The 53,532-nt window shown below is 67.4% G+C and carries 55 protein-coding genes, 1 other RNA gene, 1 pseudogene and 1 riboswitch (1 of these 58 only partly in view); of the genes and pseudogenes, 29 read left to right on the forward strand and 28 right to left on the reverse strand.

Annotated features, from left to right (window positions below; translation table 11 throughout):
• Positions 1–2,969: the beginning of a translocation/assembly module TamB domain-containing protein gene (locus tag ABXG85_RS02535; RefSeq protein WP_486401638.1), read on the reverse strand. The gene continues 5,056 nt to the left of window position 1, outside the view; 2,969 of the gene's 8,025 nt are visible here — the first part of the coding sequence; it begins with the start codon at positions 2,967–2,969; its stop codon lies off the left edge, out of view.
• Between the two features lie 48 nt (positions 2,970–3,017).
• Here ABXG85_RS02535 and ABXG85_RS02540 point away from each other — a divergent pair, with 48 nt between their 5' ends.
• Positions 3,018–3,284: an acylphosphatase gene (locus ABXG85_RS02540; protein ID WP_353512170.1), complete on the forward strand. Its 267-nt coding sequence runs from the start codon at positions 3,018–3,020 to the stop codon at positions 3,282–3,284.
• On the opposite strand, the gene hflX is transcribed toward ABXG85_RS02540, so the two are convergent.
• Positions 3,272–4,921: a GTPase HflX gene (hflX, locus tag ABXG85_RS02545; RefSeq protein WP_353512171.1), complete on the reverse strand. Its 1,650-nt coding sequence runs from the start codon at positions 4,919–4,921 to the stop codon at positions 3,272–3,274. The two genes, ABXG85_RS02540 and hflX, sit on opposite strands and share 13 nt — an antisense overlap.
• Here hflX and ABXG85_RS02550 point away from each other — a divergent pair.
• Entirely contained in the window at positions 4,921–5,541 is a 621-nt protein-coding gene (locus ABXG85_RS02550; protein ID WP_486401639.1) for a YdcF family protein, read from the forward strand. The two genes, hflX and ABXG85_RS02550, sit on opposite strands and share 1 nt — an antisense overlap.
• Here ABXG85_RS02550 and ABXG85_RS02555 read toward each other — a convergent pair.
• The 3 genes from ABXG85_RS02555 to ABXG85_RS02565 are packed head-to-tail and all read right to left on the reverse strand — an operon-like array spanning position 5,483 to position 7,405.
• Entirely contained in the window at positions 5,483–5,935 is a 453-nt protein-coding gene (locus tag ABXG85_RS02555; protein ID WP_353512173.1) for a DivIVA domain-containing protein, read from the reverse strand. The genes ABXG85_RS02550 and ABXG85_RS02555 overlap by 59 nt on opposite strands.
• Before the next feature lie 6 nt (positions 5,936–5,941).
• On the reverse strand, positions 5,942–6,577 hold the full coding sequence (locus ABXG85_RS02560; protein ID WP_353512174.1) for a YggS family pyridoxal phosphate-dependent enzyme: 636 nt from the start codon (positions 6,575–6,577) through the stop codon (positions 5,942–5,944).
• Positions 6,578–7,405, reverse strand: coding sequence for a purine-nucleoside phosphorylase (locus ABXG85_RS02565; protein ID WP_353512175.1), 828 nt, complete (start codon positions 7,403–7,405; stop codon positions 6,578–6,580).
• A gap of 45 nt (positions 7,406–7,450) precedes the next feature.
• Here ABXG85_RS02565 and ABXG85_RS02570 point away from each other — a divergent pair, with 45 nt between their 5' ends.
• On the forward strand, positions 7,451–9,913 hold the full coding sequence (locus ABXG85_RS02570; protein ID WP_353512176.1) for a BamA/OMP85 family outer membrane protein: 2,463 nt from the start codon (positions 7,451–7,453) through the stop codon (positions 9,911–9,913).
• A 25-nt stretch (positions 9,914–9,938) separates the two neighbouring features.
• A complete protein-coding gene (locus ABXG85_RS02575; RefSeq protein ID WP_353512177.1) occupies positions 9,939–10,247 on the forward strand; it encodes a DUF503 domain-containing protein in 309 nt (102 codons plus the stop codon).
• On the opposite strand, the gene ABXG85_RS02580 is transcribed toward ABXG85_RS02575, so the two are convergent.
• The gene (locus ABXG85_RS02580; RefSeq protein WP_353512178.1) at positions 10,244–11,434 is read right to left on the reverse strand and encodes a thiolase family protein; all 1,191 of its coding nucleotides are present in this window, start codon (positions 11,432–11,434) and stop codon (positions 10,244–10,246) included. The genes ABXG85_RS02575 and ABXG85_RS02580 overlap by 4 nt on opposite strands.
• Positions 11,435–11,477: 43 nt before the next feature.
• Here ABXG85_RS02580 and ABXG85_RS02585 point away from each other — a divergent pair, with 43 nt between their 5' ends.
• The 7 genes and pseudogenes from ABXG85_RS02585 to ABXG85_RS02615 all read left to right on the forward strand — a co-directional run bounded on the left by ABXG85_RS02585 (position 11,478) and on the right by ABXG85_RS02615 (position 16,171).
• Positions 11,478–11,960 carry a GspH/FimT family protein gene (locus ABXG85_RS02585; protein ID WP_353512179.1) on the forward strand — a complete coding sequence of 161 codons (483 nt, stop codon included), beginning with the start codon at positions 11,478–11,480 and terminating at the stop codon, positions 11,958–11,960.
• Complete coding sequence (locus ABXG85_RS02590) at positions 11,957–12,430, forward strand: type IV pilus modification PilV family protein (RefSeq protein WP_353512180.1); 474 nt, start codon at positions 11,957–11,959, stop codon at positions 12,428–12,430. Before ABXG85_RS02585 ends, ABXG85_RS02590 begins: the two co-directional genes overlap by 4 nt.
• The gene (locus ABXG85_RS02595; protein WP_353512181.1) at positions 12,427–13,134 is read left to right on the forward strand and encodes a prepilin-type N-terminal cleavage/methylation domain-containing protein; all 708 of its coding nucleotides are present in this window, start codon (positions 12,427–12,429) and stop codon (positions 13,132–13,134) included. Before ABXG85_RS02590 ends, ABXG85_RS02595 begins: the two co-directional genes overlap by 4 nt.
• A 2-nt stretch (positions 13,135–13,136) precedes the next feature.
• Entirely contained in the window at positions 13,137–14,552 is a 1,416-nt protein-coding gene (locus ABXG85_RS02600; RefSeq protein WP_353512182.1) for a hypothetical protein, read from the forward strand.
• A 221-nt stretch (positions 14,553–14,773) separates the two neighbouring features.
• Positions 14,774–14,885 (forward strand): annotated as a pseudogene (locus ABXG85_RS02605) (prepilin-type N-terminal cleavage/methylation domain-containing protein); the annotation flags it as partial.
• A gap of 741 nt (positions 14,886–15,626) precedes the next feature.
• Entirely contained in the window at positions 15,627–15,827 is a 201-nt protein-coding gene (locus tag ABXG85_RS02610) for a DUF2281 domain-containing protein (RefSeq protein ID WP_353512183.1), read from the forward strand.
• Positions 15,824–16,171: a type II toxin-antitoxin system PemK/MazF family toxin gene (locus tag ABXG85_RS02615; RefSeq protein ID WP_353512184.1), complete on the forward strand. Its 348-nt coding sequence runs from the start codon at positions 15,824–15,826 to the stop codon at positions 16,169–16,171. Before ABXG85_RS02610 ends, ABXG85_RS02615 begins: the two co-directional genes overlap by 4 nt.
• A gap of 193 nt (positions 16,172–16,364) precedes the next feature.
• Here ABXG85_RS02615 and ABXG85_RS02620 read toward each other — a convergent pair whose 3' ends face one another.
• Both ABXG85_RS02620 and ABXG85_RS02625 read right to left on the reverse strand, forming a co-directional pair.
• Entirely contained in the window at positions 16,365–16,847 is a 483-nt protein-coding gene (locus ABXG85_RS02620) for a YbjN domain-containing protein (protein WP_353512185.1), read from the reverse strand.
• A gap of 1 nt (position 16,848) precedes the next feature.
• Entirely contained in the window at positions 16,849–17,961 is a 1,113-nt protein-coding gene (locus ABXG85_RS02625) for an NAD(P)/FAD-dependent oxidoreductase (RefSeq protein WP_353512186.1), read from the reverse strand.
• Positions 17,962–18,021: 60 nt separating this feature from the next.
• On the opposite strand from ABXG85_RS02625, the gene icd reads away from it, so the two are divergent.
• Positions 18,022–19,299: an NADP-dependent isocitrate dehydrogenase gene (icd, locus tag ABXG85_RS02630; RefSeq protein WP_353512187.1), complete on the forward strand. Its 1,278-nt coding sequence runs from the start codon at positions 18,022–18,024 to the stop codon at positions 19,297–19,299.
• Here icd and ABXG85_RS02635 read toward each other — a convergent pair whose 3' ends face one another.
• From ABXG85_RS02635 to coaE, 5 genes are all read right to left on the reverse strand, one after another.
• A complete protein-coding gene (locus ABXG85_RS02635; protein WP_353512188.1) occupies positions 19,300–21,096 on the reverse strand; it encodes an RNB domain-containing ribonuclease in 1,797 nt (598 codons plus the stop codon).
• 185 nt (positions 21,097–21,281) lie between these two features.
• Positions 21,282–21,815, reverse strand: a complete 534-nt coding sequence (locus tag ABXG85_RS02640) for a glycerol-3-phosphate acyltransferase (RefSeq protein WP_353512189.1) — start codon at positions 21,813–21,815, stop codon at positions 21,282–21,284.
• The gene (locus ABXG85_RS02645; protein WP_353512190.1) at positions 21,815–22,219 is read right to left on the reverse strand and encodes a SufE family protein; all 405 of its coding nucleotides are present in this window, start codon (positions 22,217–22,219) and stop codon (positions 21,815–21,817) included. The genes ABXG85_RS02640 and ABXG85_RS02645 overlap by 1 nt, the downstream gene beginning before the upstream one ends.
• A 9-nt stretch (positions 22,220–22,228) precedes the next feature.
• Complete coding sequence (locus tag ABXG85_RS02650; RefSeq protein ID WP_353512191.1) at positions 22,229–22,921, reverse strand: SDR family oxidoreductase; 693 nt, start codon at positions 22,919–22,921, stop codon at positions 22,229–22,231.
• Between the two features lie 4 nt (positions 22,922–22,925).
• Positions 22,926–23,531, reverse strand: coding sequence for a dephospho-CoA kinase (gene coaE / locus ABXG85_RS02655; protein ID WP_353512192.1), 606 nt, complete (start codon positions 23,529–23,531; stop codon positions 22,926–22,928).
• On the opposite strand from coaE, the gene ABXG85_RS02660 reads away from it, so the two are divergent.
• Both ABXG85_RS02660 and amrB read left to right on the forward strand, forming a co-directional pair.
• Entirely contained in the window at positions 23,511–24,800 is a 1,290-nt protein-coding gene (locus ABXG85_RS02660; RefSeq protein WP_353512193.1) for an HD domain-containing protein, read from the forward strand. The genes coaE and ABXG85_RS02660 overlap by 21 nt on opposite strands.
• A complete protein-coding gene (amrB, locus tag ABXG85_RS02665) occupies positions 24,784–25,899 on the forward strand; it encodes an AmmeMemoRadiSam system protein B (RefSeq protein WP_353512194.1) in 1,116 nt (371 codons plus the stop codon). The genes ABXG85_RS02660 and amrB overlap by 17 nt, the downstream gene beginning before the upstream one ends.
• Here amrB and rnr read toward each other — a convergent pair.
• The 5 genes from rnr to glmM form a co-directional block, all read right to left on the reverse strand.
• Positions 25,896–28,142 carry a ribonuclease R gene (rnr, locus tag ABXG85_RS02670; protein ID WP_353512195.1) on the reverse strand — a complete coding sequence of 749 codons (2,247 nt, stop codon included), beginning with the start codon at positions 28,140–28,142 and terminating at the stop codon, positions 25,896–25,898. The genes amrB and rnr overlap by 4 nt on opposite strands.
• A gap of 1 nt (position 28,143) precedes the next feature.
• The gene (locus ABXG85_RS02675; RefSeq protein ID WP_353512196.1) at positions 28,144–29,388 is read right to left on the reverse strand and encodes an aspartate aminotransferase family protein; all 1,245 of its coding nucleotides are present in this window, start codon (positions 29,386–29,388) and stop codon (positions 28,144–28,146) included.
• Between the two features lie 4 nt (positions 29,389–29,392).
• Entirely contained in the window at positions 29,393–29,791 is a 399-nt protein-coding gene (locus tag ABXG85_RS02680; RefSeq protein ID WP_353512197.1) for an acyl-CoA thioesterase, read from the reverse strand.
• On the reverse strand, positions 29,770–30,054 hold the full coding sequence (locus ABXG85_RS02685) for a ribosome-binding factor A (protein ID WP_353512198.1): 285 nt from the start codon (positions 30,052–30,054) through the stop codon (positions 29,770–29,772). The genes ABXG85_RS02680 and ABXG85_RS02685 overlap by 22 nt, the downstream gene beginning before the upstream one ends.
• Before the next feature lie 131 nt (positions 30,055–30,185).
• Positions 30,186–31,487, reverse strand: a complete 1,302-nt coding sequence (gene glmM / locus ABXG85_RS02690) for a phosphoglucosamine mutase (RefSeq protein ID WP_353512199.1) — start codon at positions 31,485–31,487, stop codon at positions 30,186–30,188.
• 72 nt (positions 31,488–31,559) lie between these two features.
• On the opposite strand from glmM, the gene ABXG85_RS02695 reads away from it, so the two are divergent.
• The gene (locus ABXG85_RS02695; protein ID WP_353512395.1) at positions 31,560–32,192 is read left to right on the forward strand and encodes an AzlC family ABC transporter permease; all 633 of its coding nucleotides are present in this window, start codon (positions 31,560–31,562) and stop codon (positions 32,190–32,192) included.
• Positions 32,189–32,449: an AzlD domain-containing protein gene (locus ABXG85_RS02700; RefSeq protein WP_353512200.1), complete on the forward strand. Its 261-nt coding sequence runs from the start codon at positions 32,189–32,191 to the stop codon at positions 32,447–32,449. The genes ABXG85_RS02695 and ABXG85_RS02700 overlap by 4 nt, the downstream gene beginning before the upstream one ends.
• Here ABXG85_RS02700 and polA read toward each other — a convergent pair.
• The 3 genes from polA to aroE are packed head-to-tail and all read right to left on the reverse strand — an operon-like array spanning position 32,446 to position 36,302.
• Complete coding sequence (gene polA / locus ABXG85_RS02705; protein WP_353512201.1) at positions 32,446–34,938, reverse strand: DNA polymerase I; 2,493 nt, start codon at positions 34,936–34,938, stop codon at positions 32,446–32,448. The two genes, ABXG85_RS02700 and polA, sit on opposite strands and share 4 nt — an antisense overlap.
• Positions 34,939–34,941: 3 nt before the next feature.
• A complete protein-coding gene (locus ABXG85_RS02710; protein ID WP_353512202.1) occupies positions 34,942–35,511 on the reverse strand; it encodes an IMPACT family protein in 570 nt (189 codons plus the stop codon).
• Positions 35,502–36,302, reverse strand: a complete 801-nt coding sequence (aroE, locus tag ABXG85_RS02715; protein WP_353512203.1) for a shikimate dehydrogenase — start codon at positions 36,300–36,302, stop codon at positions 35,502–35,504. The genes ABXG85_RS02710 and aroE overlap by 10 nt, the downstream gene beginning before the upstream one ends.
• Before the next feature lie 41 nt (positions 36,303–36,343).
• Between aroE and ABXG85_RS02720 the strand changes: the two genes are divergently transcribed.
• The 13 genes from ABXG85_RS02720 to ABXG85_RS02780 all read left to right on the forward strand — a co-directional run bounded on the left by ABXG85_RS02720 (position 36,344) and on the right by ABXG85_RS02780 (position 46,552).
• Positions 36,344–37,612 carry an NfeD family protein gene (locus ABXG85_RS02720; protein ID WP_353512204.1) on the forward strand — a complete coding sequence of 423 codons (1,269 nt, stop codon included), beginning with the start codon at positions 36,344–36,346 and terminating at the stop codon, positions 37,610–37,612.
• A gap of 1 nt (position 37,613) precedes the next feature.
• A complete protein-coding gene (gene floA / locus ABXG85_RS02725; protein WP_039456008.1) occupies positions 37,614–38,591 on the forward strand; it encodes a flotillin-like protein FloA in 978 nt (325 codons plus the stop codon).
• The gene (locus tag ABXG85_RS02730; RefSeq protein ID WP_353512205.1) at positions 38,588–38,968 is read left to right on the forward strand and encodes a hypothetical protein; all 381 of its coding nucleotides are present in this window, start codon (positions 38,588–38,590) and stop codon (positions 38,966–38,968) included. The genes floA and ABXG85_RS02730 overlap by 4 nt, the downstream gene beginning before the upstream one ends.
• Entirely contained in the window at positions 38,932–39,927 is a 996-nt protein-coding gene (locus ABXG85_RS02735) for a PhoH family protein (protein WP_353512206.1), read from the forward strand. Before ABXG85_RS02730 ends, ABXG85_RS02735 begins: the two co-directional genes overlap by 37 nt.
• Complete coding sequence (gene ybeY, locus ABXG85_RS02740; protein WP_353512207.1) at positions 39,905–40,324, forward strand: rRNA maturation RNase YbeY; 420 nt, start codon at positions 39,905–39,907, stop codon at positions 40,322–40,324. The genes ABXG85_RS02735 and ybeY overlap by 23 nt, the downstream gene beginning before the upstream one ends.
• Complete coding sequence (locus ABXG85_RS02745; protein ID WP_353512208.1) at positions 40,279–40,677, forward strand: diacylglycerol kinase family protein; 399 nt, start codon at positions 40,279–40,281, stop codon at positions 40,675–40,677. The genes ybeY and ABXG85_RS02745 overlap by 46 nt, the downstream gene beginning before the upstream one ends.
• A gap of 4 nt (positions 40,678–40,681) precedes the next feature.
• Complete coding sequence (locus tag ABXG85_RS02750; RefSeq protein ID WP_353512209.1) at positions 40,682–41,044, forward strand: hypothetical protein; 363 nt, start codon at positions 40,682–40,684, stop codon at positions 41,042–41,044.
• A gap of 63 nt (positions 41,045–41,107) precedes the next feature.
• Entirely contained in the window at positions 41,108–41,578 is a 471-nt protein-coding gene (locus ABXG85_RS02755; protein ID WP_353512210.1) for a GreA/GreB family elongation factor, read from the forward strand.
• Positions 41,575–43,050: a lysine--tRNA ligase gene (lysS, locus tag ABXG85_RS02760; RefSeq protein WP_353512211.1), complete on the forward strand. Its 1,476-nt coding sequence runs from the start codon at positions 41,575–41,577 to the stop codon at positions 43,048–43,050. The genes ABXG85_RS02755 and lysS overlap by 4 nt, the downstream gene beginning before the upstream one ends.
• A 1-nt stretch (position 43,051) precedes the next feature.
• Positions 43,052–43,918 carry a cation diffusion facilitator family transporter gene (locus ABXG85_RS02765; RefSeq protein WP_353512212.1) on the forward strand — a complete coding sequence of 289 codons (867 nt, stop codon included), beginning with the start codon at positions 43,052–43,054 and terminating at the stop codon, positions 43,916–43,918.
• Positions 43,919–43,972: 54 nt separating this feature from the next.
• Positions 43,973–45,628 carry an acyl-CoA mutase large subunit family protein gene (locus tag ABXG85_RS02770; protein WP_353512213.1) on the forward strand — a complete coding sequence of 552 codons (1,656 nt, stop codon included), beginning with the start codon at positions 43,973–43,975 and terminating at the stop codon, positions 45,626–45,628.
• A 10-nt stretch (positions 45,629–45,638) separates the two neighbouring features.
• Entirely contained in the window at positions 45,639–46,067 is a 429-nt protein-coding gene (locus ABXG85_RS02775) for a cobalamin B12-binding domain-containing protein (protein ID WP_353512214.1), read from the forward strand.
• Positions 46,064–46,552 carry a PaaI family thioesterase gene (locus ABXG85_RS02780; RefSeq protein WP_353512215.1) on the forward strand — a complete coding sequence of 163 codons (489 nt, stop codon included), beginning with the start codon at positions 46,064–46,066 and terminating at the stop codon, positions 46,550–46,552. The genes ABXG85_RS02775 and ABXG85_RS02780 overlap by 4 nt, the downstream gene beginning before the upstream one ends.
• On the opposite strand, the gene ABXG85_RS02785 is transcribed toward ABXG85_RS02780, so the two are convergent.
• From ABXG85_RS02785 to ssrA, 7 genes are all read right to left on the reverse strand, one after another.
• Positions 46,473–46,850: a hypothetical protein gene (locus ABXG85_RS02785; protein ID WP_353512216.1), complete on the reverse strand. Its 378-nt coding sequence runs from the start codon at positions 46,848–46,850 to the stop codon at positions 46,473–46,475. The genes ABXG85_RS02780 and ABXG85_RS02785 overlap by 80 nt on opposite strands.
• Positions 46,851–46,902: 52 nt before the next feature.
• Positions 46,903–47,817, reverse strand: a complete 915-nt coding sequence (locus ABXG85_RS02790; protein WP_353512217.1) for an MBL fold metallo-hydrolase — start codon at positions 47,815–47,817, stop codon at positions 46,903–46,905.
• A 37-nt stretch (positions 47,818–47,854) separates the two neighbouring features.
• A complete protein-coding gene (locus ABXG85_RS02795; RefSeq protein WP_353512218.1) occupies positions 47,855–49,969 on the reverse strand; it encodes a VWA domain-containing protein in 2,115 nt (704 codons plus the stop codon).
• 9 nt (positions 49,970–49,978) lie between these two features.
• Entirely contained in the window at positions 49,979–51,178 is a 1,200-nt protein-coding gene (locus ABXG85_RS02800) for a bifunctional 3,4-dihydroxy-2-butanone-4-phosphate synthase/GTP cyclohydrolase II (RefSeq protein WP_353512219.1), read from the reverse strand.
• On the reverse strand, positions 51,178–51,762 hold the full coding sequence (locus ABXG85_RS02805; RefSeq protein WP_353512220.1) for a riboflavin synthase: 585 nt from the start codon (positions 51,760–51,762) through the stop codon (positions 51,178–51,180). Before ABXG85_RS02805 ends, ABXG85_RS02800 begins: the two co-directional genes overlap by 1 nt.
• Positions 51,763–52,896, reverse strand: a complete 1,134-nt coding sequence (ribD, locus tag ABXG85_RS02810; RefSeq protein ID WP_353512221.1) for a bifunctional diaminohydroxyphosphoribosylaminopyrimidine deaminase/5-amino-6-(5-phosphoribosylamino)uracil reductase RibD — start codon at positions 52,894–52,896, stop codon at positions 51,763–51,765.
• 3 nt (positions 52,897–52,899) lie between these two features.
• Positions 52,900–53,020, reverse strand: a riboswitch (FMN riboswitch).
• 92 nt (positions 53,021–53,112) lie between these two features.
• Positions 53,113–53,463, reverse strand: a transfer-messenger RNA (tmRNA) gene (ssrA, locus tag ABXG85_RS02815).
• Positions 53,464–53,532: the final 69 nt, after the last annotated feature.

Consider the following 53,532-nt stretch of genomic DNA (forward strand, 5'->3'; position numbering starts at 1 on the left):
CGCCCCAAGGCGCGGAAGGGCAGGGCCAGGCTCCCCTGGTAGGCGAGGCCCTCCCCCGCAAGGCGCACGGGACCCTCCAGGGCATAGCGCACGCCTCCTTCCCGCCACACCCGGCCCCGGAAGGGCAAGGGGTCCAGGTAGGGGAGCCGGGCCTCCCCCTGGACCTCCAGGGCCAAGGCCTCCCAGCTACCCTCCCCCGAGGCCTCCCCGCGGACCTCCACCCCGCCTTGGCGGTAGTGGGCCTTCAGGGCGAGGCGGTAGCCCGAGGGGGAAACCTCCCCCTCGCCCTCCCCATAGGGCCCGAGGAGGCGCACCCTTGCCCGAAGAAGTCCTTCCCCTTGCAAAAGGGCCTCCCCATAGGGGCTTTCCAGGCGGAGCCTCCCCCCTTGGGTGCCCCAGGTGCCCGTGGCCCTTAAGGGGAGGCCCCAAGGGGATAGGTCCAGCCCCTCCGCCTGGAGGAGGAGCCGAAGCCCCCCCTCGTACCCCCCCAGGAGCCGAAGCCCCGGGGCCCTCCCCTCAAGCCGAAAGCCCGCCCCCCGCCCCGAGAAGGCCAAGGCCAAGCCCCCCTTGGGGAAGAAGGCCTCCCCCCGGTAGGCCAGGGCCAGGAGGTCCACCGCTCCTGCCAGCCTCCCTTCCCCCAAAAGGGGCGCCGCTCCCCTTCCCCAAAGGCGCACCGCCCGCCAGGGCCCCTTCCCTTCCAAGGTCCCGTAGGGGGTGGCGAGGCGCACCGCCCCCCCCTCCAGGTCCCCCTCCGCCCAAAGGCGGCCCTCCACCCCCCGGTAGCGGAAGGGGAGGTCCAGGCGGAAGGGGTACCGCCCCCGAAGCCCCACCTCCCCCACCCCCGCCACCCGGAGGGCCTCCCGGTCCAGGGCGAAGGCGAGGGGAGGGAGGCGAAGCCCCTCGGGAAGGGGGGGCGTGAGGTGGCCCTTTAGGCGGAGCTCAGGGTAAACCTCCCCTTCCCCCTCCACATACCCCCCCAGGCGGAGGAAAAGCCGCCTCCCCGCCCCCAAGAACCACCCCTCTATCCCGTAAGGGGTCTTTACCTGGGCGAAGCCGGAAAAGCTCCCATCGTAGGCGAGGTCCGCCCGCAGGGCCAAGGGCCCCAAGGCCGCCTCCCCCTTGAGGCTTAGGGCCTCCCGGTAAGCCAGCAGGAGCCCTCCGGCCCGAAGCCATAGGCCCGGCCCCGGGTCGTAAGCCCCCCTGAAGGGAAGCGCCCCCAAGGGGGTTTTGAGCCTCCCGGAAAGCTCCGCCCCAAGCCGGCGCAAGGAGGCCTCCGCCTCGAGGTACCGCCCCTCCGCCCGAAGCCGCCCCCCCAGGGCCCCCTCCCGGTAGAAGGCCTCGCCGTAAAGGCGCACCTCGTCCAGCGCCCGCACGGGAAGCCCAAGGAGGCGCAAAGCGAGCACCCCCCTTCGGTACGTCCCCTCCCCGTAGGGGCTTTGGAAGCGGAAGCCCGAGGCCTCCTGCGCCACCGCCACGGGGAAGGCGGCATAGGGGGAGGCGTAGCGGAGGAGGGCGGAAAGCCTACCCTCCCTCAGGCGGCCTTCCCCCTCGAGGCTGCCCACCGCCAGGGGCGTGGGGGAAAGGGAAAGGGCCAGGTCGCTCCAGGGGCCCGACAGGGCCAAGGGCCCAAGCCGTCCATAGACCCGCCCCCCCTCCCCCTGCACCTCCCCGGAAAGGTCCAAGGGGGCAAAGAGGGGAAGGCGCACCCCAGGGCTTCTGACCTGGGCCCGGTAGCGCCCTTCCTCCAGGGCCAAGGCCACCTCCGCCTTGCCCTCCAAGGGCCTGGGCCAGGCCAAGACCCCCCCGCCCACAAGGCGGCTCCCCTCCCCCCGAAAGGCCAGGCGGCTTGCCAGGCTATCCCTGAAGGCCACCCGGTAGCCCCTTCCCTCCAGGGCGAAGTCCAGGCGGTAGGTCCGGTCAAAAAGCCGCCCCTCCGCCTCCGCCGCCAAGGAGAAGACCCGGTCAAAGCCAAGCTGCCCCCGGTGGCGGAAGGGTTCCCCTAAAAACCGCCCTTCCCCTTGGAACTCCCCCTTCAGCCTGAGCTCCGCCCAGCCTTCCCCCTCCAGGACCAGCGCCCCCTCCCCCTCCACGGGGAGGGAAAGGCCGAAGTGCCGCGCCAAGGCGGGAAGCTTGGGCCTGCCCTCCAGGCGGAAGCGGTAGCGCTCCCCCTTGAGGTCCACCTCCGCCGCCGCCCATAGGGGCCCCTCGAGGCCCCTGCCCCGAAGGCGCGCCGTCACCCGGTCCCCCTGAAGGCGGATGGGGCCTTCCACCTGGGCCAGGGAAAAGCCCACGAGCTCCACCAGCCCCCCCTCCACCTGGGCCTCCCCCTCCGGGCCCTGAGGGCCCAGCCGCAAGACCCCAAAGAGCCTTCCCCCCTTGAGTCCCTGGTAGAAGAAGGAAAGCCCCGAAACCTCCCCCCTATAGCGCACCTCCCAAGCAGAAAGGTCCTGGGCCAAGGCCCTCGCCTCTCCCCGAAAGCTCCCGCCGGGAAGCCGTGCCAGGAAGCGGTAGGGGTTTTCCCCCACGAGGGTAAGGCGCAAAGGGGGAAGGAAAAGCCTTTTCCCCTGGGGGAGCTCCACCTCGGCGTCCTCCAGGACCAGGCTCCGGAAGACCACCTTAAGGGCGGGCGGGGGGCCTGGTTTTTCCGGGAAGAGGGCCTCCCAGGTGGGCTTAAGCCGGGCGCCCCTCAGGGTGAGGCTTAGGGGAAGCTCCCGGCGCAAAAGCCCCAGGAGGTCATAGCGGAGCCCCACCTCCTCCGCCTCCAAAAAGAGCCCCTCCCCCTGAAGCCTCACCCCCCGCAGGGTGAGGCCCAAGAGGAGGTGGCCCCGCACCTCCTCCACCTGTCCCGAAAACCCCCCCAGGGCCAGGCCCCGGAGCACCGCCCTCTTCAGAAGGGGTGGCCAGGCGAGGAGGCCGAGGAGGAGGACCAGGAGAAGGAGGAAAAGCCCCCGCCGCATCTCCCTAAGCATAGGGAAAGGAGATGAAAACCGCGTGGCAGGGCGGGTTAAAATGCCCTCATGCCGCGCCTGGTGGCCTTGGTGAAGGGAAGGGTGCAAGGGGTGGGGTATCGGGCCTTTGCCCAGAAGAAGGCCCTGGAACTGGGGCTTTCCGGCTATGCGGAAAACCTGCCCGACGGCCGGGTGGAGGTGGTGGCGGAAGGCCCCGAGGAGGACCTTAAGGCCTTCTTGCACCACCTCAAGCAAGGCCCCCGCCTGGCCCGGGTGGAGGAGGTGGAGGTGCAGTGGGCCGAGGAAACCGGGCTAAAGGGGTTTTACGTGTACTGAGCCCAGGCCTGGGGCTTGGCCCCGGCGCGGAGGAGGGCCTCCGCCAGAACCCCCTTAAGCTCGGGAAGCCCCGTGCCCTTCAGGGCGGAAACCGGCACCCCGCCAAGCCGCTCCTGGAGGTAGTAGACGTCGTAAGGGGCGGCCCGGTCCACCTTGGAAAGGGCCAGGACCCGGGGGGCCTCCACCCCGAGCTCCCGGAGGAGGGCCTCCACCACCCGGTGCCGCTCCAAGGCCCCCTCCTCCGAGGCGTCCAGGACGTGGACCAGGAGGTCCGCCTCCCGCACCTCCTCGAGGGTGGCCCGGAAGGCGGTGAGGAGCTCCTCCGGCATGTGGCGGATGAAGCCCACGGTGTCGGTGAAGAGCACCTCCCCCACCCCCGGCAAAAAGCCCCGGCGGGTGAGGGGCCTCAGGGTGGCGAAGAGCTTGTCCTCCCCCGGCTCCCCGCCCCGGGCCAGGGCCTGGAGCAGGGTGGTCTTGCCAGCGTTGGTGTAGCCCACCACGGCGATGAGGGGCACCCCCCGGCGCTTCCGTTGCCGGCGCGCCTCCTCCCGCCTTTTGGCGTACTCCTCCAGCTTGCGGCTTAGGTGGGCAATGCGCTCCTGGAGGCGCCTCCGGTCCACCTCCAGCTTGGTTTCGCCGGGGCCCCGGGTGCCGATGCCGCCCCCGAGGCGGCTCAGCTCCTTCCCCTTCCCCACCAAGCGGGGGAGGAGGTACTTGAGCTGGGCCAACTCCACCTGGGCCTGGGCCTCCGGGGTCTTGGCGTGCAGGGCGAAGATGTCCAGGATGAGCTGGGTGCGGTCCAGGACCTTAAGCCCCGTGGCCCGTTCTATCTCCCGGGCCTGGGCGGGGGAAAGCTCCAGGCCGAAAATGAGGGTGGAGGCGTTTTCGTGGTAGGCGAGGCTCTTTAGCTCCTCCAGCTTGCCCAGGCCCACCAGGTACCGGGGGTCGAGGTGCTTGCGAAAGACGAGCAGGCGCTTCACCGGCACCCCCCCAGCGGTGCGGGTGAGCTCAGCGAGCTCCTGGAGGGCGGCCTCCGCCTCGGGGCCCTCCCCCAGATCCACCCCCACCAAGATGGCCCTTTCCCCGCTTCCGTCCTGGAGTTCCCGCACCCGGGCCTGCCGGGCCAGCTCCTCCTCCAAGGCCTCCACCTCCTTGCGGTGGTCCAGGTCCAGGTACTGGAAGTAAGGCCTGGGGGGCAGGATGCGCCAGTCCTCCTCCAAAGCCTTGGGGGGAGAGAGGAAGGCCAGGTGGAGGGTGTGGGGCCTTCCCTCCGCCACCTCGAGGGCGGCCATGCTGTCCAGGCGGTGCAGGAAAAGCACGGAAAGGTCGGGCCGGGAAAGCCCCCCGGGGGAGAGGTGGGTGTGGAGGAGGCGGAAGCCGGAAAGCCTGCGCTCCGCCCTCGCCCCCTCGGGGATGGGGAGCTCCTTGGCGTCCCCCACCCCCACCCGCACCACCCGGCCCTCCCGGTCCAAAAGAAGGCTCAAGGGCCTTCCCACCTCAGCCGAAAGCTGGGCCAGGGCCTGGGCCAGCTCGGGGGTGATGACCCGCTCCGGGGGCACCCGGCGGCGGTAGAGGTTGGACAGCTTTTTAAGCTCGCTCTTCTTGAGCCCTTCCGTCCTGCCGAAGATCTTCTCCAATGCCCCTTCAGTATAGCAAAAAGGAAGCCCTCGAGCGTAAAGTGGGGCCCGTGCGCTGGCTCCTCCTCGCCCTCTTCCTCCTCCCCGCCTGGGCCAAGGAGGGCTACGCCTTCCTGGTGGTCCTGGGGGCGGCCCAGTACGGGGGCAGGCCCTCCCCCGCCCTGGAGCGCCGCCTCGAGGCCGCCCTCACCCTCTACCGTAAGGGCCTCGCCCCCCGCATCGCCGTGGCCGGGGGAAAGGCCCCGGGGGACACCTGGAGCGAGGGGGAGGTGGGTTGCCGCTACCTGGCCCGGCGAGGGGTGCCCCGGGAAGCCCTCCTTTGCGAAACCCAAAGCCAAAACACCTACGAGAACCTCCTCTTCCTCAGGCCCCACCTCCAGGGCCCTGTCCTCCTCATCACCGACGCCCCCCACCTCCCCCGGGCCCTCTTCCTGGCCCGGCTTCTGGGGTTAGAAGCGGCGGGCTACCCCGTCCCCGGACCCTATCCCTTGGGCTACTGGGTGCGGGAAGCCCTCTACCGGCTTTGGCTTTACCTGGGCCTAAGGCCCCTTCCCCGGGAGCTCAAGCCCCCTCCTCCAAACGTTTCAAGGACTCCAGATATCCCTCCAAAAGGCCCCTGAACTGGGTCAGGAAGAGGGCCTTCTCCCGCTTGGCCCGCTCGATTTCCCCGCGGATGCGCTTTAGCTCCTCCGCCGCTTCCCGCACCACCTGCTCTTTGGCCGCCTGGGCCTCCTTGCGGATGAGCTCCGCCTCCTTCTCCGCCTGGGCCTTGAGCTCACGGGCGATCCTCTCCGCCGCTACCACCGCCCGCCGCAGCTCCCCTTCCGCCTCCTTTAGCCGGGCGGCCTCCTCCTCCAGGGAGCGCACCCGCTCCCTCAGGGCCTCGTTCTCCTGGATGAGGGCCTCCATCACCTCCGCCACCCGGGCCAGATAGCCCCGCACCGCCTCCTTCTGGTAGCCGCGAAGCCCCGTGGGGAACTCCTGGTAGCGGACGTCCAAGGGGGTGAGATCCATGTGTCCCTAGTCTACAAAAAGGGCCCGCCCGATCCGCACCAACGTGGCCCCCTCCTCCACCGCAAAGACGTAATCGTCGGACATGCCCATGGAGCGCTCGGGGAGGCCGTAGCGGTCGGCGAGCTCCGAAAGCCTCTTGAAGATGGGGCGCACCACCCCTTCAGGGCCCACGGGGGGCACGGTCATGAAGCCCAGGACCTCGAGGTGGGGCATCTCCCGCACCCGGGCGAGGAGTTCGGGAAGCTCCTCCTCCAAGACCCCGTGCTTCTGGGGCTCCCGCCCCAGGTTCACCTCCACCAGCACCCGAAGCCGCTTTCCCGCCTTGGCCCCCACCCCTTCCAAGGCCTCGGCCAGGCGCAGGGAGTCCAGGGAGTGGATGAGGGCGAAGCGGGGGGCGAACTTGGCCTTGTTGCGCTGCAGGTGGCCCACCAGGTGCCACTCCGCCCTGAGGGCCTCCATCTTCTTCAAGGCCTCCTGCACCCGGCTTTCCCCCAAGGGGAAGGCCCCGTAGCGGAGGACCTTCTCCCGGATCTCCTCCGGGGTGCGCCCCTTGGTCACCGCCACCAACCGCACCTCCTCCGGCCTCCGCCCGGAACGCTGGCAGGCGGCGGCGATGCGCTCCAGGACCTCGGGAAGCCCCATCTAAAGCGCCGCCAAAATGCCGCGCACAAAGCGGCGGAAAATGGGCCCCGTCTCCGCCGCCACCCTTAAGACCTCCTCCTCCGTGGCGTGGTGCTCCCGCTCGGGCACCGCCATGTCCGTGATGGTGGAAAGGCCCAAGACCCTGGCCCCCAGGTGCCTAAGGGCGATCACCTCGGGCACCGTGGACATGCCGATGGCATCGGCCCCAAGCTCCCGGAGCATCCTAAGCTCGGCCCGGCTGGCGAAGCTCGGCCCCATGAACCAGGCGTAGACCCCCTCAAAGAGGTGGAGGTCCTGCTGCCGGGCCACCCCGCGGGCCAGGGCGAGGAGCTCCGGATCGTAGGCCTCGAACATCACGGGGAAGCGGGGGCCCAGGCGCTCGTCATTGGGGCCCCGCAAGGGGTTGGCCCCGGCGAAGTTGATGTAGTCCAGGTGGAGCATGATGCCCCCAGCGCGGAAGCGGGGGTTTAACCCCCCGGCGGCGGAGGTGAGGATAAAGGTCTTGGCCCCGAGGAAGTAGCCCACCCGCACGGGGAAGACCACCTCGCTGGCGCTATACCCCTCGTAGTAGTGGACCCGGCCCTGGTAGACGAGGACCTTTTTGCCCTCGAGGTACCCCAGCACGAGCCGCCCGGCGTGCCCCGGGGCGGTGGAAAGGGGGAAGTGGGGGATCTCCCGGTAGGGGATCTCTGCCACCTTCTCCACCTCCTCCGCCAAAGGCCCAAGCCCCGAGCCCAACACCACCCCCACCTCGGGAACGAAGTCCGTCTTGGACTGGATGTAGCGTACCGCCTCTTGGATCTCCTCGTAGACGCCCATCCCCGCCATTTTACTCTCACCGCCCCTTCACCGCCTTCCGGTATGCTCTTCGCCATGAAGCGGCTTTTCCCCCTGGTCTTCCTCGGCCTCCTGGCCCTGGCCGCCCCCCTCAAGGACGTGGTGGTGGAGGGAGGCGACCCCGTGCTCCAGGCCCTAGCCCGGGCCGCCTTGCCCTTCGGTGTGGGGGACGAACCGGGGAACCTGGAGGAGGCCCAAAAGGCCATCCTGGCCACGGGCTACTTCCAAAAGGTGGAGTTGCGCCTGGAAGGGGACGTGCTGAAGGTCCTCCTCACCCCCTACCCCCCCATCCAAGAGGTCAAGGTGGAGGGAAAAGCCTTCCCCCAGGAAAGCCTCCTCCGCTTCCTGGAGCAAAACTTCGCCATCGGCAAGGAGGCCACCTACAACCCCTTAAGGGCCCAGGAGGCGGCCAAGGCCCTGGCGGAGGCCTATCGGCAAAACGGCTTCCCCTTCACCCCTAAGGTCTCGGTGGAAACCAAGGAACAGGGGGGCGGCATCCTCCTCACCTTCCGCGTGGAGGAAAGCCCCGAGGTGAAGGGGGTGCGCCTGGAAGGGGTTTCCCTCCTCCCCCAAGAGACGTTGGCCAAGCTTTTGGACCCCCTCAAGGGTCCCTTCGACTTCGCCAAGTACCAGGAGGCCCTAAGGGGCATCGCCCAGCGCTACGAGGGGGCGGGCTACCGCTATAGCGGCCCCGACCCAGAGGCAAGCCGCTTGGAAGACGGGGTCCTCACCGTGCGGGTGCGGGAGCTCAAGGTGGTGCGGGTGGAGGGGGAGGGTCTAGACCTCACCGACTTCCCCCTGAAACCCGGGGACTACCTGAACTATAACGCCCTTCTGGAAGGGGTCCAGGCCCTTTCCAAGAAGCTTTCCCGGGTGGTGAACTTCACCCTGGTGCCGGAAGGGGAGGGCGTGGTGGTGCAGCTCGCCCTAGGCCCCGAGGGCGGGGTGATAGAGAAGGTGGAGCTCAAAGGGAACACCGCCTTCCCCACGGAAACCCTCCTCGCCCTCCTCCGCCTCAAGCCGGGGGAGGTCTACACCCCCGCCTTAGCCCAGGAGGACGCCCGGCGCCTCGCCAGCTTCTACCAGGAAAAGGGCTACGAGGTGGCGGACGTCCGCTACCGCTTCCAGGGGGGAACCTTTGAGCTCGAGGTCCTGGAGCTAAAGATCGGGGGCTACCGCCTGGAGTGGCAGGGGGACCACCGCACCCAGGAGGAGGTGATCCTTAGGGAGCTTCCTGAACCGGGAAGCCTCTTCTCTGTACAAGCCTTGCGCCAGGCGATGAGCCGCCTCATGGCCACGGGGCTTCTGGCCGAGCCCCCCGGGGTGCGCCTTATGCCCGGGGAAAAGGAAGACGAGGTCATCGTAGCCTTCTCCCTAAAGGAGGCCCGCACAGGACTCTTTCAACCCGCCATCGGCTGGAGTTCCTTAGAGGGGTGGTCGGGAAGCTTGACCTTCAAAGAAATCAACTTGTTTGGGCTCGGCCATCAAGCTTCGGCAGACCTGGCTTGGGTCCAAAACGACGCACGGGACAACCTTTCCTTTTCCCTGGGGTACACTATTCCCTGGCTTTACCTGGACTGGGGCGACCTTAAAGAGGTACGCACTTCCCTCTCCCTTAGCGCCTACTCTGTCCCTATAGGAAACAATATCCTCTACGACGGGACCGTAGACACGGGCTGGCAATACACGGAGAGGAGAACCGGTTTTGGCTTAAGCCTCTCCCGCCCCCTATCCAAGGAGCTACTCAACTTACGGATCTCAATGGGTCTATCCGCCCAAAGGCTGCGGTACGGCTTGGAAATCTACGATGGCAAGGCCCCTTGCAACCCCTCCGCTGGCCCCTCGGACCCCAACTACTGCGACGGTACCGGGTACAAGGACGTAAACCTCGCACAAAGCCTCTTACCCACCCCTGCCTGGAACCTCCGCCTGGACACCGGCCTTGCCTACATCCAGGTGGACAATCCTCGCTTCCGCACCCAAGGGTACGAGCTAAGCCTATCCTCTGGTATCGGCGTGTCTTTCCCGGACACCGGGGGCCGACAGGCCTACGTCCCCCTGGTAGGGACGGGTAAAACCTATATCCCCCTTACCGAGGACCGGCGTCACGCCCTGGCCTTCCGCCTTTCCGCTGGAACCCTCCTAGGCGCTCCTCCTAAAAGCGAGCGCTTCTACCTTTCTGGAAGCGGCGGCGAAGCCTTCCTGCTCCGTGGCTACGACGAGCGTAAGTATAGCGGCCTCTCCTTCGTCACAGGTTCGGTGGAATACCGCTACGATTTCAACCTCTCTCCCCAAGGAGGTACCAACCTTTACGGCATCGTCTTCGCCGATGGCGGCTTCACTGACAACACCCAAGGCCTGAAGTGGGGCGGGGGCATAGGGCTTCAGCTGGATTTGGACGTCTTCGGCGTCCTCCTCCCCTCCTTGCGGCTGGACTACGCCTTCAGCCCGGAAAAGCCCACGGGCATCCTGCACTTCCGCATCGGGCCCATGTTCTAATCCTGGCATACTGGTCCTGACGCTCATGAAGGCCTACCTGGGTCTTTATACCGCCAGGCTAGAAACCCCAGCCCGGAGCCTAAAGGAGAAGCGGGCCCTCATCAAACCGGCCCTGGAGCGGCTTAAGGCCCGCTTCCCCGTTTCCGCCGCCAGGCTCTACGGCCTGGACGCCTGGGGGTACGAGGTGGTGGGGTTTAGCCTCCTGGGCAACGACCCCGCCTGGGTGGAACAGACCCTGCGGGAGGCGGCCCGCTTCCTAGCGCAAAACGGCGCCTTCCGGGTGGCCCTGGAGGAGTTCCGCCTCGAGGCCTTCGACCTGGAAGGCCTCCTCTAGACGAGCTCCAAGGCGAAGGCCACCGACCCCCCAGTGCCGTGGCAGATGGCGGCGAGGCCCCTCGCCTCCCCCTTCACCCTCAGGGCGTTCAGGAGGGTGACCAGGATCCTGGCCCCGCTCGCCCCAATGGGGTGGCCCAAGGCCACCGCCCCCCCGAGGACGTTGAGCCGCTCGTAGGGCACCTTCAGAAGGCGGCTAAAGAGGACGTTGTTCAGGGCGAAGGCTTCGTTGTTCTCGAAGAGGCCGAAGTCCTCCACCCGCATCCCCAGGCGGTCCAGAAGCCTTCTGGCCGCGGGGATGGGGGCCTCGGGAAAGCGCCAGGGCTCCCCCGCCGCCCACGCCCCACCCAAGACCTTGGCCAAGGGCTTAAGGCCGTGAGCCTTCACCGCCTCCTCCGAGGCGAGGAGGAGGGCCGCCGCCCCGTCAGAGATCTGGCTGCTGTTGCCGGCGGTGAGGACCCCGTCCTTGCGGAAGGCAGGCTTTAGCGCCGCCAAGGACTCCAGGGTGGTTTCGGGCCGGATGCCCTCGTCCTGGTCCACCACCACCGTCCCCTTCTTCCCCAGAACCTCAATGGGCGCGATCTCAAAGGCGAAAAGGCCCTTCTCCGTGGCCTCGGCGGCCCGCCTGTGGGAGAGGTAGGCAGCCTCGTCTATCTCTGCCCGGCTCACCCCGTAATCCTGGGCTAGCCTTTCCGCCTGCTCCCCCATGGCTTCCCCGGTGAAGGGGTCGGATAGCCCGTCCCGGAGGAGGATGTCTTGGAGGCTCTCCGGCGCGCCCAGGAGGAACTTGTACCCCCACCGTGCCCGGTGGGAGAGGTAGAACCCCGCCTGGCTCATGGACTCCATCCCCCCCGCCAGGACCAAATGGGCCTCCCCCGTGCGCAGGAACTGGAAGGCGTTTAGGGTCGCCATCATCCCCGAGGCGCAGACCATGTCCACCTGGTAGCCGTCCACCTCCTTGGGGATGCCCGCCTTGAGGGCGGCCTGCCTCGGCAGGAGTTGCCCGTGCCCCGCCCGGAGCACGTTGCCGAAAACGTAAAGGTCCAGCTCCTTCCCCTCCACCCCAGCCCGCTCCAAGGCCGCCTTCATGGCGTGGGCCCCGAGCTCCACCGGGCTTAGGTCCTTGAGCGCCCCCCCGAACTTGCCGATGGGGGTACGGGCGGCGGAAACGATAAAGACCTCTCCCATAAGGGCCATCATACCAGGCCATTTATGGTAGAATTTCAGAAGAGTGCGCCGTAGCGGCTTCACCTTCCTGGAAACCCTAGCAGCCCTAGCCCTCCTGGGCCTTATAGGAGCTATTTTCAGCCTAGAAGGAAGGGCCTGGTTTCTAGCCCAAAAGGAACGGGCAGCCCTGGCAGAGCTCCAAGCCTTCCTGCAAAGAGCCCGCACGGAGGCCGTGACCCGCGGGGCCATGGTGGCGGTGGTACAGGAGGCGGGAGAGCTTACCGCCTGCCTGGACAGAAATGGGGATGGCCGCTGCGCCAACGAACCCGTCCTCACCCGCTATCGCCCCGAGGTCCACAGCGCCTCTGTGGAGCTCGTAAGCGGCTTCCAACCAGGGCTACGCTACAACGCCCTGGGCCGCCCCTACACGGGGGCTCGACTCGTTCTCCGTCTCGGGGAAAGGAGGACTACCCTGTGCCTCACCTTAGGCGGACGGATCCGGGTAGTTTCCGGAACACGTTGTTACCCTTCCAGCGAAGAAGGATGATTTGGCCGAAGCATGAAACCCTTAAAGGTCAGGTAGCGGAGTCCAGCCGTTTCACGGTTGAAGGCCTTAGGCACTCAGCTAGGGGTGCCCCTAAAGGGTTCACCCTCCTCGAGGCCCTCCTGGCCTTAAGCATTTTGGGAATTGTCCTCCTGGCCTACATCGGTCTTCAGGCAACGAGCCTCAAGGCGCTCCAGGGGGGACAGGCTACCCAGGCCTTGGCCCGGGAGGCGGAAAATTTCCTGGTTTACCTGCGGGCCAACCCCACCGCCATCCCCGGGCGTTGCCGGGAGGACATCCCCTTGGGTCCCGCCCGGGCCGCCTGCACCTTCGTCCCCTGCCGGGCGGAGGCGGACGGGTCCCTCGCCTGCGCGGGGGTGAACCCCAAGGAAGCTCAAGCCTTCCAGATCCTCCTGGAGGTCCCTAGGGAAAGGCCCCGCCTACGGCTGGAAACGGTGGTGTACCAGCCATGAGGCAAGGTGGCCTCACCCTTCTGGAACTCCTCCTGAGCCTGGCGATTCTAGGCCTCCTCCTGGGGGCGGTGCTGGCCTTTACCCAGTCCACCGCTCGCCTGGAGCGCCACGGGCGGGCCCTGGCCCAGCTGAACGGGGAGCTTTCCCTCACCGCCTTGGTCCTTTCCCGGGAAGCCTCCCTGGCCGGCTACCGCTTGGGAGAGGGCACCGCTTTGGAGCTAAGCCCCGGCGTGGAAGGAGACCGCCTCATCCTCCGCTTCTTCTGCGATACGGGCATGGAACTCTACTGCTCCCGCACCAACATGAACGGGGTGCGCACCGTGGGCTACCGCCTAAGCCAAGGCACCCTCTACTGGGGCGCCTGCCGAGGTAGCTGCGAGCCCAGCCTCGTCCACCCGGTTATGGACGAGGTAGAGGTTTTCCGGGTCGCCTACCGAACAGACGCCTGGCAACGGGGAAGCCTCTCCGTAGAACAAACCCCGCAAGGGGCTAGTCCCAAGGTGGCCATGCTCGCCCTTTACCTCCTCGCCCGCTCCCCCATCCGCACCAAGGCCTCCCCCTTCACCCCGGGGAGCACCGTGGACTGGGGACAAACCCCAGACCTAGATCGGGAACTTCTCCTCCGGGACCACACCCCACCCCCGGACGGCCACCCCCGAGCCGAGCGCCTGGTGGTGGTACACACCCCCAACCTCTGGAGGTGAGGATGCGGAAAGGTATAGCCCTCATTAGCGTGCTCCTCGCCATGGTGGTGATCCTCCTCCTCTCCCTGGCCCTGAGCTTTTGGGCCCAGACCAACCTGGCCACGGGGCGCAACCTGGCCGGCCAGGCGGCAGCGAGGCAGCGGGCCGAAGCGGGAATCGACCACGCCCTGGCCTACCTCACCCTGGCCCGCCCCCAAGAAGCCCTCACCCTTCAAGGCCCGGGCTACACTGCTATCCTCACCCCCCAGGGGGGAGGCCTTTACCGAGTGGAAAGCAGGGGCACGGCTGGGTTAGCCCACCACGTAGCGGCGGCGTTGGTAGCGGTGGAGACCCAGCCCGCCCAGCGCACCGACCCCCTTTTCAGCCAGGGCTGGATCAGCGGCGGACGCATGGCCATCAATGGCGGGGTGAAGCTTAGGGGGACCCGGCTCCACGCGGACAAGGGTTACACAAACCTCACGGGGCAGATCCAGGTCTGCGACGCGGTCGGGAACAACTGCCGGGACCTAGATCAAGCCTCCCCCCCACCCGTCACCGGGGGGGAAGGGGTAGCGGACACCCAGTGCAACGCCTCCGGAGCCAACCGAAGCGTCTGCCAAGAGGGCGCACCCAGGTACCGCGCCTGCCCCGTGCACCAAACCCCTTCCAAGCCTGAGGTCACCTGCGCCGACTTACTCACGGGCGCCACGGTGCGTTGGGACCAGGCCCACCACATCTGGACACCTGACGTAGACGCCCTAAGCAGGGCTACCCTGGGGGTGAGGGCCTCGAGTCCCTACACCGACGCCGTGGGCGAGGGAAGGTGCCACGTGAGCCTCACTTCCTTGGAAGCGAAAGACCCGGACATCAAGACGCTCCAGGCCCTCTCGGGCAAGGAGCTTAGGATCTGCGTACAGGGCAACGCGACCCTCCCCAGCAACCTCTCCTTAAGCCGCGCCACCTTCTATGTGGGCGGGACTTTTCAGGTAAGAAGCGCCCAACTGGAAGAGGTTCAGGTAGCCGCAGCAGGGGGAATCAACTTGGGAGACGTGATGGCCAGGGACAGCAAGTTCTTTACCGCAGGTCCCATCGCCCTCAACCCGAACGCTACCTTTTGGGGAGACAGCACCCTGGCAAGCCGCCAAAGCCTCACCTTTCAGGGCAAAGCAGAGCTTCTCAACGAGCGCGCCCTGGCCATCATCAGCGAGCGGGACATCACCTTTAACGGCCTCGCCGAAATCCACGCTTTCCTGTGGGCGGGAGGTCACATCCTCTTCAACGGGACCGGAGGCCTCCTCGGCGGCGCGGTAAGCCTAGGGGATGTCATCCAAAGCGGCGGAGGGGAGTTCTACATTCAGCGCTCCCAGGCGCAGAATAGCGACTTGCCTCGAGAAGCGCCTAAATCCTTGTTTAGGCCGAGGGTCCTCTACCGCCGCTAGCCCCTTTCACACCCTCGAGCCGCCCTAAGGGCGTCCCCCAAAAGGGGGGGTTGACAAGGAAGAAGACCCCGCCGAAAATGGGGGCCGAAAGGAGGTGAGAGAAGGGTTAGCCGTAAGGGAAAAGGGTTAGAAGGCACGCAGGTTGAAAGGGCTTTTCGGCAACAGGCACTCATGGCCGCGCGATACATAAAGGCGCGGAAACCTTGAAGGAGAAGTGAAGTATGCGGAACGCAAAAGGCTTCACCCTGATTGAGCTCCTGATCGTCATCGCTATCATCGCTATCTTGGCGGCGGTGCTGATCCCGAACATCCTTAATGCACGTACTCGGGCTTTACAGGCGGCTGCACAATCCTACGCACGCGATGTCCTGACCGCCCTTGAAAGCGTTCAGTCCACCTATACTAACGTAGACTGGCAGAGGAGCGCTCTTGCAGGCGATCTCACGATCGTTAAAAACGGGCAGGTCGAAACCGCTGTTGGAGGGTGGAAGGATGCCAACGGCAATCCTATCAACGACTTGACAGTGGACTTCACGGGCTTCCTCAAAGCCCCATCCAATGGGATTGATACAGTCATTGTGGGTGCTGGAGGCAAAGATACTGAAGACGAGATACGAATTTGCGTAGCCCAGAAAGTGCCTGGTGGCAAGTACAACTACTTCTCGCTTTACCCCAACACAAACCGCTTCGCCTCTAAGCTCAACCAAGAGGCCGTACCCACCAGCTCTGGAAACTGCCCGTAACACAAACATACGGCATTACGCTTCCCAGCCCTCTGCGCACTGCGCAGAGGGCTAATTTTTTGTTTCCCATTAGTTAGCCACCCACTTTTGGACTTTAGGCCTCCCATGTCCGGAGACCCCCGTGCTACCCTAAAGGCAATGACCACGGAGGAGCGGCTCTACAAGCTGGAGGGCATCGTGGAGGGGGTTATGGCCACCCTCCCCGACCGGGTGTCCTCCCTGAAGGCCGAGGTCAACACCGCCCTCAACCGCCTTATGCTCTACTTCACCGCCCTGGCCGCCGCCCTCGCCCTCCTCACCCTGCTAGCCCTAGGGGTAAACTGGAGGAGCCATGGCGGTGAAGGAAGAGGTTTTGCTCTTGCTGGAAAGGATGCCCGAGGCGCTCCAGAAAGAGGTGGTGGACTTCGCCCGCTTCCTCCTAGAGAAAAAGCTTGGGGAAGAACGCTCGTGGGAAACCCTTAGCCTCATCCAGGCGGTAAGGGACCTGCCGGAGGAAGACTACACCGAGGCCGACCTTAAGGAGCGCTGGTGAGCCCCGGAGCCCTCGCCCTGCTCCGCTTCCCCCACACCGACCTTTCCCTCGGCAAACCCAGGCCCGTCCTGCTCCTTACCCCTACCCCTGGCCCTTACCCCGATTGGCTGGTGGCCATGGTGTCCAGCCAACTGGACCAGGCGGTCCCCGGGCTGGACGAAACCCTCCTAGAAACCGACCCAGACTTCCCAGAAACCGGCCTGAAGCGGGCCAGCGTGGTGCGCCTAAGCCGGCTGGCCGTGGTGGACAAGAGCCTGCTATTGGGCAAGCTGGGCGCCATAAGCCCCGAGCGCCTTCGCCGCATCCAGGCGCGGCTGTGCCAATGGATCTCCGGCCTCCCCTGACATCCTACCCGCGCTACCCTAAAGGCAATGACCACGGAGGAGCGGCTCTACAAGCTGGAGGGGATCTTGGAAAGGGTCATGGCCACCCTCCCCGACCGGGTAGGCCGAGGTCAACACCGCCCTCAACCGCCTCATGCTCTACTTCACCGCCCTGGCCGCCGCCCTCGCCCTCCTCATCCTCCTCCGCTAGCCCTCAGGGGCTAAAGCCGATGTGGTCCATGAAGTCGGGGAGGATCTCCTCGGCGAAGAGGCGCAGGAAGGCGATAACGGCGCCCAGGCTCACCCCGCCCGTGAGGTCCAGGTCCGACTCCACCCACACGTCCCCCTCCTCGTTCAGGTAGGCGCGGCTAAAGCGGTGCTCCCGGTTCCAGGCGTTCACGAGGTCCAGGGAAGGGGCCTCATCTAAGGAAAAACCTGCGCTTAGGCTAAGGACCCCGCACCGCTCTTCTTGGCAAAAGTCTAGATAAAGCCAGACCTTCTCGAGCCCCGCCATCTCCAGGCGGTACTCCCCTTGGCCCCGGCGCTCGTAGGGAATGTCCGCCTCCTTCAGCACCGCTTCCAGTTCCCTCTCCGTGAGGCCCTGCACCACCCCCTGGCCCAAGGCCAGGCCCAACGCCACCAACGCCCAAGCCCATATGCGCACGGCAAACCCCTTTCCGCCTTTAGGCCCCTTCATCCTACACGATGCCCCTCTCCCGCAGAAAGCGGCCCTCCCGGAAGCGCTGGGGGCGGAAAGGCCCTATGTCCAGGGTCCTCGCCTCCCCGTGGACCACCGCCTCGGCCATAAGCCGGCCCACCATGGCCGCCTGCTGCACCCCGTGGCCGGAGAACCCCGCCGCCACCAGAAGCCCCTCCTCCGCATAGCCCAAGAGGGGGTTAGCGTCGGTGGTCATCTCGTAGTAGCCGAACCAGCTGGCCTTGCGGTCCAGGGCGAGGCCCTCCAGGAAGGGAAAGCGGGCAAGGCCCGCCTCCAGGGTGGACCCCAGCCAGGCCCAGTCCACCCCCTCCCGGAAGCCTGGGGGCTCATCAGGGTTGGAGCGGCCCAAAAGGAGCCTTTCCCCCTCGGGGCGGAAGTAAAAACCGCTGGCGAGGTCGATGGTGAGGGGGTAGGTGGGGGCATACCCCAAGGGCGCGGTGGCGTACACCATGCGCCGCACGGGGTAGACGGGAAGGTCCAGGCCTAGCCGCCTCCCCACCTCCCCCGTCCAGGCCCCGGTGCAAAGGAGGAGGTAGGGGGCCTGGTACCGCCCCTTGGGGGTTTCCACCCGCCACACCCCCCCTTCCCGCCAGGCGAAAAGGAGGGCCTCCCCATAGCGCACCTCCGCCCCAAGCCGCCGGGCCTCCCGGAGGTAGAAGGCCGTGGCCCCATAGGGGTCGATGACCCCGTCCAGGGGGCCATAGGTGGCGAAGGAGAGGCCCTCTTCCCGGAAGGGCACGAGCGCCTTCGCCTCCTCGAGGGCCAACCGCCGCACGGGCACGCCAAGGGCCTCCTGGGTCCTTAGCGCCTCCTCCTGGGCCTCCTTCAGGGCCTCCGGCACCAGGAAGAGATAGCCGATGGGGCGGTAGCGGGCCTCCGCCATCTCCCGATACTCCAGGATGGAATGGTAGGAGAGGAGGACGTTTAGGGGCTCGGAAAACTGCACCCTCACCCCGCCCGCGCTCCTTCCCGTGGAGCCCTGGGCGAAGGTGGTCTCCTTCTCCAGGACCAAGACCTTAAGCCCCGCCTGCGCCAGCCTGTAGGCGCAGGCCGCCCCCACAATCCCCGCCCCCACCACCACGGCCTCGGGCATAGGAAGAGTCTAGGACACTTTTCCCCCTGGCTAGGGGTATGCTAGGGCCCGGAGGGCAGTATGGCCTACAAGCACATAAGGATCCCGGAAGACGGCGAGCGGATCACCATCCAAAACGGCACCCTGCAGGTGCCGGACCGGCCCATCATCGGCTTCATCGAAGGGGACGGCACCGGGCCCGACATCTGGAGAGCGGCCAAGCCCGTCCTAGACGCCGCTGTAGAAAAGGCCTACGGGGGCAAGCGCAAAATCGCTTGGGCCGAGATCTACGCCGGGGAGAAGGCCAACCAGGTGTACGGCGAGCCCATCTGGCTTCCCGAGGAAACCCTGGAGTTCATCCGGGAGTACCTGGTGGCCATCAAGGGCCCCCTGACCACCCCGGTGGGGGGCGGGATCCGCTCCATCAACGTGGCCCTGCGGCAGGAGCTGGACCTTTACGCCTGCGTGCGCCCCGTGCGCTGGTTCCAAGGCGTACCGAGCCCGGTGAAGCACCCGGAGCTCGTGAACATGGTCATCTTCCGGGAGAACACCGAGGACATCTACGCCGGGATTGAGTGGCCGGCGGGGAGCGAGGAGGTGAAGAAGGTCCTGGACTTCCTCAAGCGGGAGTTCCCCAAGGCCTACGCCAAAATCCGCTTCCCGGAAACCTCGGGCATCGGCCTCAAGCCCGTGTCCAAGGAGGGGACGGAGCGCCTGGTGGCGGCGGCCATCGACTACGCCATCAAGGAGGACCTGCCCAGCGTCACCCTGGTGCACAAGGGCAACATCATGAAGTTCACCGAGGGGGCCTTCCGGGAGTGGGGCTACGCCCTGGCCCGGGAGCGGTACGGGGCGGTGCCCCTGGAGGGCGGCCCGTGGCACGTGCTGAAAAACCCCAAGACGGGCCGGGACATCGTCATCAAGGACATGATCGCCGACAACTTCCTGCAGCAGATCCTCCTGAGGCCCGACGAGTACTCGGTGATCGCCACCCTCAACCTCAACGGGGACTACATCTCCGACGCCTTGGCGGCCCAGGTGGGGGGCATCGGCATCGCCCCTGGGGCCAATATCAACTACCAGACGGGCCACGCCGTCTTCGAGGCCACCCACGGCACCGCCCCCAAGTACGCCGGCCAGGACAAGGTGAACCCCTCTAGCGTCATCCTCTCGGGGGAGATGATGCTCCGCTACCTGGGCTGGAACGAGGCGGCGGACCTGATCCTCGCCGCCATGGAGCGCACCATCGCCAAGGGGCTCGTGACCTACGATTTCCACCGCCTCCTGGTGGCGGAGGGCAAGCCCGCCACCCTGCTCAAGACCAGCGAGTTCGGCCGGGCCCTGATCGAGCACATGTAGCTAGACCAGGGTAAACCGGGCCTCCAAACCCGCCAGGTCCGCCTCCAGGAAGCGGAGGCGGACCTCGGCGTTAAGGGGAAGGGGCTTGGGCAGGGCCACCTGGGCGGAAAGGCCCAGCTCGGGCAGGAGGAAAACCCCCTGCCCACCCCGCCTCTCCACCAAGACCCCCACCCCTTCGTAGCCCGCCTCCTGGAGGTACAGGAGGGTCCAGTGGAGCTTGCTCTTGCGCTCCGCCTCCCGCACGGCGTCCGCCACCGCCTCCGCCGCCCCCACCCGCTCCAGAAGCTCCGCTTGGGAAAGGGGCTTTTCCCCTTTGAGCCAGGCCCTGAGCTGCTGGTGGGCCACCAGGTCCAGGTAGCGCCTTAGAGGGCTCGTCACCTGGGCGTAGAGGGGAAGGCCTAAGCCCTTGTGGGGGGCGGGCACCGCCTTAAGTTGGGCCCGCTTCAGGGCCTTTCGCTGCTCCCACATGGCGGCAAGCCCCTCCCCCTCCACCCTGCGGCTTGGGGCCTCTTGGGTGGCGTAGGGGAAGGGAAGGCCCTCCCGGAAGGCCAGGTGGGCGGCGGCGTAGCCGGCGAGGAGCATGGCCTCCCGCACCCAGATACGGCTCCCGTAGGGGGGGAGGGGAAGGATCTGGACCCTATCCCCTTCCACCCGCACCTTCACCTCGGGGAGGGAAATCTCCAAGGCCCCTTGGGCCAGGCGCCGTCGGCGGAAGGCCTCCGCCACCTCCCGCAAGGGGGCAAGCTCCGGGCGCCCCATGGCCTCGGCGTAGGTGAGCCGCTCCACCCGCACCCAGCTGGGGAAAATGCGCTCCTCCAAGAGCTCCCCCTCTTCCGAAACCCAAAGGGCAAAGGTAAGGGCCGGGGAAACCGGCTGTAGCCCAAGCCCCAAAAGGGCCGTGGCCTCTGGAGGAAGCATGGGCACGGTGCCCTCGGGAAGGTAAAGGTTCGCCCCCCGGCGCAGGGCCTCCTGGTCCAAGGGGCTTCCCGGGGCCACCAGGGCGGCCACGTCCGCCACGTGGACCAGGAGGCGGAAGCCTCCCTCCACCCGCTCGGCGTAAAGGGCGTCGTCGGGGTCCTGGCTCCCCTCGTCGTCGATGGCGTAGGCGGGCAGGTGGGTGAGGTCCTCCCGCTTTTCCTCCGGCAAGGGGGGAAGGGGAAGGCGAGGGGCCTCCAAGGGGAGGCCAAGGCGCCTGGGGTGGGGGTTTTCCCGCCGCCAAAGGCCAAGCCGCAGGAGGAGGCCGTGGGCCGCCTCGGGGGTTTCGGCCAGGCCCAAGGCCCTCAGCACCGGGCTCTCCCGCTGCTCGCCCCAGGCCACCGCCTCCACCCCGGCGAGGAGGGGGCGGTCCTCCGGGGCGGGGCTTCCCGCCTTAATCCGGGCGATGCCCTCCTGGAAGGCCCTTTCCCGCGCCTCTTTCTCCCGTTTGGCCGCAAGCCACTGGGCGAGCTCCTCCGCGGTGCGGGCCCTAACCCTTTCCCCTTCCAGCACGAAGCGCTCCCCCTTTTGCGCCAGGAGGTAGGCCCCGTAGGCCGCCTCCGGGGTGTAGGCCCCGTAGACCAGCTCGGCGAGCTCCTTCAGGCTCACCGCCTCTCCCTGAAGAAGCTCCCAGGCCGCCTCCTCTTCCCCTTCCGGCACCTCCAAGACCAGGCTCGCAGGGCCTGGGTGGAGGAGGAGAACGTCCTTGGGGCGCACCTTGAGCTTTTCCCCTGTGCCCAGGGTGAGCTCTAAGCGGTCCCCCTTTTCCTCGGCCAAAGCGGGCTTGCCTTTGTAGATAACGAGGGCTGGTCTAAGCACCATCGCAGGTCTCCTACCGGGAAAACCGAAGGCTAGCTATCCCGTAGCGGCCCATGGGCATTCCCGCTACCTCCGGAAGCGGGAATGCCTAGCTGGACCGCGGGCCCCTTTTTCCCACTGCCTCCCCGAACCCGCCCTACCGGAAACGGGGTGGGCGGGTTCGTGGGAGAAAGCCACACCCCCCTAGACTATACCTTCGGTTCCGAGTAAGCCTCATCTCCGAGATGACGCAGGACCACAGGAAGGCTCACTCCCACGCCGAAAAGAAGGTGTTCTGGGGTTTTCCCCAACCAAGCGGCCAAGAGGGGCACAGCCAGCGCCGTGGCCAGCAAGGCAGGACGGGGCTTGCGACTTAGGAAGGTAAGGAGGGCGAAGAGAAAAAAGGCTCCCAAAAGAAGCCTAGGATCCACAGCGAAAAGGACCCCCAACCCGGGCGCCAGGGCCTTGCCCCCGCGGAGGAAAAGCCACGGGGAAAAGGCGTGTCCCCACACCGCCCCCACGCCCCCCCAAAGCCCCCCCAAAGGGCTCCCCGCAATCGCCTCGCCAAGGGCCACGGCAAGGGCTCCCTTGAAGAGGTCTAGGAAGAGGGCCATGAGGCCTGGGACAGAGCCTAAAGTCCCGTAGGCGTCCAAGGACCTAAAGGCTCGGCCCCGGAGGGCCCCGAACCAGTAGACCGTTGGAAGCCCGCCCAGGACGTACCCTGCGAGAAAAGCCCAAAGCATCAAAGCGCCCGGCGCACCTGCTCCTGCAGGCGCAAAAGCGCCGCCTCTAAGCCCCGAAGCCTTAGGGGGGTGAGGATCTCCTCCAGTCCCGCCCCCCGGTAGAAGGAGGGGGGCACGGCGAGGACGGCCTCGGGGGGTTCGCCCTCGAGGCCCTCTTTGAGGATCCCGGCGAAGGCCTTCACCGTGGGGGCCTCGTCGGGGACCATGAAGTGGAGGCGCACCCTCCCCTCCTCCACCTCCGCCCTGAGGAAAAAGGGGGTCTGGCACTCGTGCACCCGCTCCAGCTCCACCCCTTGAGGGGGCGGGGGAACCTTCTTGGCGTAGTCCAAGAGGACCTCGGTCTTCAGCTCCTTGGGCAGGGAGCGGATGAGGTCCAACACCGCTTGCAGCTTGGGAGGCACCATGCCCTAAGCCTACCCTCCCTTGGCGGGGGGCTGGGTGGGCCTAAGCTCTATCTCGCTCACCAGGGCCCTTTCCGGCATCTCCAGGGCGAAGAGGATGGCCTTGGCCACGTCCTCGGGGGCGAGCTTCCAAGCCGCCCCCGGGGTGTTCCCGGCGAAACCCGTGTCCACCGAGCCCGGCAGGACGTTCACCACCCGCACCCCCTCTTCCCTCAGTTCCAGCATGGCCGCCCCCATGAGGCCGAGAAGGCCAAACTTGCTGGCGTTGTAGGCCCCTCCCCCCTTGAAGGGGTTCTTCCCCGCCAGGCTCCCCACGTTCACCACCACGCCCCCCGCCCGCCGGAGGGCGGGAAGGGCGGCCTTGAGCCCTAGGAAGGGCCCCACCAGGTTCACCTCCAAGACCTCGCGGAACTCCCCCTCGGAAAGCTCAGCAAGGGGCTTCATAATGCCGATGCCGGCGTTGTTCACCAGGGCATAGACCCCGCCAAAGGCCTCCTCCAAGAGGGCCACCGCCCGCTCCCAGTCCGCAAGCCGCCGCACGTCGCCCGGAAGGGGCAAGGCCCCTTCCCCAAGCTCCTGGGCCAGGGCCAAAAGCCTCGCTTCGTCCCGGGCGAAAAGCCCCACCCGATAGCCCTTGGCGTGGAGGAGGCGGGCCGTGGCCTCGCCGATGCCCCGGCTCGCCCCCGAGATGAGCGCCACCCGCATGGCCCTACCTTACCCCAAAGCGCGCCCGGATGTCGGCGAGCACTTCCCTTAGGGCCTCCTCCAGGTCCTGTAGGCTTCCCGCATTCTCCACCACCCAGGTGGCCCGCTTGCGCTTTTCCGCCTCGGGTAGTTGCGCCCGTTCCCGGGCCAAGACCTCCTCGGGGCTGAGCCCCGAACGGGCCACCACCCGCCTGAGGCGCACCTCCCAAGGAGCCGCCACCAGGAGGGTGCCGTCTAGGCGCGCCTCCCAGCCCTTCTCAAAGAGAAGGGGGATCTCCAGGAAGACCAAGGGGGCCTCGAGGCGGGCCAGCTCGGCCTCCAGGAGGCGGCGGATCTCAGGGTGGAGGAGGTCCTCCAGGGCCCTTAGCTTTTCCGGGTCGCCGAAGACGAGCCGCCCCAGGGCCCTCCGGTCCAGATCCTCCCCCCGGAACGCCTCGGGGAAAAGCCGCTTAAGTTCCTCCTTTTTGGCCTCCCGCGCCCTCTCCGCCAAAAGGTCCAGGTCCAAGACGGGGTAGCCCCACGCCCGCAGGAGGCGGGCCACGGTGCTCTTGCCGCTGCCGATGTTCCCGGTGATGCCGATAATGATGGGGTGCTTCGCCTGGTGCGCCATGTGGACTTCCCCTTTTATACCCCCAAGGGGGCCTTCCCCGTGGGGGGGGCGGTGCGGGACCTCCTCTTGGGCCTAAGGCCCAAGGACCTGGACTTCGCCGCCCCCGACCCCCAAAAAGCGGCGGAGGCGGCCAAAGAGCGCCTTGGGGGAAGCCTCTTCGCCTTGGACCCCCAAAGGGGCCACTACCGCCTGGTGGCGGGGGAGCTCACCCTGGACTTCACCCCCCTGGAGGGGAGCCCGGAAGAGGACCTCAGGCGGCGGGACTTCCGCCTCAACGCCCTCTTGTGGAAGGAGGGCAGGGTCTTCGGGCTCCCTGGGGTGGAGGAGGACCTCAGGAAGCGGCTTTTGGTCCCGGTGCGGGAGGAAAACCTCTACCAGGACCCTCTGCGGAGCCTAAGGGGCGTGCGCCTGGCGGCAAGCCTGGGCCTCGGCCTACCCCCAGCCACCCGGGAGGCCCTCCGCCGCCACGCCCAACACCTCCAGGCCCACCCCGAGGCCCTCCCGGCGCAGGAGCGGGTGCGGGAGGAGCTGGAAAGGCTCCTCCTTTCCTCCCGGGCCGCCTTTGGCCTCGAGCTCCTGGCCCGGCTCGGCCTCCTTCCCGTCTACCTCCCCGAGCTCGCCTTCCTGCAGGGGCTGTTCCAGGGGGGCGTGCACCACCTGGACGCCTGGCGGCACACCCTCTCCGTGCTCTTCCACCTCCTTTGGCTCTGGCCCGAGGCCCCCCTGGAGGCCCGCCTCGCCGCCCTTTACCACGACGTGGGGAAGTCCTTCACCCGCCGCTTCGACCCCGAGGTGGGGCGGTACCGTTTCCTGGGCCATGCGGAGGTGGGGGCGGAGGTGGCCAAGGCGGCCCTCGCCTGGCTCCGCTTCCCCAAGGCCACGGGGGAGAAGGTAAGCGCCCTGGTGCGCCGCCACATGGACCGCCCCCCCGAGGAGAGGGGCGCTTTACGCCGCTTCCTCCTCAAGCGCCAAGACCTCCTCCCCCACCTCCTCTACCTCATGGCGGCGGACCGCCTAGGGGCCAAGGGGCTGGAGGAAGAGGCCTGGGAACTCCTGAGGCGCTTCCAAGAGGCCCTGGCGGAGCCCTTGCCGCAAAGGCCCCTCCTCTCCGGGGAGGAGGTCATGGCCCTGCTGGGCCTGGAGCCGGGGCCCGAGGTGGGGCAGGCCCTTCAGGCCCTCCTCCTGGCCCAGGCGGAGGGGAGGGTGGCTAGCCGGGAGGAGGCGGAGGCCTTTCTCCTATATTGGAAGGAGCATGGAAGGCCGGCTTAGGCTGCGCACCCCCGAGATCATCCCCGTGGAAGGAGGCTTTCTCCTCCGCGACCCCTACGGGGTCTACGAGAAGCCCTTGGCCCTCACGGAAGGGGGGCTGTTCCTCCTCTCCCTCATGGAGGGGAGGACCCTGGAGGAGGTGCGGGAGGAGGCGTTCAAGGCCCACGGGGTCCTGGTGCCCCTGAAGGAGCTGGAGGAGCTGGCCCAGGCCCTGGAGGAGGCGGGCCTCCTCCTCACGCCCAAGGTGGAGGCGCGGCTCAAGGAGGAGGAGGAACGGCTCAAGCGGGAAAGGCCCATGCGCCTCGCCGGGCTTTCCTACCCGGAAGGCGAAAGGGAAGCCCGGGCCTTCCTGAACGCCTTCCGGGCAAGCTTTCCCGGGGAAGCCCCTCCCGCCCGGGTGCTCCTCCTTCCCCACCTGGAGCCAAGCCGGGTGCCCGAGGTCTACGGGGCCGCCCTGGCCGCCCTGGAGAAGACCCCGCCCCCGGAAAGGGTCTACGTGGTGGGGGTGGCCCACCGGCCCCTTAGGGAAGGGGCCGCCGCCCTCCCCGTGCCCTTCCACACCCCCTTTGGCCCGGCGGAGCCGGACCTGGCCGCGCTTCAGGCCCTGGACGCCCTCCTCCCCTTTGAGCTCTTCAACACCCCCCTGGCCTTCCGCGAGGAGCACAGCCTGGAGCTTCCCCTCTTCTTCCTCAAGGGAACCTACCCAAGGGCCCGCTTCGTCCCCCTCCTGGTGGGGCGGAGGACGGCGGCCCTGGGGGAGGCGCTCCGGGTGGTCCTAGCGGAGCACCCGGGGCTTCTGGCCTTGGCGGTGGACCTCTCCCACGTGGGGCCCAGGTTCGGAGACCCCCCCCTCTCCCGTTCCCTGGCACAAGAGGCGAGGCGGAAGGACCTGGGCTTCCTGGAGCGCCTGGCCCAAGGAGAGCCCCAGGCCGCCTTGACCCACCTGGGGGCCAACCCCACCCGGGTGGACGCCACCGAGGTGGTGGCGAGCCTAAGCCCGCTCCTCCAGGAGAAAAAGGGCGAGGTCCTGGCCTACCGCCTGGACCTCGAGGCCCCCACCCTCAGCGCCGTGGGGGCGGGCACCTTGGCCTTCCCCTAGCGGCGGCGGCGCCGCCTTCTCGCCCGGGTGTCCACGGGGCGGGTTTCCCGCCCTCCCTTGGGCGCCCACTCCCCGAAGTACACCGTTTCCACCGTAGCCCGCTCGGGCCGCGTGTCCCGCGCTTTTTCCTTGGGTGGTCCTACCACTTTGCGCATGTCTACCTCCTTTCTTAAGGCCCCCTTGGGAGCCTTTGGGCGCTTTTCCCCCTCCTCCGCTTCCCGGTAGGGCACGAGGTCGATCTGCCTTAGCCTGGGGTTGGCGGCGGCGATCACCACCTCCATCTCGTCCCCCAGGCGGATGCGTTTCCCCTTGGGGCCCAACAGGGCTAGGGCCTCCTCGCTATAGGTGTAAGGGCCCAGGGCCTCGAGGCGCACCAGCCCTTCCACCCCGTTTTTCAGCATCACGAAGGCCCCGAAGTTCGCCACCCCCGTCACCTTGCCTAGGAAGCGCTCCCCCAGGTGGAGCTCCGCCCACTTGGCCATGTAGTACTTGGTGAGCTCCCTCTCCGCCGCCTCCGCCTTGCGCTCCATCTCCGAGGCGTGCTCGGCGATGGCGGGAAAGGTTTCCAACCAACGGGCCTTCTTGGCCGGGGTCAGGGTGCGGCGAAGGACCGCCTTCAACACCCGGTGGACCACCAGGTCGGGGTAGCGGCGGATGGGGCTTGTGAAGTGGAGGTAGTGCTCCATGGCCAGGCCGAAGTGGCCCAGGTTCTCCGCGGCGTAGCGGGCCAGGCGCAAGGAGCGCAGGACCAGGTTCGCCACCACCGGCTCCTCCGGGCGGCCCTTGGCCTGGAGCAAAACCCGTTGCAACGCCTGGGAGGACACCTCCTCGGGCAGGGTGTACCCGAGCCGGGCCAAGGCCAGGCGGAGCTTGCCGTAAGCCTCGTCCAAAGGCTCCTCGTGCACCCGGAAGAGGCCTGGAAGGCCCTTGTTCACCAGGTGCTCCGCCACCGCTTGGTTGGCGAGGAGCATGAGCTCTTCGATGAGGCTTCGCGCCCTGGGTTCTTCCTGGGGAATGAGGTGGAGCGTGCCCGCTTCCACCTCCACCTTCACCTCGGGGAAGCTAAAGTCCAGCGCCCCCAAGGCCAGGCGCTTTTCCCGTAGTCGCCCCGTGAGGTCTAGCAGGAGCGCCAGGTCCTCCGCCAAGAAGGCGTGCTCCTCGGGCAGGCCAAACCCCTCGGCGAAGGCCTCCACCTCGGTGTAGGTGAGGCGGGCCACGCTCCTTATCACCCCCTCGGCGAAGCGGACCCTTTTCACCCTCAGGTCCTCCGTAAGGTCAAAGAGGACGGAAAGGGTGAGGCGGTCCTCCTGAGGCTTCAGGGAACAGACCCCGTTGGAAAGCCTTTCGGGAAGCATGGGCAGGACCCGCCCCGGCAGGTAGACGCTCGTCCCCCGCAGGTAGGCTTCCTGGTCCAAGGCGCTCCCCTCCTTCACGTAGTGGGAAACGTCGGCGATGTGGACACCCACCCGGTAGCCCGAAGGAAGCCTTTCGATGTGGATGGCGTCGTCAAAGTCCTTGGCGTCCACCCCATCTATGGTGAAGACCCTTAGGGCGCGGAAGTCCTGCCGCCGCCTAAGCTCCGCCTCGGGGATGGCCAGGGGGATGGCCTCCGCCTCCCGCAGGACCTCCTCGGGGAACTCGGCCCTGAGGCCGTACTTGGCGATCACCGCCTCGGTTTCCGTTTCCGGGGCGTCCCCTTCCCCCAGGTATTCCAAGAACTTCCCGTAGGGGCGCTTGCCGTAATGGACCTCCACCACGATGCGGCTACCCCGCTTGAGGCCCAAAAGCCCCTCGGGGAGGAGCCTGAGCTCGGGCAGGCCCGGCTCGTCGGGAAGGAGGACGGCGTAGCCCCGCCGGAAGTCCAAGGTCCCCACCACCCGCTCCCGCGCCCGCTTCACCACCCGCTCCACCACGCCAAAGGGCCTCCCGTCCCGCCCGGGGGGCAGGATGCGGGCCTCCACCACGTCCTCGGGCCAGGCGTCCAGGGTGTACCCGGGGGGGATGAAGAGGTCCTTTTCCGGCAAGCGCACGAAGCCGTAGCCGTCCCGGTGAAGGCTAATGGGGCCCACCACCTTGGCGGGAAGGAAGTACTGGCTTCCCTTTTTCTCCAAAAGGCCTTCCCGCACCAAGGCCTTCAGGTAAGCCTTGGCCTCCCGTTTCTCCAAGCCAAAGCGCCGGAGGATCTCCTCCAAGCGGTGAGGCTTGCCCGTCTTTTTGAAAAACTCCAGTAGCGTTTCGCGCATTCTAACCTAGGAGGCCCTCTAAGGCCTTCTCCGTGGCCTCGAGGCTCTCGGATAGGGCAGCGAGGGCCTCGTCCACGTGCGCTTGGCCGATGATGAGGGGGGGTTCCAGGCGGACCACCTTGGGGTTGTTCAGGCCGAAGGCAGTGATGACGCCCCGCTCCGCCAGCTCCGCCACCACCAAGGCGCCGATATCGGCGTCGGTGAACTCTATCCCCAGCATGAGCCCCCGCCCCCGCACGTCCTCTATGAGGTGGGGGAACGCCCCTTGCAAGGCCTTAAGCCCCTCCATGAGGTACCCCCCCACCTCCAAGGCCCTTTGCGGCAGGTTCTCCTCCAGGGTGACCTCAATGGCCGCCAGGGCCGCCGCCGCCGCCAAGGGGTTGCCGCCGAAGGTGGAGGAGTGGTAGAGGGGGTTTTGCTTGAAGACCTCAAACACCTCCCGCCGGCCCACGCAGGCCCCGATGGGCATGACCCCACCCCCCAAGGCCTTGGCTAGGGTCATGAGGTCAGGGGCCACCCCCTCCCAGTCCACCCCGAAGAGCTTCCCGGTGCGGCCGAGACCGGTCTGCACCTCGTCGGCGATCATGAGGACGCCCCTTTTGCGGGTAATCTCCCGGACACCCCGCAGGTACCCCTCCGGGGGCACCCGGATTCCCCCTTCCCCCTGGATGGGCTCCACGATGACCGCGGCGGTGTCCCCGTCTATGGCCGACTCCAGGGCCTCGAGGTCCCCGTAGGGGACCACCTTGACCCCGGGCACGAGGGGCTTGGCCGGGTCCTGGTACTCGGGCTTGGGGGTGAGGGAAAGCGCCCCCAGGGTCTTCCCGTGGAAGCCCCCTTGGGTGGTGACGATCCCGGGCTTGCCCGTGTAGGCCCGGGCCAGCTTGATGGCCGCCTCCACCGCCTCGGCCCCGGAGTTGCCGAAGAAGACCATCTCCAAGCCTTCCGGGGTGATCTCGGCCAGCTTGGCGGCCAGGCGGGCGGTGGGCTCGGAAACGAGGACCCGCACGGACATGGGCATGCGCTTAAGTTGCGCCTCCACCGCCGCCACCACCTTGGGGTGGCGGTGGCCTAGGTTCAGGGTGCCGTACAGTCCCAAAAAGTCCAGGTAGCGCTTGCCCGTGGTGTCCCAGACGTAAGGGCCTTCGGCGTGGGACTCGATGCGGTCAAGGCCGGTAAAGCGGAGAAGCCCAGCGAGCCCAGGGTTGATGTGCCGTTCAAAGAGGGTGAAGGGGTCCATGCCCAAAATGCTACCCTAAGTGTAGCACACTCAAGGCTTGGTAGAGGTCTTCCGGAATCCGCGCCGCCTTCTCCCCCACCTGGCAGAGGTGCCGGGTGTAGCCTTCCGCCAACAGAAAGCCTTCCCGCTCCACCCGGTAGGCGAAGCGGAGGTCGCGCCGGCTTAGGCCCGCAAGCCGGGTCTTGACCTCCACCACCTGGCCGAAGCGGGCCGGGGCGCGGAAGGTAAGGCCGAGCTCCACCACGGGGAAATAGACCCCCCGGGCCTCCACCTCGTGGTAGGGAAGGCCTGCGGCCTCCAAGAACTCCACCCGCGCCGCCTCCAGGTAGACGGCGTACACGGCGTGGTGCACCACCCCCATCTGGTCGGTTTCGGCGTAGCGGACCTTTAGGCGGGTCGTGGTCTCCATGGCACGAACTCCAGCCGGGGCAGGCGGCGCAGGCGCACCCTTGCCGCCAAGGCGGCAAGGAGCCTGTTTTTGGCGTGCTCCAAGGCGGCCAAGGCCTTTTCCTCCTCGGCGAAGGCCTCCACGTAGACGGTGAGGACCCGCCCATCGGGGGAAAGCCGCACCGCCTCCACCGTGAGGAGGAAGAGCCTGGGGTCCTCGAGGCCCTGCACCGCTTCCGCCAGGGCCCGTTTCAGGCGCTCTTCCAGGTGGGCCTTGCCGTACATGCGCTTAGCTTACTCCTCCGGCGCTTACCCAAAGGGAAACTATCGCCCATAGAGAGGGCATCCGGACGATTCCCTTACATCCTCGCCAATCCAGCATTACGATGTCAAAAGAGCAAGGAAAACCCCAACCCCTACCCCTGGTCCAGGGCCCGGACCAAGGCGGCCAGCTCCCGCGCCACCTCCTCTGCCCCCTCCTCCGCCTCCACCATCACCCGCACCAAGGGCTCCGTGCCCGAGGGGCGCACGTTCACCCGGCCCTTGCCCTGTAGCCTCGCCTCCGCCTGGGCCAAGGCCTCCTGAAGCCGGGGGTGGCCCATCACCTTGGCCTTGTCCGCCACCTTCACGTTGAGGAGGACCTGGGGGTACATGGGAAGCGCCTCGTACCAGTCGGCCAGGTCCCCGCCCAGGGCCTTTAGGGCCTTCAGGGCCATGAGGGCGGTGAAAAGCCCATCCCCCGTGGTGTGGTGGCGGCGGAAGATCACGTGGCCCGAGGGCTCCCCCCCGAGGTGGAGGTCCTTCTCCTTGAGCATCTCCAGCACGTAGCGGTCCCCCACCGCCGCCCGGTGGAAGGCGATGCCCTTTTGCCCCAGGGCCACCTCGAGGCCCATGTTGCTCATCACCGTGCCCACCACCCCCTGCTCCCCAAAGGCCAAGGCGGCCAGGTACAGGACGTGGTCCCCGTGGAAAAGCCGCCCCTTGCGGTCTATAAAAAGGGCCCGGTCCCCATCCCCGTCAAAGGCCACCCCCAGGTCCAACTCGAGCTCCACCACAAAGCGGCTCAACGCCTCGGGGTGGGTGGAGCCGCACCCCTTGTTGATGTTGCGGCCATCGGGGGTGTTGAAGAAGGCCATCACCTCGGCCCCCGCCCGTTGGAACAGCTTGGGTCCCACCCGGTACGTGGCCCCGTGGGCCAGGTCCAAGCCCACCCTTAGGCCCGAGAGGTCCGGGGCGTGTTCCAGGAGAAAGTCCAGGTACATCCGCTCCGCTTCCCGGAAGTCCCCCACGGTGCCGATGCCCCGGGTGGGGTGGGCCTCCTCCAAAAGGGCCTCTATGGCCTCCTCCGCCTCGTCAGGGAGTTTCTCCCCGTTGGGGCCGAAAAACTTGATGCCGTTGTCCTGGTAGGGGTTGTGGCTGGCCGAAATCACGGCCCCGGCGGTGGCTCCAAGCCGCTGGGTGAGGTGGGCCACCCCCGGGGTGGGAAGCACCCCCAGGTGCTCCACCCGCACCCCTTGGGAGAGGAGCCCCGCCGCCAGGGCCGCCTCCAGGAGGTCGGAGGACTCCCGGGTATCCTTGCCGAGGAGGACCACGGGCCTCTGCGTCTCCTGGCGAAAGTAGGCCCCTGCCGCCTGGCCTAACCTCAGGACGAACTCCGGGGTAAGGGGGGGCTTGCCCGCCTCCCCCCGCACCCCGTCGGTGCCGAAGTAGTGCCTCATCCGGCCCACTATACCCTACCCGCTTTATAAAATCCCCCCATGGCCGCCCTCCCACCCCCCACGCCAAACCCCTTGCGCCAGGGGCTTCTCGCCGCCTGGCCCGTGGCCTTGGGGTACTTCCCCGTAGCCGTGGCCTTCGGCATGGCCGGGGCGGGCGCAGGGCTTGCCCCGTGGGCCGTGCAGCTGCTTTCCCTGCTGATCTTCGCCGGGGCGAGCCAGTTCGCCTTCCTTGGCCTCCTTACCGAAGGCGCCTCACCCTGGCTCGCCGCAGGCGTGGCCCTTCTCCTCAACCTGCGCCACGCCTTTTACGGGCCAGCCCTCAGGCCTTACCTGGCGGGCCATCCCCTACTGGCCTTCTTCCTCACCGACGAGGTCTTCGCCGTGGCCCTAAAGTCCCTTCCCAGCCTGCCCCAAACCGCCCGCGCGGGGTTTTTCCTAGGCCTTGGCCTTGGCGCTTACCTGGCCTGGAACCTGGGCACCCTCCTGGGCGTCTTGTGCGCCGCAAGGCTCGAGGGGCTCCCGGCGGCGGGGGAAGGGCTTTCCTTCGCTTTGCCCGCCCTCTTCTTGCTCCTCGCCCTGCCCCATCTGCGGAACCCCGTGGCCCTGGGCGCCGGGCTTCTGGCCTTCGCCCTCCACCTCCTGGGCCAGACCGCCTGGGGCCTCGTCTTGGCGGGCGTCTTGGGCTTCTTGTGGAGGCGGCCTTGACCCCCATCCTGGTTCTGGCCCTGGGCACCTTTCTCCTCCGCTATCTCCCCTGGCGGGGGGAAAGGGGCCCTTCCCCCGGCCAGGCGGGGCCCGCCTTGGTGGTGGCCCTCTTCCTGGTGTCCGCCTTCGGGCCGCCCCCTTCTTGGCTTTGGGCCAAGACCCTGGCCGCCCTCCTTGGGGTCTTCCTCGCCTGGCGGCTTTCCCGCCACCTAGGGCTCAGCGTCCTCCTGGGGATGGCGGCCTACGCCCTCCTCTAACCCTTGGCGGAAAGCCAATCCTCCCCGATGCCCACCTCCACCTCCAGGGGTACCGCCAAGGGCCAGACCCCCTCCATGACCGCCTTGGCCAAGGCGGCCACCTCCTTCGCCCGCTCCTTGGGGGCCTCCAGCAGGAGCTCGTCGTGCACCTGAAGGAGCATCCTCGCCCCCACCTCCTTAAGGCGGGGGAAGAGCCGCACCATGGCCAGCTTCATCAGGTCGGCGGCGGTCCCCTGCACGGGCATGTTGAAGGCCATGCGCTCCGCCGCCTCCCGCACGCTCTTCACCCGGGCGTTGAGATCCGGCACGTAACGCCTGCGGCCGAAGAGGGTTTCCACGTACCCCCGGGTCCGGCCTTCCTCCAGGGTCCTTTCGATCCAGGCCTTCACCTTGGGGTAGCTTTGGAAGTAGCGGGCGATGAAGGCCGCCGCCTCCTCGTAGGGGATGCCGAGCTCCTGGGAAAGGCGGTGGGCGGACATGCCGTAGAGGACGCCGAAGTTGATGGTCTTGGCCGCCCGGCGCATCAGGGGGTCTATGGCCTCCGCCGGCAGGCCGAACATCCAGCTCGCCGTCTGGGTGTGGATGTCCCGGCCCTCCTGGAAGACCCGGATGAGGTTCTCGTCCCCCGAAAGGTGGGCGAGGACCCGGAGCTCTATCTGGCTATAGTCCAAGGCCACTAGGCGAAAGCCCTCCTCCGCCACGAAGGCCTTGCGGATCTTTTGGCCGAGGGGGGTGCGCACGGGGATGTTCTGCAGGTTGGGGTCGGAGCTGGAAAGGCGGCCCGTGGCCGTGGCCGTTTGGTTAAAGCGGGTGTGGAGCCGCCCCGTCTTGGGATGGACCAGGGCGGGAAGGGGATCGATGTAGGTGCCCTTGAGCTTGGCCAACTCCCGGTACTGAAGAATCTTGTCCACGATGGGATGGGCCTCCCGCAGGGCCTCCAGCACCGCGGCGCTGGTGGAGCGCTTGCCGGTCTTTTCCGTTTTGCCGATGGGGGGAAGCCCCAGCTCGTCAAAGAGCACCCGTTCCAGCTGGTCGCGGGAGTTCAGGTTGAAGGGGTGGCCCGCCAGGCGGAAGACCTCCTCCTCCAGCCGGCGCATCTCCGCCGCCACCTCCAGGGAAAGGGCCTTGAGGTAGGCCACGTCCAGCCTGACCCCCGTGGCCTCCATGTGGGCCAGGACCCGGGAAAGGGGCTTTTCCACCTCCTCGTAAAGCCAAAGCAGCCTCTCCTCGCCCTGCAAGCGCCCAAGAAGGTTGGCGTGAAGCCGCTCCGCCAAGAGGGCCCGCTCCCCGGCGTCCTCCGTCCACTCCCCCCCGTAGCGCCGGGCCACGCCCTCCGGGGTGGTGTTGGAGGGGTCGAGGAGGTAGGCGAGGAGCATGGGGTCGTCCGTAGGGGGGAGGTCCACGCCCTCCCGTAGGGCCAAGACGGCCAGGTCCTTGGCCAGAAGCCCCCGCACCTCCTTCAGGCCCCGTAAGGCCCCATAGGGGTCCTCCGCCCGAAAGACCCGGCCCGAGGCGCTCGCCGCCAGGGCCAAAAGCTCCGCCCACATGGGCTCGGGCCGGGAGAGGCGGTAGCCCAGGAAAGCCCCTTCCGGGGGGGGCCAAGGGGCCTCCTCCGCCGGAAGGGGGCTTTCCAGGAGGCCGAACTCGTGAAGGAGGCTTCCGAACTCCAGCCGCTCCAAGAAGGCCTTGAGCCCTTCCCGGTCCGGCTCCCGCCGCTTCCGGAAGTCCACCTCCAAAGGGAGGTCCGTGCGCACCCGGGAAAGCTCCCGGGAGAGCTTCAGGTCCTCCAGATGGGCCAGGATCTTCTCCCGCACCGAGGCGGGCTTCACCTGGTCCAGGTTCTTGAGAAGGTTTTCCAGGCTCCCCCACTCCTTCAGGAGCTTCAGGGCGGTCTTCTCGCCAATTCCCCTCACCCCGGGGATGTTGTCGGAAGGGTCGCCGGCCAGGGCGCGGAAGTCCACCCACTGCTCCGGGCTCAGGCCGTACTTCTCCCAAAGCCACTCCGGGGTGATGCGGTGGCCCTCGGGGTGGAGGACGGAGATCCGAGGGGAAAGGAGCTGGAAGAGGTCACGGTCGGCGGTGAGGATCTGGACCTCGTAGCCCTCCGCCTCCGCCTTCTTGGCCAAGGTGGCCAGGACGTCGTCCGCCTCAAAGCCCGGGACCTCGAGGCGCTCCAAGCCCAAAAGGTCCACCAGCGCCTTCATAAGGGCGAGCTGCCGGGGAAAGTCCTCCGGGGTGGGGGCCCGGCCCGCCTTGTAGGCCTCGTAGGCCTCGTGGCGGAAGGAGGGGGCCTTGGCGTCAAAGACCACGATGACCACGTCCCCATCCTCCTTAAGCGCCTTGAGCAGGCTTTTGGCGAAGCCGTAAACCCCCTGCACCGGCTCGCCCCGGCTCGTGGTGAGCCCCTTGAGGGCGAAGAAATTGCGGTAGGCCAGGTGGTGCCCGTCCACCAGGAGCACCCGGCCCTTGGGTTCAAATAGGGGAAGCATCCCTCACATTCTACGGGCCTTCCCCCGGGTGGCCTCTCCTAGGGCCTCCTCCAGGGAGGGGAGGGCTTCCTTGGGAAGCCTTAGGCGAAGGAGGACCCCTTCGGGGCTAGGGCTTTCCCCCACCACCTTGTCCCGCACCAAGGGATAGGCCCGGCCAAGCTCGGCGAAGGGGACGAGGAAGGTGGCCTCCACCCATTCCACCCGGGGCACCTTCGTCCCCCGCCGAAGCGCCTCCGCCGCCACCCCCCCATAGGCCCGCACCAGCCCCCCGGCCCCGAGCTTCACGCCGCCAAAGTAGCGCACCACCAGGACCACCACCCCATCCAGCCCTTGCGCCTCTATGGCGTGGAGGATGGGCTTTCCCGCCGTCCCTGCGGGCTCCCCGTCATCGGAAAAGCGGTAAAGGGGGCCGATTTTGTAGGCGAAGCCGTTGTGGGTGGCCGCCTCCTCCCGGTTCTGCTCTAAAAAGGCCCGGGCCTCCGCCTCCGAGGCCACGGGGGCCGCCTTGGCGATGAAGCGGCTTTTCTGAATGGTTTCCTCGTAAACCACCGGTCCGGCCAGGGTCAGGCGCATGGCTCCCCCAAGGCGTGCAAGGCCGCTTTCTCCATGCCCTGGGGATCGGGGAGAAGGCCCGTCCAGATGCGGAAGGCCAAGGCCCCCTGCCAGGCCAGCATGGGAAGACCAGTCTGCACCCGTAGCCCCCGGGCCTGGGCCTCCTTGAGAAAGCGGGTCCAAAGGGGCCTATAGACCAGGTCCACCGCCGCGCCCTCCTCGGGGAAGAGCTCTTCGGGAAGGGGGGTGGCCTCGGGCTCGTCCAGGCCCACCCGGGTGGCGTTCACCAGGAGCCTGGCCCTCCTGGCCCACGCCAAGGGCACCGCCTTCAGGCCGAACTCCGCCGCCAAGGCCTCGGCCCGCTCGGGGGTGCGGTTCCAAAGCCAGACCTCGAGGCCCGCCTCCCTGAGCGCCCAGGCCACCCCCCGCCCCGCGCCTCCCGCCCCCAGCACCAGAGCGGGGCCCTGCAAGGGGATCCCCCCCGCCTCCAAGGCGGCGAGGAAGCCAGGGGCATCGGTGTTAAAGCCGAAAAGCCGCCCCTGAAGGTTCAGCACCGTGTTCACTGCCCCGATGGCGCGGGCCTCCGGCGCCACCCAGTCCAAAAGGTCCAACGCCCGCTCCTTTAGCGGGATGGTCAGGTTTACCCCGCGGTAGTCCCGCCGCACCTCCTCCAAGCGGTGGGGCAGGGCCTCCAAGGGGGTGTCCAGGGCCTCGTACTTCCCCATTAGCCCCAGGGTTTCCAGGGCATAGCGGTGCATGGCCGGGGAAAGGGAGTGGGCCACGGGGTGGCCCAAAACGGCGAGGCGCAGCATCCTCCTCAGGATAGCCCACCCGCCCGCCAAGCCCGTATAGAATGAGGGCGGTGAAAAGGCTTTTGGCCCTAGCCTTATTGCTCCCCCTGGCCCTGGGAAAGACCTACCTCATCCCCATCCAAGGGGAGATCGACCCGGCCCTGGCGGTCTTCGTGGAAGAGGCCCTCTCCCGGGCGGAGCGGGAAGGGGCAAGCGGCGTGGCCTTTCTCATCGACACCCCTGGCGGGCGGGTGGACGCCGCCATCCGCATGGCCGACCGCATCCTGCAAACCCCCCTCCCCACCCTGGCCGTGGTGCAAAACGCCTTTTCCGCCGGGGCCCTCATCGCCCTCGCCTGCCGCCAGATGGCCATGCTCCCCGGCTCGGAGATCGGGGCCGCCCTGCCCCTGGTGGCCCCGCCCTTAGGCCAACCCCAGGCGGCGGACCAAAAGGTGGTCTCCGCCCTCAAGGGCAAGTTCCGCGCCGTGGCCGAGGCCAGGGGGCGGCCCGTGGAGCTGGCCGAGGCCATGGTAGACCCCAATGTGGAGGTCCCGGGCCTTTCCGCCAAGGGCGAGCCCCTCACCCTTTCCGCCGAAAAGGCGGTGGAGCTCAAGGTGGCGGACTTCAAGGCGGCCAGCCTGGCCGAGGCCTTGGCCCAAGCGGGCTTCAGCCGCGAGGTGGAGCGCCTGGAGCCGGGACCCCGGGTGCAGGTGGCCCGCTTCCTCACCAGCTCCACCGTGGCGGGGCTCCTCCTCGCCCTCGGGCTTTTGTTCCTCCTCCTAGAGCTTTTCACCCCAGGGTTTGGCGTCATGGGAGCCTTGGGCCTGGCCCTTTTGGCCCTCTACTTCGCCGGAGGTTGGCTTGCGGGGCTTTCCGGGGCCTTTGAGCTCCTCCTCTTCTTCCTGGGGGTGGGCCTCCTTTTGGCGGAGGCCTTCCTCTTTCCCGGCTTTGGCCTGGCGGGGGCCTTGGGGGTGGGGTCCATCTTGGCCTCCGTTTACTTCACCTTCGGGGAAAATGCCCTTCTCGTCATCGCCATTGCCGTGATCGCCCTGGGGCTTGGCCTCTTGCTGGTCTTCCGCTACCTGCCCAGGACCCGGCCCGCCCGGGCCTTGGTGCTGGAAAGCGCCATCGCCGAGCACGCCACGGAAGAGGTGGTGGAGGTGGGCTCGGTGGGGGTGGCCCTCACCGACCTCCGCCCGGGAGGCGTGGCGCGGTTTGGCAACAAGCGGGTGGACGTGGTGGCCCACCGCGGCTTCATCCCCAAGGGGACGAGCATCCGGGTGGTGGAGGTGCGGGGGCCCACGGTGTTGGTGGAACCTTTGGAGGAATAGTATGGAAGGACTCGGCGTGCTCTTCCTGGCCTTTTTGGTCCTCGTCTTCGTCTTTTTGTTCTTTAGCTTCATCCCGGTGGGGCTATGGATCTCCGCCTGGGCGGCAGGGGTGCGGGTGCCCCTTCTGACCCTGGTGGCCATGCGCCTTAGGCGCGTGCCCCCGGCCAAGATCATCTACCCCCTCATCAAGGCCACCAAGGCGGGGCTGGATGTGCGGTTGGACCGCCTCGAGGCCCACTACCTGGCGGGGGGCAACGTGGACCGGGTGGTGGACGCCCTCATCGCCGCCGATAAGGCGGGCATCAAGCTCACCTTTGACCGGGCGGCGGCCATAGACCTGGCGGGGCGAGACGTCTTGGAGGCGGTGCGGGTTTCCGTGAACCCTAAGGTGATCCAGACCCCCATGGTGGCCGCTGTGGCCAAGGACGGGATCCAGCTCCTCGCCACCGCTCGGGTTACGGTGCGGGCCAACATCGACCGCCTGGTGGGCGGGGCCGGGGAGGAAACCATCATCGCCCGGGTGGGGGAAGGCATCGTCACCACCATCGGCAGCGCCAACTCCCACAAAGAGGTCCTGGAAAACCCCGACCGCATCTCCAAGACCGTTCTGGAAAAGGGTCTGGACGCCGGCACCGCCTTCGAGATCCTCTCCGTGGACATCGCCGACGTGGACGTGGGCAAGAACATCGGGGCCCAGCTCCAGATCGACCAAGCGGAGGCGGACAAGAAGATCGCCCAGGCCAAGGCGGAGGAGCGCCGGGCCATGGCCGTGGCCGCCGAGCAGGAAAACCGGGCGTTGGTGGAGGCTATGCGGGCCAAGCTGGTGGAGGCCCAGGCCCAGGTGCCCTTGGCCCTGGCGGAGGCCCTGCGCAAGGGCAACCTTGGGGTCATGGATTACTACCGCTTGAAGAACATCGAAGCGGACACGGACATGCGGGAGTCCATCAGCCGTGCCGCCAAACCCGAGGGTGAGGAATGAGCCTGGACGACCTTTTGGGCCTGCTTTTCCTCCTCTTCTTCATCGTGATCCCCGCCCTGCAGGGCCTCAGGCGCGCGCCCTCCACCCCCCCAAGCTTCCCCGAGGACCTGCCCCTACCCGAGCCCTTGCCCAGGCCCAAACGCAAACCGAAACCCAAGCCCGTCCTGCCCCCAAGCCCCCCTCCCGCCCGGGAAGGGGAAAGCCTGGAACGTATCCAAAGCCCTGAACGGGAGCGCCTGGAGGTGCGCTTCCGCGAGGAGGTAGCGGAGGAAGCCAAGCAAAAGCCCGCTCAGAAGCGCCTTCTTACCACGGACCGCAAAAGCTTGCTCAAAGGGGTGATATGGCACGAAATCCTGAAGAAGCCCAAAGGCTTGTGATCCCCCTAAAACCCGAGGAAACCCTGGCCTTTTTAGGCCAAGCGGACCGGAACCTAAAAAAGCTAAGGGCTCTTTTGCGGGAGGCCTTTGGGGACCGGCTCAAGCTGGTGGCCCGGGGCGAAGGGGTGGAGCTTTCCGGCGACCCCGAGGCGGTGGCGGTGGCGGAACGGGCCGTGCGGGACCTCTTGGCCCTCCTACGGCAAGGGGCCGAGCTGGACGAGCCCACCCTGGAACAGGCGGTGGCCCTAGCGCAAGGGGGGGAAGGCCTCTACCAGGCCACCACCCCGGAAACCGAACTGGCCCTCCCCGGGCGCCTCCGCCCCAAGACCCCGGGGCAAAAGCGCTACGTGGAGGCCATCGCCAAGCACGACATCACCTTCGGCATCGGGCCCGCAGGCACGGGCAAGACCTACCTGGCGGTGGCCATGGCGGTGAGCCACCTCAAGGCGAGGCGGGTGAAGCGCATCGTCCTCACCCGGCCGGCGGTGGAAGCGGGGGAAAAGCTGGGCTTTTTGCCAGGGGACATCCAGGCCAAGGTGGACCCCTACCTCAGGCCCCTGTACGATGCCCTCTTTGACATGATCGACGCCGAGCGCTTTGAGCAGTACCTACAGGCCGGCATCATTGAGGTGGCACCTTTGGCCTTCATGAGAGGGCGCACCTTGAACGACGCCTTCATCATCCTGGACGAGGCGCAAAACACCACCCCCGAGCAGATGAAGATGTTCCTCACCCGCATGGGCTTCTCCTCCAAAATGGTCATCACCGGGGACGTGACCCAGATTGACCTGCCCAAGCACCAGAAGTCGGGCCTCATCGAGGCCACCCGTATCCTCCGGGGCATTGAGGGCATCGCCTTCATCTACTTCAAGGAGTCCGACGTGGTGCGCCACCCCCTGGTGGCCCGCATCATCAAGGCCTACGAGGAAGCCGAGCGTGGTGGAGATCGTAGCCAATAAGCGCCCCCCCAGGGGCCTTAAGCCAAGGCTCCGCCGCGCCCTCACCGCCCTCATGGAGGAGCTGGGGGTGGGGGACAAGGCGGTGACGGTGATCTTAAGCGGGGACCGCCGCCTTAAGGCCCTCAAGCGCCTTTGGTGGGGGGAGGACGAGGCCACGGACGTCCTTTCCTTTCCCCACTACGAGCCCGGGGACCCCTTCGTTCCCCCCCACCTGGGGGACATTTGGATCAGCCTGGACACCGCCAAGCGCCAAGCGGAAGCCCGGGAGGCACCCTTGGAGGAGGAAGTTTTGGTCCTGGCGGCCCATGGGCTATGGCACCTTTTGGGCCACGACCACCAGAAGGAGGAGGATTGGGAGGGGTTCCGCCGCGTCCAAGAGAGGATCCTCGCCCTCTAAAAGGGGTGGTGCGCTCCTTTGGCTACGCCTGGGAGGGCCTGGTCTACGCTTGGCGCGTGCAGCGGAACTTTCGTATTGAAGTGCTCTTAGGCCTTTTGGCGGTGGGCCTGGCCCTTTGGCTTGGGGTGAACCCGGTGCCGATCCTCCTCCTGGTGGCCCTGGTCCTCTCCCTGGAGCTTCTCAACACCGCCCTCGAGGCCCTCACCGACCTGGCAAGCCCCGTCTACCACCCCCTGGCCAAGCGGGCCAAGGACACCGCGGCGGCGGCGGTCCTCCTGGCCAGTCTCCTCGCCTTCCTCACGGGGCTTTGGCTCTTCCTCCCCCCCCTTCTCGCCCGCCTTGGGCTAAGCTAAGGCCATGGACCACGAAGAGCGGGAGATGATCCTGGAGCTCTTTCCAGGCACCTCTCCTGAACTCCTCCCCCTGGGGGAAATCCTCTACTACCGGGATGGGGAAGGCCGGGTGGTGATCCTGGAAAAAGGCCCCCCGGAGCTCCGCCTGGAACTGGAACCCCTACCCAGCGCCGCCCACGGCCCCCAGGTGTGCGAGGCCTGCCGCCGCCACCTCTCCGGAAGCGCCCTGGGCTTCTTCCGCCACCCCGTGGGGGGCAGGGACACCCACTTGCGCTACCTGGTCCTCTGCCTGGACACCGCCTCCTGCGCCAGCCACGCTGAGCCGGAGCGTTTGAGGGAAATCCTCCTTCGCGGTATACTCACCTGAGAAGGGGGCCCTTGGGCCAAGGAGGTCGGCTTTAGCCGGCCTCCATGACTTACGAGGTGAGCTATGGCGCGCGAGGTGAAGCTAACCAAGGCCGGCTACGAGCGGCTCATGAAGCAGCTGGAGCAAGAGCGGCAGCGCCTCCAGGAGGCCACCCAAATCCTGCAAGAGCTCATGGAGTCCTCCGACGACTACGACGACTCCGGGCTGGAAGCGGCCAAGCAGGAGAAGGCCCGCATCGAGGCCCGCATCGACTCCCTGGAGGACGTTCTTTCCCGGGCGGTGATCCTCGAGGAGGCCACCACCGAGGTCATCGGCTTGGGCTCCGTGGTGGAGCTGGAAGACCCCGTGACCGGGGAGCGGCTGGAGGTGCAGGTGGTCTCCCCCGCCGAGGCCAGCGTCCTGGAAACCCCCATGAAGATCTCCGACGCCTCCCCCATGGGCAAGGCCCTCCTGGGCCACCGGGTGGGGGACGTGCTGGCGCTAGAAACCCCCAAGGGCAAGAAGGAGTTCCGGGTAGTGGCGGTTCACGCATGAACGAGCAGACGCGCCAACGCCTTCTCAACCTGGAAGCCCTGGTGGAGGCGGGCTTTACCCCCTACCCTTACCGCTACCCCAAGACCCATAGCGCCCAGGAACTCCTAAAGGCCAAGGCCGGCGCTCCCCCGGAAACCGAGTGGCCGGAAGAGGTGTCCCTGGCGGGGCGCCTCGTGGCCTTAAGGCGGATGGGCAAGGTTACCTTCGCCCACCTCCTGGACGAAAGCGGAAAAATCCAGCTCTACTTCCAAAAAGACCTCACCCCCCAGTACGAGCTCTTGAAGAAGCTGGACGTGGGGGACATCCTGGGGGTAAAGGGCACCCTGTTCACCACCAAGACCGGGGAGGTCACGGTCAAGGTCCTCTCCTGGACCCCCCTGGTGAAAAGCCTCCATCCCTTGCCGGACAAGTGGCACGGCATCCGGGACAAGGAGGTGCGCTACCGCCAGCGTTACCTGGACCTCATCGTCAACCCCGAGGCGCGGGAGGTCTTCCGGCGGCGCACGGCCATGGTGCGCTACATCCGCCGCTTCTTTGAGGAAAGGGGCTTCCTGGAGGTGGAAACCCCCATCCTCCAACCCACCACGGGGGGCGCCGAGGCCAGGCCCTTCAAGACCTACCACAACGCCCTAGACCACGAGTTCTATCTGCGCATCTCCTTGGAGCTCTACCTCAAGCGGCTTCTGGTGGGGGGCTTTGAAAAGGTCTTTGAGATCGGCCGCAACTTCCGCAACGAGGGCATCGACCACAACCACAACCCTGAGTTCACCATGCTGGAGGCCTACTGGGCCTACGCCGACTACCAGGACATGGCCGCCTTGGTGGAGGAACTCCTTTCCGGCCTCGTCCTCCACCTCTTCGGGAGCTACCAGGTCCCCTATCAGGGCCGCATCCTGGACTTCACCCCGCCCTTCAAGCGCATCTCCTTTGTGGAAAGTCTGAAGGAGAAAGCCGGCCTCCCCTTTGACCCCCTGGACCTGGACCGGCTTCGCCTCTGGGCCGATGCCCACCACCCTGAGCTCGCCCAGGTCCCCAGCTACAAGCTTCTGGACAAGCTCTTCGGCCTTTACGTGGAGCCCCACCTGCAAGACCCCACCTTCGTCTTCGACTTCCCCCTGGCCATCAGCCCCCTGGCCAAGCGCCACCGGGAAAAGCCCGGCCTCACCGAGCGCTGGGACCTCTACGCCGCCGGGATGGAGCTCGCCCCCGCCTACTCCGAGCTCAACGACCCCTTGGACCAACGGGAGCGCTTCTTGGAGCAGGCAAGAAGGCGCAAGGAAGGGGACGAGGAAGCCCCCGAGCCCGACGAGGACTTCCTCTTGGCCCTGGAACACGGCATGCCCCCAGCGGCGGGGCTCGGTCTGGGCCTGGACCGCTTGGCCATGATCCTCACCGACCAGCCCTCGCTAAGGGACGTGCTCCTTTTCCCCCTCCTCAAGCCCAAACGGGAGCTGGCGGAAGAAGAGGCCTAAGGTGGCGGAGCGGGCCGCCTGGGTTAGCTTTTTGGTGGCCCTTCTGGTTCTGGGGCTCAAGGCTTTGGCCTACCTCCTCACGGGCTCCGTGGCCCTCCTTTCCGACGCCCTGGAGTCCACGGTGAACGTGGCCGCCGCCTTGGCGGCCCTGGCCGCCATCCGCTTGGCGCACAAGCCCCCAGACGAAACCCACCCCTTCGGCCACACCAAGGCCGAGTACTTCTCTGCGGTGCTGGAAGGGGCTTTGGTGGTGGTGGCCGCCCTTCTCATCGCCAAAGAGGCCTTGCCCCGCCTCCTCAAGCCCATGCCCTTGGAGGGCTTAGGCCCGGGGCTTGGGGTGAGCCTGCTCGCCACAGGCGTAAACGCCCTTTTGGCCGTACACCTCCTCAAGGAGGGCCGCCGCCACCGCTCCCCCGCCCTCACCGCCGACGGCTACCACGTGCTTTCCGACGTCCTCACCTCCTTGGGGGTCCTGGCCGGGGTGGGGCTCGCCGGGCTCACGGGGTTCTGGCTTTTGGACCCCCTTCTCGCCCTCCTGGTGGCGGGGAATATCCTGCTCATGGGCTTCCGCCTGGTGCGGCAGTCCGTGGGCGGGCTCATGGACGAAGGGCTCTCCCCGGAAGAGGTGGAGCGGATCCAAAGCGTCATCCAGGCCCACCTAAAAGGGCGGGCTCTGGAGGTGCACGACCTCAAGACCCGCCGTGCCGGACCCAAGAGCTTTTTGGAGTTTCACCTAGTGGTACCGGGAAAGACCAGCGTGGAGGAGGCCCACCGCCTCTGCGACGAGCTGGAAAGGGCCCTGGAAGAGGCCTTTCCCGGGCTTTCCGTCACCATCCACGTGGAGCCGGAAAGCGAACGCCAGGCGTAACGCTCTTTTCCCCCGACGCAAAAAAGCGTAAACTTTAGGGCAAAGGGAGGGCCCATGCGCAAGAAGCACGACTGGCTCAGGGAGACCTACCAGAAGAGCCTGGAGAAGATGCCCGAGAGGCCCGTGGCCCACCGCACCCTCTCGGACATCGCCCCAGAGCCCCTCTACACCCCCGAGGACATCGGCGTCCTGGACCCCGAGTACGAGGAGAAGCGGGGCTACCCCGGGGAGTACCCGTTCACCCGGGGGGTCTACGGCTCCATGTACCGCTCCAAGCTGTGGACCATGCGGATGTTCGCCGGCTTCGGCACCGCCGAGCAGACCAACGAGCGCTTCAAGAAGCTCTTGAAGGCGGGCCAGACCGGGCTTTCCGTGGCCTTTGACCTCCCCACCCTCATGGGCTACGACTCCGACCACCCCCTCTCCAAGGGGGAGGTGGGGAAGTGCGGGGTGGCGGTTTCCAGCCTGGCGGACATGGAGATCCTCTTTGACGGGATCAACCTCGAGGAGGTCACCACCTCCATGACCATCAACAGCCCCGCCAACGCCATCTGGGCCATGTACCTGGCGGTGGCCAAGAAGAAGGGCTACGACTGGAAGAAGCTCGGGGGAACCATCCAAAACGACATCCTCAAGGAGTTCATCGCCCAGAAGGAGTTCATCTTCCCTCCCGAGCCCAGCGTGAAGCTGGTCATCGACACCTTCGAGTGGGGGCCCAAGAACGTCCCCAAGTGGAACTTCATCTCCGTTTCCGGCTACCACATCCGGGAAGCCGGAAGCACCGCCGTGCAGGAGCTGGCCTGGACCTTGGCGGACGGCTTTGAGTACGTGGAGGCGGCCCTGCAGCGGGGCCTGGACGTGGACGAGTTCGCCCCTCGGATCAGCTTCTTCTTTGACGTCCACAACGACTTCTTTGAGGAGATCGCCAAGTTCCGCGCGGCGAGGCGCATCTGGGCCAAGGAGATGCGCCACCGCTACGGGGCCAAGAACCCGCAAAGCTGGATGCTCCGCACCCACGCCCAGACGGCGGGCGTCTCCCTCACCGCCCAGCAGCCCTTGAACAACATCGCCCGGGTGGCCATCCAAGCCCTGGCGGCGGTGCTCGGGGGAACCAACAGCCTCCACACCGACGCCTACGATGAGGCCCTGGCCCTGCCCACGGAGGAAAGCGCCACCATCGCCCTAAGGACCCAGCAGATCATCGCCTACGAGACGGGCGTCACCCACACCATTGACCCCTTGGCGGGGAGCTACTACGTGGAGTGGCTCACCGACGAGATGGAGCGCCAGGCCATGGCCATCATCGAGGAGATCCGACGCATGGGCGGCGTGGTGCGGGCCATTGAGGAGGGCTACTTCCTGCGGGAGCTGGCCGAGGCCAGCTACCGCTACCAGCAGGAGGTGGAGCGGAAAGAGCGGATCATCGTGGGGGTGAACGCCTTCACCGACGAGATCCCCCTCAAGGTTCCCATCCAGCTGGTGGACCCCGAGGTGGAACGGGTGCAGGCGGAGCGCCTAGCCCGCGTGCGGCGAGAGCGGGACCCCAGGCGGGTGGAGGAGGCCCTGGCGGGGTTGCGCCGGGCGGCGGTGGAGGGGCAGAACACCATGCCCCACTTCGTGGAGTGCGCCCTGGCCTACTGCACTTTGGGGGAGATGATGGACGTGCTCAGGGAGGTCTACGGTACCTACCAGGAGCCCGCTTACGTGTAGGAGGCTTACAATGCAAGGGATGGACCGGCGCATACGGGTGCTCATCGCCAAACCGGGCCTGGACGGGCACGACCGGGGAGCCAAGGTGGTGGCCCGGGCCCTTAGGGATGCGGGAATGGAGGTGATCTACACCGGGCTTCGGCAAACCCCCGAGATGATCGTCTCCGCCGCCATCCAGGAGGACGTGGACGCCATCGGGCTTTCCATCCTCTCCGGGGCGCACATGCACTACTTCCGCGAGGTGAAGCGCCTTTTGGACGAGGCGGGGGCTTCGGACATCCTCCTTTTCGGGGGGGGCATCATCCCCGACGAGGACGTGCCCAAGCTCAAGGAGCTCGGGGTGGCGGCGGTCTTCGGCCCCGGCACCAGCACCCAGGACATCGTGGACTTCCTAAAGCAACGGGTACCCGAGCGCTGGAGGGCCCAGGGGCTGGCATGAAGGCCATCCAGCTCTACTACCCGCCGGAATGGGCCCACTGCTACGGGTGCGGCTACCTGAACGCCCACGGCCTCCACATCAAGACGTACTGGCAGGCGGAGCGGGGGGAGAGCGAAACCCGCTTCACCCCAAGCCCCTACCACACCGCCATTCCTGGCTTCGTCTACGGGGGGCTCCTCGCCTCCTTGGTGGACTGCCACTCCACCGCCACCGCCGCCGCGGCCAAGGCAGCGGCGGAAGGGATTAGCCTCGAGGCCCACCCCTTGCGCTTCGTGACGGCAAGCCTGAAGGTGGACTACCTCAAGCCCACCCCCTTAGGGCCCGAGCTCCTCCTGGTGGGCCGGCCCCAAGAGGTCAAGGGCAAGAAGGTGGTGGTGGCCACCGAGCTCTACGCCGAGGGCGTCCTCACGGTTCGGGGGGAGGCGGTTCTGATATCGATCGGCGAGGAGTTCGGGCGTTCCAAATCCGCTCCAGGTGGTGGATAAGCTGGCTCACCTCGGAGGCCCGCTCGGAGCCCATGAGGCTAAGCTCCAACCAGGCCTCCTCCAGCACCCTTTTGGCCCAGAGGAGCTCTTCTTCGGGGAAGGCTTGCCCCAAGAGGTATTCCCGTACTTTCCAACGGAGGGCCTCCTTTTCCCCCTGCAGGTGCTGCACCAGCTGCCTAAGCCGCCACACCTCTAGGGTGAGCTGGTCGATCTTCTCCTGCAGGGGCCTCTCCCACTCCCGCCTCCGCTCGATCTCCGCCCGCATGCGGCGTTCCAGCTCATCGTCCCAGTGAAGCATGGCTTAAGGTTAAACCCCTTCCGCTTTAGGCCGTGTGAGCTTTGCACACCGCCTAGAACTCGAAGAAGGCGGGGACGAAGGCGTACCCCTCCCCTTCCCGCCGGAGGTGGCCCACGGCGGGCCAGGGGAAGTGGTAGGCGGTGATGAGGGCCTTTTCCTCGCTCACCTTTTGGAAGAGCCGGGCCCGGGTGCGCACCACCCCCTCCTTGTCCATGTCAAAGCCCAGATAGGCCTGGGGGAAGCGCAGGGAAAGGAGGTAGTGCCCGGCGGCGTCGCCGAAAACGAAAAGCCTTTTCCCCTCCGAGAGGACCTCGAGGCTCATATGCCCTGGAGTGTGCCCATACGAGGCCACCGCCCTCACCCCGGGCAGGATCTCCTCCCCGTCCTCCACGGGGCGGATGCGGTCCCTTAGGGGCAGGAGGGCCCGCTCCACGGCGGGGGTGGGGTTTTTCAGCCAGTAGTCCAGATCCACCTGCCCCATGAGGTGGGCCGCCTGGGGGAAGGCCGGCCTTCCCGCCCCGTCCACCAGCCCCCCGATGTGGTCGGGGTGGCCGTGGGTGAGGAAGACGTGGGTGATGTCCTCAGGGGCGTAGCCGGCAAGCTCCAGATGGGCCAAAAGCCTCCCCCCCGCCGCCGCCCCCCGGCCCGTGTCCACCAGGAGCCTAGCCTCCCCCAGGTCCAGGAGGACGGGGTTGAAGTTGTTGCGGGTGGCGTCCGGGTTGAGGAAGTTCTCCTCCAGGGTGCGGCGGAAGGCCTCCTGGAGCTCCGGGTTCGCCCCCCAGTTGGGGAGAAGGGGCCCCGGGGCCGACTGGCCGTCGGAGAGCACCGTGACCGCTATCCGCCCCAGGGCGAAGCGGTAGAACCCACCCCCGTTCACCCCCTTGGGGGAGCGCCCCTGGCCCCAGGCGGGGGAAAGCCCCACCATAAGAAGCCCGCCCGAAATCCCGATAAACCGCCTGCGGTCCATACTGACCCCCTTCCCCATCAGGCTAAGGGAGGCTTTCCTAGGGGAGTGTGCCCCGGCTCACCCGGGCCTCCCAGGCCCGCTCCAGGAGGAAGAGGAGGAGGGCGGCCAGGAGGAGGTAAGGCCTTAGGGGAAGGGGCCTTCGGGGCGGGGCGGCCAGGTCTTCCAGCCGGAGAAGCCTGCCCCCGCTCGCCTCCGCCATGGCCCTCAAGGTGGCCTCCCCGTCCCGAGGGGTCCACTCCCCGGGCAGGGGGAGGGCCAAGGGGATGCGCCGCTTGCCGTCTAGCAACACCCCCGAGGCCTCCACCCGGGCCTCAAAGCGCAGGGCCCCCGTGGGCACCATGGGGATCTCCTGGCCCTCCACCCAAAGCCTAGGGGCCTCCAACCGCCCCAAGGCCACCACCCGCACCCCCTCCCCCTCGGGGTAGGCCTGAAGGGCCAGGACCCGCCCCGCCCCCAGGAGGTAGCGGGCAAGCCCCCCGAGGAAGGCGGAGGCCTCCGCCCAGTCCCGCCAGGAGCGGGAGAGGTCCGTGGCCAAGGCGGCCACCCGCCCCTCGCCCCTTTCCCCCACGGCCAGGACCGCCCGCTCCCCGCTTTTCAGGAGCACCTCGGCCCACGGCTCGGCCCGGGCCGGGAGGAGCACGGAAAGGGGGGGGAAGGCAAAGCCCTCCGTGAGGGGGTGGGGGAGGGCCTGAAGGGGAAAGCGCCCCTCCACCGCCTCCTGACCGAAGACCTCCTGCCCCTCCCGGAGGAAAAGCCGGGGAAGCTCCTGGGCCGTGGCCGCCCGGTAGAAGCGGCCCCCGCCCCGCCGGGCGAGGTCTTCCAGGAAGGCGGCGTCCGCATCGGCCCCTAGGGCGATGGTGGAAACCTCCATACCGGCGCTTTCCGCCAGGGCCAAAATGGGCTCCTTGGGGTCGGAGAGGAGGCCATCCGTGAGGACCAAAACCCCCTTGCGCCCCACGGGCACCCCTTGGAGAAGCCGCACCGCCTCCCGGAAGGCCCCGCCCAGCACCGTACCCCCGCCCGCCCTCAAGGAGAGGAGGAGGCCTTCCGCCTCCTTCTTGGCCCGGTCGGTCATGGGCCTTGGGGGGAAGAGGACCTGGGGCCTCGAGGCGAAGGCCACCACCCCCAGGTAGTCCTCGGGGGCGGCGCTCCTCACCAGTTCCAAGGCCGCCGCCACCGCCAAGGCCAGCTTCTCCCCCTCCATGCTCCCGGATACGTCCAGCACCAAGACCATGGCGGCCCCCACCCGGCCCAAGGGCTTTAGGGGAAGCTCCTCGGGCAAGGCCCGGTCCCAGCCCCCGAAGAAAAGCCCCTTGGGGGTGGCGGTGAACAGAAGCCCCCCGCCCCGCCGCAGGTAGTCCCTGAGGGCCTCCGCCGCCCCTTCCGGGAGGTCCAGCACCCCCAGGCCCACCGCCACCAGGTCCGCCTCCAGGGGGAGGCTAAAGGGGCCCTCCAAGACCTGGAAGCCCTGGGCCCGGAGGTGGCGGGCCAGGGCCGGGTCCCCCAGGACCAGGGCCCGGGCCTGGTCCGCCGGGGCCACCGCCACCTGGGCCTCGCTCCTCCCCCAAGGGCCCACCGCCTCCGACCGCACCTCCGCCCTTTGCCAAAGGGGAAAGGTATAGGTGAGGGCCTGCACCCCCTCCACCCGGACCTCCCGCTCCCACACCCCCCCGGGCCCCTCCACCCGGAGGCGGGCCTCCGTGGGGACGGGGGCCTCGAGGACCACCCGCACCCCCACGGTCTCCCCCAGGAGGGGAAAGGGGGGTGGAAGAAGGCGTACCGCCACAAAGGCCCTTGGGGGCACGTAGAGGGCGTCCAGGGGAAGAGGGGAAGGCACCGGGGGGAAAAGCCCATCCGAAACCAAGACCACCCGGTCCGCTCCCAGGCGCAAGGCCGCCTCCAGGACCCGCCGCACGTCCGTCCGCTCCCCTAGGTCCAGCCGCCGGGCCAAAGGGGAAGGAAGCCGCACCACCTCCTCGGCGAAGGCCAGGTAGACCCCGTCCCTCGGAAGCTTGGGGGCCAAGCGGAAGACGCTTTCCCGGGCGGAAGGGGAAAAGTCCAAGAGGTACGCCACCCGCCCCCTTAGGGGGAGGCGGGGGTCCAGGAAGGCCAACAGGAGCAAAAGGAGGACCAGGGCCCTTAGGAGCCCCATGTCCCCATGCTAGTCCATGAGGTGGCCCAGCTTTTCCTTTTTCGCCTGCAGGTAGCGCTCGTTGAAGGGGTTATCCCCGGCCCGCAAGGGGATGCGCTCCACGATCTCGATGCCGAAGCCGGAAAGGGCCTTCACCTTACGGGGGTTATTGGTCAAAAGGCGCATCTTCCGCACCCCAAGGTCGTAGAGGATCTGCGCCCCCACCCCGTAGTCCCTTAGGTCCGGGGGAAAGCCCAAGGCCAGGTTGGCCTCCACCGTGTCCAGGCCCTCGTCCTGCAGGTGGTAGGCGCGGATCTTGTTGATGAGGCCAATCCCTCGCCCCTCCTGCCGCAGATAGACCAAGACCCCTTTCCCCTCCTGGGCGATGCGTTCCAAGGCCAGGTCCCGCTGGAAGCCGCAGTCGCACCTCAGGGAGTGGAGGGCGTCCCCCGTGAGGCACTCGGAGTGCATGCGCACCAAGACCGGCTCCCCCTCTTCCCAGCTCCCCATGACCAAGGCGGCGTGTTCCTCCCCCGTCAAGGTGTCCCGGTACCCCAGGATGCGGAACTCCCCGAAGCGGGTGGGGAGAAGGGCCTCCGCCTCCCGGCGCACATAGAGGTCCCCCTTCTCCAAGCGGTAGCGGATGAGATCGGCGATGGTGCCCACCTTCAGGCCGTGCGCTTGGGCGAAGCGGAGGAGGTCCGGCAGGCGGGCCATGGTGCCGTCCTCCTTGAGGATCTCGATGAGGCTCCCCACCGGGGTGAGCCCAGCGAGGCGCAGGAGGTCCACCGTGGCCTCGGTGTGCCCGGCGCGGCGCAACACCCCACCGGGACGGGCCACCAAGGGGAAGATGTGCCCCGGGCGGCGGAAGTCCTGGGCGGAAGCCTCGGGGTCGGCCAACAGCCTAATGGTGGCCGCCCGCTCGTGGGCGGAGATGCCGGTGGTGGTGCCCCGGGCGTCCACGCTCACCGTGAAGCGGGTGCCCTGAGGGTCTTGGTTCTTCTCCACCATGAGGGGCAGGTCCAAGGCCTTGGCCCGCTCCTCCGTAAGGGCCACACAGAGGAGGCCCCGGCACTCTCGGAGCATGAAGTTCACCCACTCCGGGGTCACGTGCTCCGCCGCCATGATGAGGTCGCCCTCGTTCTCCCGGTCCTCGTCGTCCACCAGGATCACCGGGCGACCCTTTCGCAGTTCCTCCAGAAGCTCTTTGACGCTCGCCAATCCTTCCATCACGCCCTCCCAAGAAGCCGCTCCACGTAGCGGGCGATGAGGTCCACCTCCAAATTCACCCCATCCCCCACCCGAAGCCTCCCCAGGTTGGTCACCCGAAGGGTGTGGGGAATGAGGGTAACCCAAAAGGCCTCCCCCTCGAGGCCCGCCACGGTAAGGGACACGCCGTTCAAGGCCACGCTCCCCTTCTCGGCGATGTAGCGGGCGAGGGGCCTGGGGGGCCGGAAGAAGAAGTCCTTAGCCCCCGGGGCCTCCCGCACCCCCACAAGCTCCGCCACCCCGTCCACGTGCCCGGTGACGAAGTGCCCCCCAAGCCTATCCCCCACCCTTAGGGCCCGTTCCAGGTTGGGCCGATGCCCCACCCGCCAGGTGGAAGCGGTGCGGCGCAGGGTTTCCTGGGCGAGCTCCACCCAAAACCCCTCCCCGTCCACCGCCACCGCCGTGAGGCAGACCCCGTCCACCGCCACCGAGTCCCCCACCTTTAGGTCGGTGAGGACCTCCTGTGCGGCAACCCGGACCCGAAGGAAAGGGCCTTCCTCCACCCGCACGATCTCGCCGGTTTCCTCCACCAGTCCCGTGAACACTCACACCTCCAGGTACCCTTCCAGCCAAAGGTCTTCCCCAAGCCACTCCCGCCGCACCAGGCTAAGCCGAAAGGCCTCCTCCATCCTGGGGACGGCCACCCCTTCCAAAAAGCCCCTTCCCTCCCCCAGGAGCTTGGGGGCCAGGAACAGGGCCACCTTGTCCACCAAGCCCCGGGCGAGAAAAGCCCCGGCGAGCCTCGGCCCCCCTTCCAGGAGGACCCCGTCTATCCCCTCTTCCCACAAGAAGGCCAAGGCCGCCTCCGGGCTTACCCGCCCCCTTTCCCGGGGAAGCTCCACCACCCTGGCCCCTGCCCGCTCCAGGGCCAAGACCCGCTCCTTAGGAGCGCCCTCGCCCACCAGGACCAGCACCCGGGCGGGCTCGCCTCGAGGCCCCGGGGCGAAGAGGCGGGCGGTGGGGGGGGTGCGGGCCTCCGTGTCCAGCACCACCTTTAGGGGGTCCCGCAAGGGAGGGGGCTCCAGCATGTGGGGGAAGGGGCGGAAGTCGGGATAGCGCACGGTAAGGGCAGGGTCGTCCTGGAGCACGGTGCCCACCCCCACTGCCACCGCCGGGAGCCACTGGCGGTAGGCGTGGGCCACCCGGCGGCTCGCCTCGGAGGAAACGTAGCGGGCGTCCCCGGATAGGGCCGCCACCTTCCCGTCCAGGGTGAGGGCCGCCTTGAGGAGAACGAAGGGCCTCCCCTTCCTTTGCCCGGTAAAGAAGGCCTCGTTTTGGAGCCTGGCCTCCTCCGCCAAAAGGCCCTCCTCCACCTGGAGGCCCGCCCGCCTTAAGCGCTCCAATCCCCCCCGGGCAATGGGGTTCTCGTCCCGCGCCGCCACCACCACCCGGGCCACCCCCGCCTGCAGGAGGGCCAAGGAACAGGGAGGGGTGCGGCCAAAGTGGTCGCACGGCTCGAGGGTCACGTACGCCGTGGCCCCCCGGGCCTTCTCCCCCGCCTGCCGCAGGGCAAACACCTCGGCGTGGGGCTCCCCCGCCTTGGGGTGGTACCCCTCGCCCACGATCTGGCCTTCCCGCACCAGCACCGCCCCCACCAAAGGGTTGGGGCTGGTGTGGCCGCGGGCCCGTTCCGCCAGTTGCAAGGCTCTACGGAGAAAGCGCTCGTCCAGTTCGCGCAAACGGCCCTCCTTCTCCCATCCGGACTTTCACCGTCGGCCCCGGAATTTCACCGGGTCGGGCCCCAAGGGGGCTTCGCGGGCTTTCACCGCCGGTGGGGACTTCCACCCCGCCCCGAAGGAGGTGCCCAAGGCACCCACCTCACTTTATCAAGACCCGCCGGGAGGTGTGTCCTTTGCCACCCAATAAGGTTGGGGCGCCCCATGGGGCGCCCCTTTTGGTGGAGGTGGGGGGAGTTGAACCCCCGTCCGAAGGTCCCTACGGCGGGCGTCTACGCGCGTAGTCCGCGTTTTGGGTGTCCTCCTGGCTTGGCCCGCGGACGGGCGACCAGGAGCGAGCCCCGTTAAGCTTCGCCTCGGGCTACGGAGCCTTGCCCTCGGCTAGCCGGGTTTCGTGTCCCCGCTTCCGGCGAGCCCCCGGCGGGGCTTCCGGGCGAGGTCGCGGTCATTAAGCCGCGAGGGCGTAAGAAGGCTTGTTGGCCTTTATTCTTTTGCGGGTTTTTACGAGGCCACCCGCACCTCGGCGCGCAGCCACACCCTCGGCGACCCCCGTCGAGACCGTTCACCCCCTTGATGGACCGGGTTCGGACCGGCAACCTTGAGTGTACCAGGCTAAAGGGGTTGTAGTCAAGGGCCCCT

Origin of the sequence: Thermus sp. LT1-2-5, assembly GCF_040363165.1 — a bacterium.
GTDB lineage: Bacteria > Deinococcota > Deinococci > Deinococcales > Thermaceae > Thermus.

What these genes read in the sequence shown, in the direction of transcription:
- ABXG85_RS02540 (WP_353512170.1), top strand. Translation starts at nt 3,018, where the DNA reads ATGCCGCGCCTGGTGGCCTTGGTGAAGGGAAGGGTGCAAGGGGTGGGG.
- ABXG85_RS02550 (WP_486401639.1), top strand. Translation starts at nt 4,921, where the DNA reads ATGCCCCTTCAGTATAGCAAAAAGGAAGCCCTCGAGCGTAAAGTGGGG.
- ABXG85_RS02555 (WP_353512173.1), bottom strand. Translation starts at nt 5,935, where the DNA reads ATGGATCTCACCCCCTTGGACGTCCGCTACCAGGAGTTCCCCACGGGG.
- ABXG85_RS02560 (WP_353512174.1), bottom strand. Translation starts at nt 6,577, where the DNA reads ATGGGGCTTCCCGAGGTCCTGGAGCGCATCGCCGCCGCCTGCCAGCGT.
- ABXG85_RS02565 (WP_353512175.1), bottom strand. Translation starts at nt 7,405, where the DNA reads ATGGCGGGGATGGGCGTCTACGAGGAGATCCAAGAGGCGGTACGCTAC.
- ABXG85_RS02570 (WP_353512176.1), top strand. Translation starts at nt 7,451, where the DNA reads ATGAAGCGGCTTTTCCCCCTGGTCTTCCTCGGCCTCCTGGCCCTGGCC.
- ABXG85_RS02575 (WP_353512177.1), top strand. Translation starts at nt 9,939, where the DNA reads ATGAAGGCCTACCTGGGTCTTTATACCGCCAGGCTAGAAACCCCAGCC.
- ABXG85_RS02580 (WP_353512178.1), bottom strand. Translation starts at nt 11,434, where the DNA reads ATGGGAGAGGTCTTTATCGTTTCCGCCGCCCGTACCCCCATCGGCAAG.
- ABXG85_RS02590 (WP_353512180.1), top strand. Translation starts at nt 11,957, where the DNA reads ATGATTTGGCCGAAGCATGAAACCCTTAAAGGTCAGGTAGCGGAGTCC.
- ABXG85_RS02595 (WP_353512181.1), top strand. Translation starts at nt 12,427, where the DNA reads ATGAGGCAAGGTGGCCTCACCCTTCTGGAACTCCTCCTGAGCCTGGCG.
- ABXG85_RS02600 (WP_353512182.1), top strand. Translation starts at nt 13,137, where the DNA reads ATGCGGAAAGGTATAGCCCTCATTAGCGTGCTCCTCGCCATGGTGGTG.
- ABXG85_RS02610 (WP_353512183.1), top strand. Translation starts at nt 15,627, where the DNA reads ATGGCGGTGAAGGAAGAGGTTTTGCTCTTGCTGGAAAGGATGCCCGAG.
- ABXG85_RS02620 (WP_353512185.1), bottom strand. Translation starts at nt 16,847, where the DNA reads ATGAAGGGGCCTAAAGGCGGAAAGGGGTTTGCCGTGCGCATATGGGCT.
- ABXG85_RS02625 (WP_353512186.1), bottom strand. Translation starts at nt 17,961, where the DNA reads ATGCCCGAGGCCGTGGTGGTGGGGGCGGGGATTGTGGGGGCGGCCTGC.
- icd (WP_353512187.1), top strand. Translation starts at nt 18,022, where the DNA reads ATGGCCTACAAGCACATAAGGATCCCGGAAGACGGCGAGCGGATCACC.
- ABXG85_RS02635 (WP_353512188.1), bottom strand. Translation starts at nt 21,096, where the DNA reads ATGGTGCTTAGACCAGCCCTCGTTATCTACAAAGGCAAGCCCGCTTTG.
- ABXG85_RS02640 (WP_353512189.1), bottom strand. Translation starts at nt 21,815, where the DNA reads ATGCTTTGGGCTTTTCTCGCAGGGTACGTCCTGGGCGGGCTTCCAACG.
- ABXG85_RS02645 (WP_353512190.1), bottom strand. Translation starts at nt 22,219, where the DNA reads ATGGTGCCTCCCAAGCTGCAAGCGGTGTTGGACCTCATCCGCTCCCTG.
- ABXG85_RS02650 (WP_353512191.1), bottom strand. Translation starts at nt 22,921, where the DNA reads ATGCGGGTGGCGCTCATCTCGGGGGCGAGCCGGGGCATCGGCGAGGCC.
- coaE (WP_353512192.1), bottom strand. Translation starts at nt 23,531, where the DNA reads ATGGCGCACCAGGCGAAGCACCCCATCATTATCGGCATCACCGGGAAC.
- amrB (WP_353512194.1), top strand. Translation starts at nt 24,784, where the DNA reads ATGGAAGGCCGGCTTAGGCTGCGCACCCCCGAGATCATCCCCGTGGAA.
- rnr (WP_353512195.1), bottom strand. Translation starts at nt 28,142, where the DNA reads ATGCGCGAAACGCTACTGGAGTTTTTCAAAAAGACGGGCAAGCCTCAC.
- ABXG85_RS02680 (WP_353512197.1), bottom strand. Translation starts at nt 29,791, where the DNA reads ATGGAGACCACGACCCGCCTAAAGGTCCGCTACGCCGAAACCGACCAG.
- ABXG85_RS02685 (WP_353512198.1), bottom strand. Translation starts at nt 30,054, where the DNA reads ATGTACGGCAAGGCCCACCTGGAAGAGCGCCTGAAACGGGCCCTGGCG.
- glmM (WP_353512199.1), bottom strand. Translation starts at nt 31,487, where the DNA reads ATGAGGCACTACTTCGGCACCGACGGGGTGCGGGGGGAGGCGGGCAAG.
- polA (WP_353512201.1), bottom strand. Translation starts at nt 34,938, where the DNA reads ATGCTTCCCCTATTTGAACCCAAGGGCCGGGTGCTCCTGGTGGACGGG.
- ABXG85_RS02710 (WP_353512202.1), bottom strand. Translation starts at nt 35,511, where the DNA reads ATGCGCCTGACCCTGGCCGGACCGGTGGTTTACGAGGAAACCATTCAG.
- aroE (WP_353512203.1), bottom strand. Translation starts at nt 36,302, where the DNA reads ATGCTGCGCCTCGCCGTTTTGGGCCACCCCGTGGCCCACTCCCTTTCC.
- ABXG85_RS02720 (WP_353512204.1), top strand. Translation starts at nt 36,344, where the DNA reads ATGAGGGCGGTGAAAAGGCTTTTGGCCCTAGCCTTATTGCTCCCCCTG.
- floA (WP_039456008.1), top strand. Translation starts at nt 37,614, where the DNA reads ATGGAAGGACTCGGCGTGCTCTTCCTGGCCTTTTTGGTCCTCGTCTTC.
- ABXG85_RS02730 (WP_353512205.1), top strand. Translation starts at nt 38,588, where the DNA reads ATGAGCCTGGACGACCTTTTGGGCCTGCTTTTCCTCCTCTTCTTCATC.
- ABXG85_RS02735 (WP_353512206.1), top strand. Translation starts at nt 38,932, where the DNA reads ATGGCACGAAATCCTGAAGAAGCCCAAAGGCTTGTGATCCCCCTAAAA.
- ABXG85_RS02750 (WP_353512209.1), top strand. Translation starts at nt 40,682, where the DNA reads ATGGACCACGAAGAGCGGGAGATGATCCTGGAGCTCTTTCCAGGCACC.
- ABXG85_RS02755 (WP_353512210.1), top strand. Translation starts at nt 41,108, where the DNA reads ATGGCGCGCGAGGTGAAGCTAACCAAGGCCGGCTACGAGCGGCTCATG.
- lysS (WP_353512211.1), top strand. Translation starts at nt 41,575, where the DNA reads ATGAACGAGCAGACGCGCCAACGCCTTCTCAACCTGGAAGCCCTGGTG.
- ABXG85_RS02770 (WP_353512213.1), top strand. Translation starts at nt 43,973, where the DNA reads ATGCGCAAGAAGCACGACTGGCTCAGGGAGACCTACCAGAAGAGCCTG.
- ABXG85_RS02775 (WP_353512214.1), top strand. Translation starts at nt 45,639, where the DNA reads ATGCAAGGGATGGACCGGCGCATACGGGTGCTCATCGCCAAACCGGGC.
- ABXG85_RS02780 (WP_353512215.1), top strand. Translation starts at nt 46,064, where the DNA reads ATGAAGGCCATCCAGCTCTACTACCCGCCGGAATGGGCCCACTGCTAC.
- ABXG85_RS02785 (WP_353512216.1), bottom strand. Translation starts at nt 46,850, where the DNA reads ATGCTTCACTGGGACGATGAGCTGGAACGCCGCATGCGGGCGGAGATC.
- ABXG85_RS02790 (WP_353512217.1), bottom strand. Translation starts at nt 47,817, where the DNA reads ATGGACCGCAGGCGGTTTATCGGGATTTCGGGCGGGCTTCTTATGGTG.
- ABXG85_RS02795 (WP_353512218.1), bottom strand. Translation starts at nt 49,969, where the DNA reads ATGGGGCTCCTAAGGGCCCTGGTCCTCCTTTTGCTCCTGTTGGCCTTC.
- ABXG85_RS02800 (WP_353512219.1), bottom strand. Translation starts at nt 51,178, where the DNA reads ATGGAAGGATTGGCGAGCGTCAAAGAGCTTCTGGAGGAACTGCGAAAG.